Source organism: Flavobacterium sp. C4GT6 (genome assembly GCF_036347315.1).
Taxonomy (GTDB): Bacteria; Bacteroidota; Bacteroidia; order Flavobacteriales; family Flavobacteriaceae; genus Flavobacterium.
On the sequence record NZ_JAZGZU010000007.1, the window covers coordinates 115,344 to 173,014 of the forward strand.

Genomic DNA, 57,671 nt, shown 5'->3' on the forward strand with positions numbered 1-57,671 from the left:
TACAATTCGGCTATTGCCAGCGCCACATATCCACCCATGGAATGTCCTGTAAAAACAGCTTGGGTTATTTCCAACTCTTCCAGTACGGCATATACGGCATCGGCCATATCTTCCATAGTGTGAATGTAACCTATGCAGTCGGTTTGCCCGTGTCCCAAAAGATCTACAGTAATAACACGGTACTGTTTTGAGAATTCGGTTATGTAGTGTTCCCACATATTGCTGTTTTCCAAAAAGCCGTGCAACATTACAAGCACAGGGCCGTTTCCGGTATCGGTATAACTTATGGTGGAGTTTTTATAGTGAATATGTTTCAACTTGTTTTGTGTGAGGGATTAGGGGTAATTGAATGCAAAATTAATCTATCTGTATAGAAAAGAGCAAGTAAAGTTTTGTTAAATAAGTATATTTGAAATACCTAACACACCTTTTCTATGAACAGACTCGTTATTATAGGCAATGGATTTGACCTTGCGCATGGTTTACCAACCGGATACAATCATTTTATTAATGACTATTGGATTAATGTTTTTAATAATGTTAATAATAAAGGAATCTCCTATGATGATGACTTATTTTCCTTAGCATTAACTTTTAAATCTCAACATTCAAGAGAAGTATTAGAATGGTTTCTCGGAATAAAGAATTATAAAGAATTCAAATCTTTTCTAATTAAATGTAAAATGAATAAAAATAGTAGTTTTAGTTTAAGGGTTAGATTTGGGAATAGTTTTTTTCAATCAATTAATGATCACTTTTCAATTAAAAATTGGGTTGATATTGAAAATGAATACTACAGGCTTTTGAAAGGATGTTTGGAAGAGTTTGATGATGTTAAAGTTAAGAAGCTTAATCGTGAGTTTGAGCAGGTAAAAAATCTTTTGGAACAATATTTAAATGAAAATATAAATTCAAGGTTTGACTTCAAATCACCTTCTGAAAATTCAAATCTACTTACAGAATTATTCGACGTTCAAACCAGAAAAACTGATTTGTACTTAAAAGAATTTAGTTATAGAGATCAGGGAGAGGTAAAAAGAAATTTAAGTCAAAGTAAATTAAGCTACGATAATGAAAAAGGAGAGAAATGTTTGTTTTTAAATTTTAATTATACGTCTACGGCTGATAATTATTGTGAAGCGATGAATACTTTTCCTCATATATATGGAGGATGCAGAATAATCCAAATTCATGGTAGGTTAAATGATTCTGAGAATAAAATCAATTTTGGTTTTGGAGATGAAATGGATGATGATTACAAAAAGATTGAGAATAAGGATGATAATGAGTATCTGCGTAACATAAAATCATTTCAGTATCTGCAAAATTCAAATTATAAGGATATGCTTGATTTTGTTGAAAGTGAAATATTTCAGGTATATATAATGGGGCATTCCTGTGGGTTGTCTGATAGGATATTATTAAATAAGATATTCGAACATCATAACTGTAAATCGATAAAAGTCTTCTATTATAAAAATGGCGACTGGGATAACTATACAGAGATAATACAAAACATATCCCGCCATTTTAATAAAAAAGAAATGATGCGGGAAAAGATTGTCAATAAAACCCTTTGCCAGCCTTTGCCGCAAGAGATAAGGTTTAAAGAAAAAAATAACGACTCATAATTATGAGCCGTTATTCTGTTATATCGCAATTAACCAGTGTTTGTTACTGATTCATCAAGCTTTCAATCTCATTTGCTTCAATAGGAATGTTGCGCATAAGGTTAAACGGCTCGCCACTTTCCTGTATTACTACATCATCTTCAAGACGGATACCAAAACCTTCGGCAGGAATATAAATTCCCGGTTCAACCGTAAATACCATATTCGGTTTCATTGGTTCAACCAGTAAACCGTAGTCGTGAGTATCAAGACCTAAGTGGTGAGATGTACCGTGCATAAAATACTTTTTGTACGCAGGCCAGTCCGGGTTTTCGTTCTGTACATCAGCTTTATCTAAAAGACCAAGTCCTAAAAGCTCTGATGTCATTATTTTACCCACTTCCATATGGTACTGTTTCCATAGCGCGCCCGGTACAAGCATTTTTGTAGCCTCGTCCTTAACACGTAGTACGGCATTGTATACCTCTTTCTGTCTGTCGGTAAAACGACCTGATACTGGTATAGTACGCGACATATCACTTGAGTAGTTGGCATATTCGGCACCTACATCAAAAAGAATCAGTTCGCCCTCACGGCATTGCTGGTTGTTCTCCACATAGTGCAGTACGTTAGCATTAGCCCCCGATGCGATAATCGGTCCGTAAGCAAAACCTTTAGAACGGTTACGGATGAACTCATGGATAAATTCGGCTTCAATCTCATATTCCATTACACCCGGTTTGGTGAACGAAAGTATACGGCGGAAACCTTTTTCGGTAATGTCACAAGCCTTTTGCAGTAAGTCAAGCTCTTCACTTTCTTTAATAGAACGAAGGCGTTGCAGTATAGGGTTGCTTTTTGCTACCTGATGTGCAGGGTATTTCTCTTTCCACCATTTTACAAAACGTGCCTCGCGTGTTTCTGTTTGTACAGATGAACGGTAGTGCTCGTTTGTATTAATGTACATGGTATCGCAGTAAGTCATTACCTCAAAAAGTACTTTTTCAAAGTCCTGTAGCCAGTATACGCTTTTAATGCCCGATACTTCAAAGGCACGGTCTTTTGTTAATTTCTCTCCTTCCCAAACAGCGATGTGCTCGTTTGTTTCACGCAGGAAAAGTATTTCACGCAGGTGTTCGTATGGGGCATCCGGGCAAAGTAACAGTATGCTTTCTTCCTGGTCTACACCGCTCAGGTAAAAAATATCACGGTGTTGCTGGAAAGGTATTGTGCTGTCGGCACTAATAGGATAAATATCGTTTGAATTGAATACCGCAACGCTTTTCGGTTTCATTTCTGCCGTAAATTTTTTACGGTTCTTTATAAACAGGTTGCGGTCTATCTGATGGTATTTCATGATAAACGTTTTTTATTTTGAATACCAAAAGTACTAAGATTAAAACGAAATAATGTTAAACGAATAAGGGAGTTTTTTATATTTACTAAAATTAATAGCCACATCATGAGAAAAATGTATTTCGTTTTAGCTGCTTTCCTGTTGGTTTCATCAGTTGGTATGGCGCAAATGAGAAAAAAGGACCCGGCTGAACTCGAAACGGTTAAGTATGCCGGTAAATATACATATGGTGAAGGAACCGACTTCGGGAACGGGGAGGTACTTGTTTACCCCGAGAGCGATTCTACCATTCTTTTCTATATCAATATTGAAGTGGGAGAGCCATCGTATAATATGGGTGACCTGTATGGCAGGGTGAGCATTGTTGATGGGAAGGGTGTTTTTGAGCGTAAAACACAATATTCTGATGATGGGTGTAAATGGAGTATGACCTTTACCGATGATAAACTGATAATTGAGATTTTAGACGAGCAATATGAATGTGGCTTCGGTTATGGGGTTTATGCCGATGGTGAATATGCCCGTAAAAATAATACCATACCGGAGTACTTTGTAGATTTTGCCGATAAGAAACACTACTTTAAAAAGCTTAAAGTTGAAAATGAATAACAGGTATTTAGGCTTTTTGATTGTTATTATTCTTTTTCTTTGCGGTTGTGAGAAGAAAAAAGAAACTATTGAGAGCGAGGTTCCGGTTACTGCTGTTTCAGATACAGTCACTCTTGCTGCCGATGCCAATATTGACCAACAGGATCGTTATGAGCCTCAGCAGAAATCTATTGACGATGAAGGGGCTGTGTTTCTTGGTGATGTTACATTTAAGGTTTTATCTGAATTTACAGATAATGTGTCATTTGAGCAGACAGTTGAAGGTTCAGGAAGAAATGTGAAATTGTTTTATAGAGAAAAAGTAATTCATCTTATTAATACAAAATTACAGGATACAATCACTTTTAGGAAGGAAGATTTTAAAGATAAACTCCCTGATTATGATAATATGATTTTACAATCGGTGCTGATTGATTTTGAAATTATTGATAAATCAATTCCGTTGGTTGTTACGTTTTGCATGCCTGATAGTGATTATTGCTACTTCTTTGATGTTCATTTTATCAATGGTGCTTTGCAGGCTGAAATGATTAATTTAGAGATAGATGGTTAGGAGTATGAAGGATAAATGATTTCTTTACGTTTTTTACTTTTGAAATGTTTATGACTGATATAGAGAATGTTTTTTCAATTTTTCATGATGGGTGTATTTCTGGATATAGTGGGGATATGACCTCACTCAATTTGAAAATTGAATGTGCCTATTTGGCAGAATTGATAAATTTAAACTATAGTTTTTTTTACATAAAACTGTTTGAGGTTAGTCATCTCAGTTTTCAAACATGGCCTAATCTTATTGATTTACCTACAGAACTTGTAATTAAGCCTGAAAAAATTTTTCAGGCAGAACTTGAAATTTTAAGTGCTAATATAAAAGACGATTTGGTCGAGGTAATATGCAATCAGTATGATAAGACTTTTGACTATTGTGGTGGCGTTTTAAGGATTTCGGCTAATAGAATTGAGGTTTGTGACGAGAAAATGAACACTATTTCGCTTGATGAACTCTTTTCAATATGTGATAAGTATTGGGATACATTCCGTTAATAGCGTTACTCTACCCACTTATAATATCTCGCACCTGTTAAGTTAGGTTTTTCTTTTTCTATAGAGTCTAAAACCCATTCGTTATGAGGTTGTAGCAGGCTTGTTTGCTGTTCTTTTTTATGTAAAGCCAAATAGTTTTCAAAATTGATTTCGTGGCTTTTGGCAAGCGTTTCAAAAAGCTGAGCTTTTTCTGTTGCTGCCTTCCATCCGTTTTGTATTGTCCCTTCAAATACTTTTGATTTTGAACCACTTCCGTAGGCAAGGAAACCGAATGTTTTTCCGGTAACATCGTTGCCTTTCTCGTTATACTGACTTAACGCAGATAATAGTCCCATAAATACAGAGCCTGTGTAAAGGTTGCCTATAAGTGACGATGCAGGTTCGGCAGGTTGCATTTTTTGATTTACAAAACTCCTGTATTCGTCGCTTTTGCTTATTTCTTTCAGTTTAGTAGTATAGTCTTCACTTCCTTTTGTTACCATAGGTGTTTCTGCATCTAGTGCAAATATTTCACTAAACATCCTGCGCCCTTGGTAAGCATAAGGTAGGTGCATTATAATGCTTTCCCATCTGTCATAAAGAGAACCTATAATATTGTTAGCTTCCTTAAACCTAAAGTAGGCTTCACGGGTACGGTCAGTATAACATTGGTTGGAATACTGTCCGTCAAATACAGGCTGATCTTTGTGTATTTCAATTTCTGCCTCAAGGTTGCCAAACCATTTATCGTTATTAGTGTTTCCGTTTATGGCTTGTTTTTCTATGGTACGGTACGGTTTAAAAAAGTCGAATACCCCTTTTGTGCTAACAGTCCACTTGTGGTTAAAGGCAATAATCCTTGGGTTAGCGGTTACAAGCATAGCAAGTGCACCTGCGCCCTGAGTGTACTCTCCGGTTGATTCCAAATCATACTTGGCAATATCACTGGTAATCACTACCGCCTTTTGTTCCGGATTTAATCTTACAAAATCAATACAGTTTTGTAAAGCGTCTACGCCACCTATACAGGCAAAAGTTAAATCTACCGTATCGCAATGTGAAAAACTGCCTTCACCATGCAACTGCTCCATTAACGTTACTACAAACGATCCTATGGGTTTAGAGCTGTCAATACCGCTTTCTGTACCTACATATATACGCGAAATCTCTTTAGGGTCAAGATTATTCTCTTTTATAAGCCTGGTAAGTGCATTAGCTGCAAAAACAACAGTGTCCTGATGAGTGTCGGGCAATGTCATTTTTAATAATCCCAGTCCTTTTTCAAGTTTGTCGGGGTCTATATTCCTTGCTTTGGCAAGTGTAGTAATGGGTAAGTGCAGTTTAGCTATATCAAATGCAATAGCATCTATTCCGGTAGTCATTGTATTCTTTTTTGAAAGGTAAAATTACGCAGACCAGTCTAATAATGTGTTTAAAATTATCTGAAGACGGCATTTTTGCGGATTTGAGAATAAACAGGGTCAAAATTTTACAATGTATTAATTTTAAAACACAGTATTATATCTTAATTTGGTCCCGTTTAAAATACCACTATCCTATGAAAAAATTACTGGCATTACTGCTGTTTTTTGCCTTAGCTACTCAGGCTCAGGATAAACAGCCATACCAACTGTACACTAAAGACGGAAAAAAGACTACTTATAAGAAACTTTTAAAGAAAGCCAGAGAAGCCCAGGTAGTGCTTTTTGGTGAATATCATGACAATTCGTTAGTACACTGGCTCCAATTGGAATTTACGAAAGATATGGCTGCGCAAAAATATCTGGTACTAGGGGCAGAGATGTTTGAAGCCGATAATCAGGACGAGCTACAGCAGTATCTTGATGGTGAGATTGACCAGAAAGCGCTTGATACCGTTGCGCGTTTATGGAGTAATTATAAAACAGATTACAAGCCTATTGTTGACTATGCTAAGGAGAATAATATCCCTTTTATAGCTACCAATGTTCCGCGTAGGTATGCCAGTCAGGTATATAAGCAGGGAATTGAATCTCTGGAATTACTTAGTGATGAAGAAAAAAGCTGGATAGCGCCTTTACCAATACCGTATGATGGTACTTTGCCGGGCTATAAAAAGATGATGGAAATGATGGGTGGCCACGGTGGTGAGAATATGCCAAAGGCGCAGGCTATAAAAGATGCGACCATGGCGCATTTTATTACCGAAAATATAAAAGATGGTTATGTTTTTATCCATTTTAACGGAACATATCACAGTGATAATTTTGAAGGAATTTCGTGGTATCTAAAACAAAATGATCCCAGTGTAAAGGTGATTACAATATCGTCGGTTTCCCAAAAAGCCGTCTCGAAGCTGGAAGAAGAAAACAAGGGAAAAGCCGATTTTATATTGGTTGTTGATGAGGATATGACCAAAACTCATTAATAAAGGTCTAAAAATGTATAGGCGTATTGTGATTTTATTGTACTTTTTAAAGTTTTTTAAGATTAAAAAGATATTTCGCAAAATTTTACTGAAAAAAATGCATAAAATCGCCCTACTTTATACTGATTATAAATTAGCTCTCAAAGGTTGTAGTTAATTTCTTTTACCTTTATTTTTGTATGATTTTTTAAAAAACTATATTTCACAAATACTATGGCAAAATCTGCACTATTGAAGTCGTCGCTTGCAAAAAAATACTGGATGGCTTTGACAGGTTTATTTTTATGTTTGTTCTTAATCGGACACTTAATAGGTAACCTTCAATTGCTTGCAACAGGAGAAAACGCGGCTCTTAATTTCAACAAGTATGCGTTGTTTATGACAACTAACCCAGCGGTAAAATTACTGTCTTACCTAACTTACTTCTCAATCCTTTTTCACGCTGTAGACGGGATATTGCTTACAGTACAAAACAAAAAAGCAAGGCCTGTAGGCTATGTTAAAAACAGTGCTTCAAGCAATACGGTTTGGGCTTCCAGAAACATGGCGGTTTTAGGTACTTTGATTTTAGTTTTCATCGTTACGCATATGGTTAACTTTTGGGCAGTAATGCATTTTGATAAAAATATGCCGCTTCAAAAGGTTGAAATCGAAGTTGGTGGTATGAAGCAGGATCTTTACCTTACTACAGATGGCGGTTACATGCCTGTAGCTCAGGTTGAGCAGGGTAATATAGAAATTAAGAACAGAACTCAGTTTTATGATGCTAATGCTCATGTAAAACTTAAAGAAGGTTACAAAGATCTTTATAAAGTAACTGTAGATTTCTTTAAACATGAAAAATGGGGTTTAATTGCCACTATACTATATGTATTTGCAATGTTTGTTTTAGCATTCCACCTGTACCACGGGTTTAGCAGTGCTTTCCAATCGTTAGGATTAAATAATCCAAAATACAATTCACTTATCAAAAATTTCGGAAAGGCATTTTCTGTAGTAGTACCGCTTTTATTTGCTTCTATTCCGGTTTTTATTCACTTTATTCTAAAATAAATCAACATCAATACTATGAAGTTAGATTCTAAAATACCAGAAGGGCATATATCAGACAAATGGACGGATTACAAAGACCATTTAAAACTGGTTGCTCCAAACAACAGACCTAAAATTGATGTAATTGTTGTAGGTACAGGTTTAGCAGGAGCTTCGGCTGCAGCTTCACTTGGTGAGATGGGGTACAATGTAAAAGCTTTTTGTTTTCAGGATTCTCCACGTCGTGCGCACTCAATCGCTGCACAGGGTGGTATTAATGCTGCAAAAAATTATCAAAATGATGGTGACAGCGTTTACAGGCTGTTTTACGATACAATTAAAGGAGGAGACTACAGGGCACGTGAGGCAAATGTTCACCGTCTTGCAGAGGTTTCCGGTAATATTATAGACCAGTGTGTGGCTCAGGGTGTTCCGTTTGCACGTGATTACGGCGGACTTCTTGATAACCGTTCATTTGGTGGTGTACAGGTACAGCGTACTTTTTATGCTGCAGGACAAACAGGTCAGCAGCTTTTATTAGGAGCTTACTCAGCACTTTCAAGACAAATCGGTCTTGGTCGTGTACAAATGTACAACCGTCACGAAATGCTTGACATCGTTAAGGTAGACGGTAAAGCTCGTGGTATCATTGCACGTAACCTGCTTACAGGTGAGCTTGAAAGACATTCTGCTCACGCGGTGATTATCGCATCAGGTGGTTACGGTAACGTTTATTTCCTTTCTACAAATGCAATGGGAAGTAACGTAACAGCTGCCTGGAAAATACATAAAAAAGGTGCTTACTTCGCTAACCCTTGTTATGTACAAATTCACCCAACATGTATCCCGGTTCACGGTACTAACCAGTCTAAGCTTACGCTTATGTCTGAGTCATTACGTAACTCAGGGCGTATTTGGGTTCCTAAGAAAAAAGAAGATGCTGAGGCTATTCGTGCAGGTAAATTAAAACCAACACAAATTGCAGAGGCTGACAGAGATTACTACCTGGAGAGAAGATATCCTGCTTTTGGTAACCTTGTACCGCGTGACGTTGCATCGAGAGCTGCAAAAGAGCGTTGTGATGCCGGTTATGGTATTGAGGATAACGATACAAACGAAGGTGTATATCTTGATTTCTCTTCAGAGATTGTAAGCAAAGGTAAACAAACCGCTTACGCTCAGGGTAACCATAATCCAAGTGATGAAGAGGTGATCAAACTTGGTAAGCAATGGATTGAGGAGAAATATGGTAACCTTTTCCAGATGTACCAAAAAATTACTGATGAAAACCCTTATGAAACACCAATGAAAATTTATCCTGCGGTACACTATACCATGGGTGGTGTTTGGGTTGACTATAACCTGCAAAGTACAATTCCGGGTTGTTTTGTTGCCGGTGAGGCTAACTTCTCTGACCACGGTGCTAACCGCTTAGGTGCTTCTGCACTTATGCAGGGTCTTGCAGATGGTTACTTTGTACTTCCTTACACTGTTTCTGATTACCTTGCCAACGACATTCGTACAGGTAAAATCTCAACAGACTCACCGGAGTTTGCTGAAGCAGAAAACAGCGTAAAAGCACAAATCGATAAATTCCTTAGCAATAACGGTTCTAAATCGGTAGATCATTTCCACAAACAGCTGGGGCACATTATGTGGAACAAAGTGGGTATGGCCCGTAACGAGCAGGGACTTAAAGAGGCTATAAATGAGATAGACCAACTTAGAAAAGAGTTCCATAATGATGTTTATGTACCGGGTACTGCTAATGAGCTTAATACCGAGCTTGAAAAAGCACTTCGTGTTGCCGATTTCATGGAACTTGGTCAGCTAATGGCAATGGATGCTTTACAACGTAAAGAATCTGCCGGAGGTCACTTTAGGGAAGAGTACCAGGATTCTGAAGGAGAGACGTTACGTGATGACGAAAACTTCTCTTTCGTAGGAGCTTGGGAATACCAGGGAGATGATATCAATAAAGAAACGTTGCATAAAGAGGAGCTTAACTATGAGTTTATCAAAATTGCAGCAAGGAATTACAAATAAAAAACTAGAGAGATGGCTTCAAAATATATAAACATAACCCTTAAAATCTGGCGTCAGAAAGATGCTAAATCTAAAGGACAAATAGAGACTTACAAGCTTGATAATGTTTCTACAAGCAGCTCATTCCTTGAAATGCTTGACCAGTTAAACGAGCAGCTTGTAGGAGAGAGAAAAGAACCTGTAGCGTTTGACCACGACTGTCGTGAAGGTATTTGTGGTATGTGTTCGCTTTACATTAATGGTAGAGCTCACGGACCTGATACTAAAATCACTACATGTCAGCTGCACATGAGGTCTTTTAAAGATGGCGATACAATTTATGTTGAACCATGGAGATCTAAAGCTTTCCCTGTAATTAAAGATCTTATTGTTGACAGAACTGCGTTTGACAGAATCCAACAGGCAGGTGGTTTCGTTTCTGTAAACACTTCAGGCCGTACTATGGATGCTAACGCAATCCCTGTATCTAAGCATGATGCAGACAGATCGTTTGAAGCTGCTGCATGTATTGGTTGTGGTGCTTGTGTGGCTAGTTGTAAAAACGGTTCTGCTATGCTGTTTGTAGGTGCTAAAGTATCTCAGTATGCTTTATTACCACAAGGTAAGATAGAGGCTACTCAACGTGTACTTAACATGGTAAGACAAATGGATGAGGAAGGATTTGGTAACTGTACTAATACAGGTGCTTGTGAGGTTGAATGTCCTAAAGGAATTTCTCTTGAGAACATTGCCCGTATGAACAGAGAGTACCTTGTGGCAAGTATCAAATAAGAATATCATTTTATATCGATATAAAAAAGCACCCGATTGGGTGCTTTTTTATTTATATGTGCTTTTGTTTAATCTGTGGTGTCTCCTGCTTCATTGGCTACGCCTTCCAGGAAGGAAACAAAGTTGTCTTCATGGTTTACATTAAGCTTTTTTCGAACCCTGTAACGGGCGTTCTCCACGCCTCGCAGGGAAATGTTCAGCAGGGGTGATATTTCCTTATTAGTAAGGTTCATTTTAACGAAAGCGCATAGCCTAAGTTCTCTCTTGGTAAGGGTAGGGTTTAATTCCTTTAATCTTTCGAAGAAATTGTGGTGTACCTTTTCAAAGTTCACATCAAAAACCTCCATGTATTCTTCTCCAATTTTATGTTGATTAAGCTTTTGGAACATCTCCAGTATCTTTTTACGGGAGTCTTCATTTTTGACGCTTTCTTTTAGTTGCTTTAGGTCATCGGTAATTTCAGAGAAAATATCTTTTTTGCTTGCCAGTAGCATAGTGTAATTAGCTAGCTCCTTACTCTTATTCAGTACATCTTCCTCCAGATGCATTTTGTCACGTTTAATCTCTTCCTTGTCGCGTTGTAACTTTAGCTGCTCCAGTTCCAGTTCCAGCATTTTTTTAGTGCGCTGAGCCTCTTTTTGGCTTTTTTGGTGTTCCCTTTCCATACGCTTACTGATGTAGCGTATAATCATAAATAAAAGTAATATAGCACCTATTATATATAGTGCGTAAGCTAATGTAGTTTGATACCATTTAGGTAGTATAGTGAACTTGTATACAGTCTCGGTGCCGGTAAGTCCGGCGGTGTTGCGGCTTTTTACCTTAAAACTATAATTACCCGGCCTAAGGTGGGTGTATTCCTTATAAGCAATGTTTTGCCATGTAGACCAGTTTTTGTCCACATTTTCCAGTATATAACTATACTGTACCTCGGTGCCATGAGTCATTTTTGGTGTGGCAAACTCAAAACGTAATATATCGGTTTGGTTAGGTAGCGTAGCTTCTTCAATGGTTGAAAGCGGTAATAATTTAAGTTCCTGGTCTTTTGAATAAGATATTTGGGTTATTATAGTATTAATACCTTCGCTGTTTTTATTACTTTCTATATTGTAGAGATACAGTCCTGTTGTGGTTCCAAACAACACCTTGTTAGGGTTAAGGCTTACAATACATTCCATGCCACGGTTAAAATTTCCTTTAAGGTTCAGGAAAAGGTCTTTGTGCAGGCTTGGGTGTTTCTCGTTGGTAAAAAAGTAGCCTGCCTCATCGTCCTGTACAAACCAGGTCTTGTCACCATATTCAGTAAGTTTACGTGTGTTTTTACTGCTGTCTAATATTGAGTTGAGTTGTGCGTGGGGCTCAAATCGGTTGTTGTTGGAATTGAAGCGATATATTCCGGTATTGGTAGTAAATACAACCTCGTTTTTCCAGCGGGTAACATTCACGTTAAAAGATGATCCGAGTCCGTTTTTATTGGTGAAATGGTCAACAGAGCTTACTCTTTCATAAGTAGTGTTAATCCTTATCCTGAAAACCCCTTTATAGCCGTGGCAAATCCAGTAAGTGTCGTTTTCATCTGAAGCCATAATATCACGTGACGATTCGTCAAAACCGGTTATTTTGTTATGTAATATCCATTCGCCTTCATTCTTTTCCAACAGGTAAATCCCATTGTATTGTGAGGCAAGGTAAAAGCCTTTTTTATTTTTTATAGGTGTGGCTTTCCAGAAGCCGTTTGTATTGCCAATTTTAGAAGCCTGTCCGTTTTCAATTTTAAAAAGGCCATTATCGTGTCCGGCAATAATGTCTCCGTCTAAAAGCTGTACCGACCATGCCTGCCCGTGAAGGTTAGGCACTTTTTTAAAATCAAGCGCCTGTGAACCTGAGTTTTGTGTAGAATAATACACACCCTGATTGGTTGCCAGATAATAAGTGTTGTTATGAACAAGAGCATCGTATACCGAGGCTTTATTGAACAGGTATGTGTATGGTGATTTAAAATCTATAAAAGCAAGACCAATGTTTTGCATGGCCCATACATTGTTTGAAGCTGTTTTGTAGAGTTGATGTATTACAGCATCCTGCAAGTTTTGAAATACCGCAGGTGTTTTAAGTACTTCGCCCTGATTGTTTATTACCAGTATTTTTGAGCTCAAAGTTCCAAGAAAAATAGCATCTGCTGAGTATCGTATGGCCGATATGATTTGGTCTTTTGGTAGGTTGGTAAAAACGTTATTCAGTAACTGCATAGTACCGGTTTCCGGATTACCTTCATACACGTTTCCAGATTTTACAGTTACCAGTATTTTGCCTCCTGCTTCCGGAAGTATAGCCGATATTTCCTCGTTGTTATATTCGGTTGAAGGGAATACTAAAGTAAGTTCCCTGCCTTTATTGTCCAGTTTTAAAATGCCATGATTTACATCCTGTATATAGTAGCTGTTTCCGGCAAGGTTAGAGTAGATAAATGAATTAGCCGCCGGGATATGCGTTGCTGTTTTTCCGGTAATAACTATAAGTTCATCAAAAGAACGGCACAGTAGTTTATTGTTAAGGGCATGTATTTGCCAAATGTTTTCAATATTTCTGTTCTCTAGCTGGAGGTCTTCCATCAGGGACTTGTAAAAGTACCTTCCGTTATTGTCTTTTTGTATGGTGCCTATCTCGTTGTAGCCTCCGGCATATACCATGTTGTCATGGCCTATTTGCAAGCTCCTGACAGATGAGTTGTTAGGCAGATTTATTTTTTGCCAGTGTTCTCCGTCAAAAATTACTACCCCGTCATTATTACCAAAAAAAATTGTGCCACTACTGTCTTCGCACATGGTCCAAAACTGCGGATCGGCATTAAAATCGTTTCGGGTATACTGTTTTATTTTTCCGGTAAAAGCCTGATTAGGTTTTATGGAGTCCTGTCCAAAAAACGATAAATGAAAAAAAAGGAGGGCGAAAATGTAGAAAATGTTTTTTTTCATGTGCTTTGTTAAGGCTTTGTCATCACTTTGTTAAATAAAAATAAGCGAAAACGTTGTAAAAATAGCTTTTTAAGGGAAAGCAAAGCTATTAAAAAGATTGAAATACGCAATTATTTTTTTCTTTTAAAAAATTGGTTATTAGTTTTTTGTAAAAAAAAAGTAACTAAAAAAGTAGTGCTTTTTTAAGAGTGGTGTAAATAAAGTGTATTCAATTTTTAACCCTGTTCTTTACATAATTATAATTTGGCACCTATCAAAATTAAACCGAAAACGATTTCGGCTTTACTAAAACCGGACTTTTCTCAATTTGGCCATTTGGGAAATTCTGAATAGCAAAGTAAGTTGTTGTTTTCATTAATTTAAATAACTCTAACTTAAAATCTATGGGATTCAAAAACTACTTAATTTTAATTGTGTTGTGTTTTACGACCGCAGCTTTCGCACAGTCTATTGATGTGAAAGGTAGTGTTGTGGACGACGCAACAGGTATTACCCTACCGGGCGTTAATATACTGGTAAAAGGTAAGCAGGCTAATGCATCTACAGACATGGACGGTAACTTTGTTATTAAGGCCGATGCAGGTGATGTATTAGTATTTAGTTATATCGGATACGGAACAAAAGAAGTTCTTGTAATTGATAACCGAACTATTGAGGTAAGAATGGCAGAAGATGCCACACTTCTTAACGAGGTGGTTGTTGTAGGTTATGGTTCGCAGGATAAAAAAGATATTACAGGTGCAGTTGCAACTATTGATGGTGAGAAGTTTGAAAACCGTGTAAACAACCAGGTAAGCAGCCTTATACAGGGACAGGCAGCCGGTGTTCAGGTTATTTCTAACTCGGGTAAACCGGGTGGAGGATTTAGCGTACGTGTACGTGGTACAAGTTCAATTGCAGGGGGCAGTGACCCTATTTATGTGATAGATGGTGTTGTAACATCAGATACCCGTTCTCTTAATCCGGCCGATATCGAAAGCATGTCTATACTTAAAGATGCTTCGGCGGCTGCAATTTACGGTTCTCAGGGTAGTAATGGTGTTGTAATCATTACCACTAAACAAGGTAAATCAGAGAAACCGGTTATTAGTTATGATACTTATGTAGGTTTCCAGAGTGTATGGAAAAAACTTGATGTGCTTAACGCTGCTCAGTATAGAGATTTAATGGAGGAGATGGGTAGAAATACCAACTGGGACTTATATACCGCCGATACTAACTGGCAGGATGAAGTATTCCAAACAGGTTTCTCTAACAGTCACCAAATATCGGTTTCAGGTAAATCAAACAAAACTTCATACTACATGTCCGGAGGTCTTGTAAGCCAGGAAGGTGCAGTAAGAAGTGCTGAAATGAAAAGAAAAACATTTAAGGTTAACCTTTCTCAGGAAGTTGCAGACTGGCTGAAAGTAGGTACTAACTTTAACTATGTTGATTATAATGATGTTGATGTGACCGATAACTCTGCCGTTAATCAGGGAGGTGTTATCCTTGGGGTGCTTACTACTCCGCAAAACATTGGTATCTATAATGAGAACGGAACCTTTACAAGTAACCCGTTCCAGGATTGGGAAAACCCTATTTCAAGTACCGATGCAGCTCAGAGAGGTTACAGAAACCAAAGAGTTTTTGGTAATGTATATACCGAAATTAACTTCCTTAAAGGATTAAAATTCAGATCGGCTTTAGGTATCGATTTCAGCAGTGCGAAAAGCGATTATTTCCTAAACCCTTATACTACAAGTTACGGACGTGCCATGAAAGGTATAAGCCGTTACCAAACATGGTTAAACAACTACTACAACTTCGAGAATACATTAACATATACTCTTGATGTTAAAAAACACCATTTTGAGGCTCTTGCCGGTACAGTGTACCAAAAATGGCGTGCAGAGAACAGTAGTATAGAAACAAGAAACTTTGCAGGAGATGCTATCTCTACTCCAAACGGGGGTTCGCAAATTGTTACGGCTACTGCTGATAAGACAGAGCAGGTTAACTCATCTGTAATTTCGAGAGTAAACTATGGTTTTGACGATAAATACCTTTTAACGGCTAACTTCAGGGCAGATGGTTCTACTAAATTCGGACCAAACCAAAAATGGGGTTACTTCCCGTCGTTCTCGGCAGGATGGAGAATTTCAAACGAAGAGTTTTTCTCAAATATAAAAGCAGTAAACGATTTAAAACTTAGAGCAGGTTGGGGTCTTGTAGGTAACGATACAGGTATTGCAAACTATGCTTGGTACGGTACTGTGGTTCCGGGTTCTAACTATCCTATTGGCGGAGCTGCACAGCCGGGTAACTATCCGGGAAGAATCCAGAATGAAGATTTGAAATGGGAGGCTTCAGAGCAACTTAACATCGGTATCGATTTAGCGTTGTTTAATAACAGAATACGTTTCACAGCCGATTATTATAAGAAAAACAGTAACGACCTGTTACTATATGTGCCAATACCAAGATCTACAGGTTTTGATACAGCATTAATGAATGCTGGTGAAATTGAAAACAAAGGTTTTGAATTTGCTGTGAGTTCTGTAAACATGGATGGTGATTTTAGATGGACAACAGATCTTAATATTTCTTTCAACAGAAATAAAATTACAAGTCTTGTAGGTGAAACAGTTTCTGCAGGTAATGTTGCAGGAAGAGGTGATGCAGTTCGCCTTGAGGAAGGTCAGCCGGTAGGTACTTTTTACGGATATGAGTGGGGTGGTGTAGATTCGGCTACTGGTGATGTATACTACATAGGTGCAGATGGAGAAGCAACTTTTAACCCTACAGATGATGACCGTAAGATAATTGGTAACCCTAACCCTGATTTTATTTATGGTGTAACTAATAATCTTGGCTACAAAAACTTTAACCTTAATATATTCTTCCAAGGATCTCAGGGTAACGATATTTTTAATGCTACAAGAATTGAGACCGAAAGTATGATTAACTCTAAAAACCAGTCGACAGCAGTATTAGACCGCTGGCAACAGCCTGGTGATGTCACTGATATCCCAAGAGTATCTACAGATGGTAGTATTGCTAACTCAAGAATTTCTTCAAGATATATTGAAGACGGATCATACCTAAGACTTAAAGCGATAACATTAAGCTACAACTTTACTAAAAATGTTACCGATAAAATAGGTCTTAGTAACCTAAGTATATATACTACAGGAGAGAACCTGTTTACTATAACAAACTACAAAGGTTTTGACCCAGAGGTGAACTTTGCAGGAAACAGTACTCAGGTATATGGTATAGATTACGGAACATACCCACAAACCAGAAACATAATTTTTGGTATCAGGGCATCACTTTAATTAACAGAACAGCATGATTATGAGAAATAAAAAAATAGTTTTTTCACTTTTACTGGCAGGTTTTTTATTAACTGCCTGTGAAGACGGACTGGACGATACCCCGATATCGCAGTCTATTAAAGACAATGCCTACACATCAGGCGACCAGATTGAGGCAGCTCTAACAGGTGTGTATGAATCTTTTCAGGGTAACGATTACTATGTTTGGGATCATATCCTGTTTTCAGATGTGCGTTCAGACAACCACTATGCAGGTGGCGATAATCCTGAGGTTTTCCAGATAGATGCTATCAATATAGAAACGGCAAACGGAAGGGTTTTTAATGCATGGGCTGCGATATACAATGCGATTGCAAAAGCTAATGTGGTATTGGAGCAAACTCCGGGTGTATCTCAGCAAATTACAGAGGAAAGAAGAGAGCAGGTAATGGGAGAAGCTTACTTTTTAAGGGCTTACCATTACTATACGCTTGCAAGATTATTTGGAGGTGTGCCTCTTATTACGGCTCCGGTAAATTCTGCCGATCCATCAGTAACAAGACAGCCGCGTAACACAGCTGAAGAGGTATATGCACAAATCATTACTGATCTTGAAACAGCTGCATCTATGCTGCCCGATACTTATGGTGATGATCCAAGTACAAACAAGGCACGTGCTACAAAAGGTGCTGCATATGCTTTGCTTGCCAAAGCTTATGCTCAAAAGCCAAACCCTGATTATGGTCAGGTAATAAGCTACGCAAACATGGTGCTTACAAGCCCGGCAGGTTACAATCTTATGGGTAGTTATAGCGAATTGTTTGACGGTAGCCACTACAATAACATGGAATCGATACTTGAAATACAGTACTTAGGAGGTAACGAAGGTACATGGGCTCCGCAAATGCACCTACCACCATCTGTTAGTGGTGATACATGGAGAAAATTTGTAACGCCATCTCACGATTTAGTTGATGCTTTTGATTCTGAAGGTGACGAGATTCGTAAAAATGCAACCATCCTTTTTGAAGAAGTAAGCTGGGTAGACGAGTACTGGGGTAATGCTACAGGTAGCTCTATTCCTTTTGCATACAAGTGGAAAAATGCTATGGGTTGGGCAAGTTCTGACCATGTTTACCTACTTCGTCTTGCAGATATTATCCTTTTAAAAGCAGAGGCACACAATGCCCTTGGTGATATTGCTGCAGCTGCTACAGAAGTAAATAAAGTAAGGGAAAGGGTAAACCTTCCTGATTTGACTACAGAGCAAATGGCTTCTACAGCAGTTATGAAACAGGTAATCCTGAAGGAAAGAAGGCTTGAGCTTGCTCAGGAAGCGCACCGTTGGGATGATCTTGTGAGAAATGGTGTTGTGGTAGAAGTAATGAACAATGTTGAGGATATTGATTTAAGAGATGGCCAGCCGGTAAACTATAATATGCAGGCATTTGAGGCTTACCTTCCAATACCACAACAGGAAATAAACAGAAATCCTAACCTTGTTCAAAACGAAGGGTATAATTAAGAATAAAATAGTATCATGAAGAAATTGCTTTGGTTTTTTGGCTTAGCCTGTATGTTTTTGTCATGTTCGAGCAGTGAAGACGGAGGAACAACCCCACCGCCATCACCACCGTCCCAAAATAACGGAAATGTTATAGGCAGTGCCGATGTTTGGGTAACCACAGGGAACAAGACTAAGTTATTAAGCCAGCAGTCTTCAGTAGCTATTTATGATAACAATGCGACCGATTATCCGTCAGTTTCTGTTGATTTCTCACAGCAGTATCAGGAAATTGACGGTTTCGGAGCCGCATTAACAGGTTCATCAGCCTATGTAATAAGCCAGATGGGAGCTCTGGAAAAGGAAGCTTTACTAAAAAATCTTTTTAGTACTGATGAAGGAATCGGGCTTAGCTATCTTAGGTTAACCATAGGAGCGTCTGATTTTTCGCTGGAAGATTTTACATATAACGATCTTCCTGCCGGAAGTACTGATCCAAACCTGGAACAGTTTTCCATAGCGGAAGATGAAGCACATGTTATTCCTGTATTGCAGTCTATACTAAGTTATGCTCCCGATATTAAAATACTTTCCAGTCCGTGGAGTGCCCCGGCCTGGATGAAGGATTCGGGTAGCTTGGGAGGTGGTAGCCTTGATCCGCAATGGTATGATACTTATGCCGATTATTTTGTGAAGTATATAAATGCTTATGCAAACCACGGTATTAATATCGCTGCGGTTACTCCTCAAAATGAACCATTGCATGAAACTACAGGATACCCTACTATGGGAATGACTGCTGTAGAGCAGGCTACTTTTATTAAAAACAGTCTTGGTCCTAAATTTCAGGAAGCAGGATTAAATACAAAAATTATAGCATACGATCATAATTTCGATCAGCCGTCTTATCCTATAACGGTATTGGGCGATGAGCAGGCCAGCCAGTACATAGACGGTTCGGCTTTTCATGCTTATGCCGGAGATGTATCGGCAATGAATCAGGTACATGCAGCCTTCCCAAATAAGAATCTTTATTTTACCGAGGTTTCGGGAGGCGAATGGAGTACTGATTTTACCTCAAACCTTAACTGGAATATGAGTAATATTTTTATAGGCACCACTAAAAACTGGTCTAAAAACGTATTGCTTTGGAATCTTGCCCTAAACAGTAATCATGGCCCTGTAAATGGAGGCTGTACAGATTGCCGTGGTGTGGTAACCGTAAGTTCGGGCGGACAGGTAACTAAAAATGTTGAGTACTACAGTCTTGCCCATTTTTCAAAATTTGTAAGGCCGGGTGCAAAACGTGTCAACTCATCCGAGTTTGATAATTCCCTTAACCTTAAAAATGTAGCTTTTGTGAATACCGACGGTTCTAAAGTACTTGTGGTACTTAATGCCGGTGATATTACAAGAAACATATCGGTTATAGTAGGGGATACTAAAATAAATTATACGGTAGAAGCTAATTCGGTAGCGACTATAGTATGGCAATAAAAACCGCATTTATCAAACATTTACAGTAACAGGGCCTAAGGGTGCTTTTAAACATTATGCATAAAAAAAATACCTCACTGAAAAAGATTGCTTTGCCGCTTTTAAGTCTTGCTATGTTGGCAGGATGCAGAACGGCAGAAAAAAAGAACGAAGCCGAACTGTGGCTAACCATGCCAGACAAGTCGGTTGCTTTTGAAAAGCAGGAGAACTTTTTAGTTAAAGAAACAGAAAATCAAACCGTAATAACAATAGATACTTCCAAAACCTATCAGGAAATGGACGGTTTTGGTTATACGCTTACCGGAGGTAGTGCCAAGCACATAACCAATATGTCGGCTTCGGCAAGAGAGAAGTTATTACAGGAACTATATGGCACCGGCAAAGGTGATATTGGTGTAAGCTACATAAGGATAAGTATAGGTGCTTCAGATCTTGATGAGAAACTCTTCTCTTACAACGATCTTCCGGAAGGGGAGACCGATGAGAACATGGAGAAGTTTGACCTTGGCTATGATAAGCAATACCTTATACCGGTATTACAGCAAATATTAAAAATAAACCCTGATATAAAAATATTAGGTTCGCCGTGGTCGCCACCGGTATGGATGAAGGATAACGGCGATACACGTGGCGGTAGCCTTAAACCTGAATTTTATCCTGCTTACGCAAAATACTTTGTGAAGTACATACAGGAAATGAAGGCAAACGGTATTACCATTGATGCTGTTACCGTACAGAACGAACCTTTGCACCCGGGTAATAATCCTAGCCTTTTAATGCCGGCAGAGGCACAAAAGGAATTAGTGAGAGACCATTTAGGGCCTGAATTTGAGAAGAACAATATTAAAACCAAGATAATAGTTTACGATCATAATGCTGACCGTCCGGACTATCCTATTACCATTCTTGATGACCCAGAGGCTGCTAAGTATGTAGATGGTTCTGCTTTCCATTTGTATGGCGGTACTATCGATGCAGTTTCTCAGGTTCATGATGCGCATCCAAATAAGAATTTATACTTTACCGAGCAATGGGTAGGAGCTCCGGGCGACTTTGCAAAAGAGCTTACATGGCATACAGAGAACCTTATAATAGGTGCGCCAAGAAACTGGTGTAAAACCGTGTTAGAATGGAACCTTGCTGCCGATGAGAACCAACTACCGCATACCGACAGGGGAGGGTGTGACCGTTGCCTTGGTGCGGTAACCATAACCGGAGACGAGGTTACAAGAGAGCCTGCTTACTACATTATAGCACATGCCTCTAAGTTTGTGCGCCCGGGTAGTGTAAGGGTAGATTCTAATATGGCAGACGGACTGCCAAACGTGGCTTACCAAACGCCAAACGGTAATGTGGTGGTTATTGTACAAAATACTTCAAAAGAAGATAAAACAGTAAAAGTAAATGCAGGAGAGAAAAACGCTGTTGTTACCTTAAAGGGAGGAGCGATAGCAACTCTTGTATTACAATAAAAACAAGGTTTAGCGACACATAATTTATCCCTTTAAACATTGAGTTTTTTGTGATGGCCTAACGGCAAAAGGGAATAAAAGCTGTCCGCAATCTATTTTACAGTACAGGTGTGCGCTAAACCTTTTTTAGATAAAGAGTAAAACATAACTTTTATACCGGTACTTATGAGCCAGAGCTTTCGGCGTAATGTTGTGGAAATCGTTACGACTGGCGATTATGGTGCTGTTATGGTCTTAAATGACTTTTTTATTAAAGTATAGTTTATGTTTAGGTTAGTTACTGAGCCGTGCTTTTAGCGCGGCTCTTTTGTTTTATAGTTGCAGGTGTACTGTTGTATTTGTACTTTTAATCAAAATACACATGTAATGAAAATATCCCTTATACAAACCGCCCTTAAATGGGAAGATCACGAAGCAAACAGGCAAAACTTTACCCGTTTAATAAATGGGATTGAGGAAGAAACCGACCTTATTATATTGCCTGAAATGTTTGCTACAGGCTTTACCATGAAACCCGTACCTGTTGCCGAAACAATGGATGGAGAAACGGTACAGTGGTTAAAAGCTATGGCTATACAAAAGGGATGTGCTATAACTGGCAGCCTTGTAATAAAAGATGGGGAAGGGTATTATAACCGACTTGTTTTTGTGCACCCAGACGGTAAAATACAAACCTATGATAAGCGTCACCTGTTTACCCTAGCGGGCGAAGACAAGGCCTATACACAGGGGGATGAAAAACTTATAGTGGAATATAAAGGCTGGAAAATCTGTCCGTTGGTGTGTTATGATTTGAGATTTCCTGCTTTTTCGCGTAATCTGGAAGATTATGATTTACTGTTGTATGTGGCAAACTGGCCTACGCCAAGGGTACAGGCATGGGATGCACTTTTAAAGGCAAGAGCGATAGAGAATATGTGTTATACGGCAGGTGTAAACCGTTGCGGTATAGATGAGAACGGGCACAACTACCCAGGGCACTCTCAGGTGTTGGATTGTTTTGGAAATGAGCTTGTCAAAGCAGATAGAAATGAACACGTAATCACCCTGTCACTAAACAGGGACGCTATGCTGGAAGCCCGCAAAAAATTCGGTTTTTTAAACGATAGGGATCGTTTTATTATGGTAGTGTAAAGGTTTCCATTACATCCCAGCTTTCCCTTACGTTAATTTCTTTAGGTTTGGTTCCTTCAAGGAAGTAGTGTACCTCCTCCGGCTGTAGTTTTTCAAGGTAATTGCCCGAATCCCACTTGCGGTTTTTGTTGTCGTCATAAATAACCCTTAACGAATACATATCGGCGGGAATGTTATCAAACGCCATTTCGGTTTGCGACTCGTTTTCAATATAACTGGTGCCTATTATTTTTTCTTTTGAATCAAGAACTTCCAGTATTAAAGGAAAACGCCTTGCATTAGCAATTTTAAGGCGCAGGTTACCATAGTTAGAATACAACTTGGTTGTTACGGTGTAATTAAGAGTGTCATTCTCTTTTTCATAGAAATCTTTAATTGCACCGGGTAACAGGGTAAAGCTGTACTTTTGGCTTTCTTCTTTTGTAAAGTCAATTTTCAGGTTTTGCTTCATAGCATCATAAGAGGTCTTGAAAGGAACTGCTATGGAGTCTTTATTGATAAGCGAAATTTTGGTAGTGTCAATATCTACAATAGGAGTGCTGGTATATATAGCAAAAGTATCCCTAAAGTGTATTGTTCCTTTTTGTATGGCAGAAACTCCTAATGAGTCAATTGCCTTCATTTCCTTAGGTTTTACTACAAACTCTTTTATAGAATCTAGTTTCTTAACTGAGATTAATAACGAATCTGCTACACTATTAATGTCTCTAGGAGTCCATATTTGCAGTGAATCTTTTTCAGGTACTTTAGTAACAAGTGTTTTTATAAGCTCCTGCGTAGCGGCATTTTTAACTTCTACAGTTACATCTTTAGCATCACCTTCATATCCTGCAAAGTAACGGTTAGATGATGCCTGCATAGGTTTTAAAGCTTTAAACTCTCTTTTTTCAGAGAAAAGGGTTAGCTCATAAAGCGTATCGTTAGGGATACTTATAGGCTCTTCAAAAAAGGCAATTTTATCTGACTTTGGGTCGTACTTATAGTTGTTATTGTTGTCCTTTAAGGCAAAAAGGTAGTATTTACCTTCCTTAAGGTTTTCAAGGTTGTAGTTTACCATGCTGTCCAGTGTGTTGGTTACATAGCGTGGTTTTTCTTTATATACGGTAGAATCGTTAAAAGTTTCATTAGCCTCATACAGCATTACAGTAACAAAGTTGTCGGGCTTTTTCTCAAAGGCATCTTTAATATTGCCTCTTAGCATAAGCGAGTCAATATAAGGTCCTGTAGAGAAAATAAATTTGAACTGTGAGTATGGGTTACCTTCGTTATTATCGGTAATACTCTGCCCGAAGTTAAAACTGTAGGTAGTGTTTTCCTGCAGGGTATCTTTTATTTTGATGCGAATAAACTTGCTGGCACTTCCCATAGGGGTAATGTCAGGGTTGTTTTTCATGGGTGGAGATATAATAAGCTGTTTGTTTATATCCTTAATTTTAATGTATTCGCTAAAGTTTATCTGTATCTCCTTACCTGTAAAATCAGTCTTCATATTATTTGGCGTACTGTACACTAACACCGGAGGGATGGTGTCTTTAGGTCCGCCCGATATGGTTCCCCTTTTAGCACAGCTGTTTAATGATAAAAGCGAAGCAAATAATACAACTGCCGATAGATATATGATAAATTTAGTATTGCGCATACGAAGTCCCTTTAACAGCACAAAATAACAATTATATTTAGTGTAAATAAAATGTTTTTGTAAAATTTAAGTGTGTGCATAGGCTATAGTTACGATACTCAACTTTGATTCCGGAATTTTTAACAGTGCTTTGCCGCAGGCTTCCAGCGTGGCACCTGTGGTTATTACATCGTCAATAAGTAAAAAATGTTTGTTCCTGTCGGCTTCGGTGGGGTTAACGTCAAAAGCCGAACGGGTAATCTCAGCCCTGTCTGTAAGTCCTTTTTTGGTTTGTGTTTTGGTGTAGCTTTTTCGAAGTAACAGTGCGTTATTGTAATTAGCATTCAGTCCGTTTGCTAATGCTTTCCCAAATTCGGTAACCTGATTATACCCGCGCTCTTTTAATCGTTTTTTGTGCAACGGTACAGGAATTACATCGGTAACCGATTGTAATGCTTCTGTATTTAGCAGGTGAGCCATGTATAATTCGCCCGAAAGCTTACCTATTTCCTCATGCCCCCTGTATTTAAGGTTATGTATAAGCTGCTGTACTATACCTTCTTTATGGAAATAAAGTAAGGACGAAGCATGTTCTAGCGGAAGCCTGCCGTAAAATTTGTTATAGGTTTCATTTTCCTTATTGAGCCAGTGCCGTGTGTAAGGTAAGTGATGACGGCATGCGGTACATAAAACGGTTTCGTTTTCCAGTAGGTTATTATTGCAACCATTACAGGTTTTGGGGTATAATAAGTTGACTAAACTTTTGAACATGGTGTGGTTAACAAAAAAATATTTTTGATTTAGGCTAAAGATAATAAAAGAGGGCGTTTATATATACAATCGCTTTTTATATTTTTGCACCATGGCAAAACAGGAAGATATTTTTAAGAATGTAATTTCGCATGCTAAGGAGTACGGATACATATTTCCGTCAAGCGAAATATATGATGGATTAAGCGCTGTGTATGACTACGGACAGAACGGTGCCGAACTGAAAAAGAACATTAGGGAATACTGGTGGAAATCAATGGTGCAAATGCATGAAAACATTGTAGGTATTGATGCGTCGATATTTATGCACCCAACCACATGGAAGGCATCGGGTCACGTTGATGCTTTTAACGACCCTTTGATTGATAACAAGGATTCCAAAAAAAGATACAGAGCAGACGTTCTTATTGAGGACTATGCCGAAAAATTAAACCAAAAAGCACAAAAGGAAATCGATAAGGCTAAAGCCCGTTATGGGGATGCTTTTAACGAAGAGGAATTTAAGGCTACCAATGCACGTACTAAGGATTATCTTGAAAAGAAAGATGCTATCCTTAAACGTATGGCTCATAGCTTGGAGACCGAAAACCTTGCCGATGTAAAAGCGCTTATCGAGGAGCTTGGTATTGCCGACCCTGAAACCGGTTCTAAAAACTGGACAGAGGTGCGCCAGTTTAACCTTATGTTTGGTACTAAACTGGGAGCTGAGGCTGCAAGTGCAATGGACTTATACCTGCGCCCGGAAACGGCACAGGGTATTTTTGTTAACTTCCTTAACGTACAGAAAACCGGTAGGATGAAAGTGCCTTTTGGTATTGCCCAAACCGGTAAAGCTTTCCGTAATGAGATTGTGGCAAGGCAGTTTATTTTCCGTATGAGGGAGTTTGAACAAATGGAGATGCAGTACTTTGTTCGCCCAGGTGAGGAACTGAAATGGTACGAGTTCTGGAAAGAAACAAGACTAAAATGGCATAAGTCACTTGGATTAGGTGAGGAGAAATACCGTTTCCACGATCATGAGAAACTGGCTCACTATGCTAATGCTGCTGCCGATATTGAATTTGATTTTCCATTTGGTTTCAAGGAGCTTGAAGGGATTCACTCAAGAACTGATTTTGACCTTAAGGCTCACGAAAAGTTCTCGGGCAAAAAACTACAGTTCTTCGATAACGAACTGAACGAAAATTATGTGCCGTATGTGGTAGAAACTTCTGTTGGTCTTGACAGGATGTTCCTGGCGGTATTCTCAAGCTCATTAAAAGAGGAAACACTGGAAGATGGTTCAACCCGTACCGTACTTAGCCTTCCGGCTGTGCTGGCACCTACTAAGGCAGCTGTACTTCCGTTAGTTAAGAAAGACGGACTGCCAGATGTGGCCCGCGAAATTATTGAAGATCTTAAGTGGGACTTCAACGTGGCTTATGATGAGAAAGATGCTGTAGGCCGTCGTTACAGAAGACAGGATGCCCTTGGTACTCCGTTCTGTATTACGGTAGATCACCAAACACTGGAAGATCAAACAGTAACCATCCGTCACCGCGATACTATGAAGCAGGACAGGGTGAAGATATCAGAATTAAGAGGTATTATCAATGAGGAGGTTTCGGTAAGAAACTGGCTCATGAAAATGAAATAAAAGAAAAGGCTCCCAATCGGGAGCCTTTTCTTTTATACTGTTATTTTTAAAAACGATATCCGATATTTAGGTCTCCTCTAAAAAAAGCATCAGGAGCATACTCATTTCCGCCAAGGGTTCTGCCTGCACCTACAAGTAGCTCCAGTACAAAGCCAGTCTTGTTAATCCATTTTTTACCTAAAGCCAGTCCAGCAGCACCAACATTAAAGTCTTCTTTTCGGGTGTATGAATAACCTGCGTTAGGGTTATAGGTAGTTTCATAAGAGTGTCCCATAACATATTTTCCAAAGCCTTCTACAAAAAAGCCTTTTGCTCCATATTCTTTTGACTCCTGAAAATAAAAACGTGCAAAAGGTGTTATTGAAAAGTCTTCCGGATAATCATTATCCTGGTCAAAATTATAAAGTACTGATGCTCCAAAGGAGAAATCTTTACTTTGAACATATTCATAGGTGCCTTCGGCAATAGCACCTGCTAATAATTTAATTCCGCCAAGTTTTACTTCGTGTTTTTTGTTTACTGCAGAAGTTTCTTCTTCCTGAGCATAACTTGAAACCCCAATAATTAATGCTAATAGTAAGGTAATCTTTTTCATTTGTTTTTGTTTTTTAAACAAAACTAAAATATTATTTAAAATAAAAAAGGAAGAGCTTATTATTAGTAGTTTAAATGAATGAAAAAGTCCGATACTAATAATCGGACTTTTAGATTGTTATTCTTTATTTTCTGAAAGAGCATTCCAGCCTCTGGCTTTAAGCGGAATTTTAGTGTTGGCACGGGTAATAAGATGTGTGCCTTCGCTTTCGGGGGTCATGTGCCCAATAACCGTAAAGTTAGGGTTGCCCTTTATCTTGTCGTAATCACTTTGTTTTATGGTGAATAGCAGCTCATAATCCTCGCCCCCGTTTATAGCTACCGTGGTGCTGTCAATATTGAACTCTTCACATACGTTAATGAACTGAGGATCTATTGGGATTTTCTCTTCATACAGATTACAGCCCACACCGCTGGCTTTAGAAATATGAATAATCTCAGACGACAGTCCGTCGGAAATATCAATCATAGCCGTAGGCTGAATTTCAAGCACTTTTAAAAGCTCTTTGATGTCCTTACGGGCTTCCGGCTTTAGCTGACGTTCTATAAGGTAGGTATAAGCGTCTAAATCGGGTTGGTTGTTAGGGTTTACCTTAAATACCTCTTTCTCTCTTTCCAGTACCTGTAGCCCCATATAAGCCGAACCTACATCGCCTGTAACCACAAGAAGGTCGTTATCGTTTGCACCGTTGCGGTATACCAGTTCATCGGTATCTGCTTCGCCAATAGCGGTAATGCTTAAAATCATACCTTTTTGGGATGAGGTAGTATCGCCACCTATAATGTCTACATCATATATTTTTGCAGCAAGCTTAATACCCTCATACAGTTCGTCTAACGCCTCCACCGGGAAACGGTTAGATACCGCTATGGAAACCGTGATTTGTGTAGGCTTTGCATTCATGGCGCAAATGTCACTCACATTTACTACCACGGCTTTATAGCCCAGATGTTTTAACGGAACATACCCCAGGTCAAAGTGTACACCCTCAACAAGCAAATCGGTAGAGATAACCGTTTTTTTATCCTTAAAATCAAGTACAGCAGCATCGTCGCCAATACCGGTAAGGGTAGAAGGGTGTTTTATCTCTATATTTTGTGTTAAGTGCTCTATAAGGCCAAATTCGCCAAGCTGACCTAAATCAGTGCGCTGTTGGTTTTTATCTTCAATCATTTCTTTTAGGTTCTAAAGGTGCAAAGTTACGATTTAGAACGTTAAAAGTTCAAGAAGTTGCTTAGAAGTCTGTTTTGGTTTAGGCGCTTAATTCGGTATCGTGGTTTTCGGCATCATCCACATTTTGCCAAAAGTCGATTATCTCCTTGAGGTTTTCTGTTAGTTGTTTGTAGTCAGGCGTTTTGAAAAAGTATCCCTGTATATCGCGTTTAAAGGCTTCCTCAATTGGATAAGCGCTTCCCATAGTAGTAAAAAAGACAAAAGGTTTTGTTTTTTGAGATAAGGAAATGTCTTTTCTTATTTCGTCGCAAAGTTCAAGGCCGTTCATTTTTGGCATATTAATATCTGATATGACCAAAAAGGGATGAATGTGTTCCTGTTTTAAAAAGGGAATGGCTTTGGTACTGTCGTTTATAAAAATGATCTCGTTGGGGAGATTTAATTTTTTTAGAACCTCACCAAAAATAAACTGATCGTCATCATCATCCTCAATTATAACTATGGGGCCGTCTTTTTTCATAATGTAATGCTTATTTACGCTGCAAAAATAGGGGTGTTGCGCGGTAAAGCCTCAAACATTAGGGTTTTGCTAACATAAAAGTGTCATAAAGTTTAGTGAAGGATGGGCTAAAAAAAAACTAGTATCTCTTTTTTAAGATACTAGTAGGCTTTGTTTTAATCTTTTTGAAATAAAGATGATATTTCGTTTACCATCTTATTAATCTCAAATTGTCTGAGATTAATAATAGGTGAAAGGTTCTCGTTCTCTGAATTACATTTAATAATTTCATCATTAAATTCAGAAAGTCTTACCAGGCTTTTTTGCTCTGTACATTCAAGCCTAATAATTTTAGTTTCTTCTTCAGGCTTTTGTTTCATTTTCTTTTCGATCTGTTATTCTTTTTGCAGCTTGTGTTTCTAAATAAAAAAGGGCTTGCAAAGATATATTATTAATTGGACTTAAATCTTTCTTCTTTATATTTTTGAAAAGGCTCTTTCCTGACTTTTTTCTTTCTCTGTTTTGGTTAAAAAAGGTAAGATATCTTCTAGGAGAAACGCCGTCAAAGACTAATAATTGTACTTTGTTTTTTATATTTTCTTTTTCAGTAATAGAATCATCGTGTAACTGAGGAGCTTTACTTTTTATGTAAGGCTCAATATAATATACTTTTTCTATACCTGCTGCAATAATATGTCTTGCACAATTATGACATGGATACGTTGTACAAAATAGAGTTCCTCCTTTTATTTTATTTCCGTTTAAGTGTCCAGCATTAATTATAGCATGCATTTCTGCATGTACAGATCTTGAGAATTCAATTAGGCTTTTTATGCCTGAATCTTCTAAGATATCTTTTATAAATGTAGCTAAGTTTTCCTTAACTACAAAATTTTTATCTGGTTCAATTTTTGTTTCTGTGGGGAATATTTTATTTAGATCAAGTTTATTTTTGAATTCATTAGTGATATAATTCATTAAATCTAGCTTGTTATTATCATTAGAACAATATCCTAAAACAAAGCATCTTTTGTCATTTTTGCTTTCACAGGTGTATAAATTTCCCCCAAATTTAGGTACATCATTCCAACCAGTTGAAATTAGACTGCCTTCTTTGCATATTATTGATGCGCCAACTTGTCTAGATAAGCATGCTGAATTAACTGAAGCTGATTTTGCTTCATACATTGCTCTTTCTTCTATTGTTGGGGTTTCAATGTCACTTCCAAAAATTAAATTAATATATCTTTTTACCTTATTTTTAACTTCACTTTCTGTGTTTTTATCCACTCTAAAAAAGAAATCTGCATTAACAAATACTTCTCTTACTTGTTGTCCATTTGGTATTTCTTCATGTTGATCTTTATCAATAAGGTCTTCAGCTTCTTTTTGACTTAGATTAGGGATAGATAGATTAGTTACTCTTTCTTCTTTTGGAGTGTAAATACTCATAAGGTAAAAAATGTCCTTATAGATGTCTTTAAAGGTGTTTAACTCATCCATGTGTTTTATGGAGTCAATAATATAACATATTCTTTGAGATTTAATGTTTGTTATATCTTCTTCTCCAGTAACTGAAAATTTGTTTTTTTTCTGTGAAGCAATTTTTGTGATAGCCAGATTGGCTAAATAATCAGTGCCATTTTCATTTCTTAGATTATTACCAGTTTCGATCTTTTGTGCAAGTTTTGAGAAGTTTTCTGTTTTACCATTTTGAATATGTTTTTTTTGTATTTCACTTTCAAAAAAATCGCTTAATTTGATTTTTTGTACTGAATAATCAAATTCTTTGAGGTAATTTTCAATTTCATCAAGAACTAGCTTTTTTTTTGATCCAATTTGTGAGCATATTCCAAGTACTATCTCTTCAGTAAAAGTTTCTTTAACCCTTGTTGAGGTATTTTTGTCTTTTGAAATGTTTTTGTCTTCTTGAGTGTTTTGGGTGTGGTTTGTTTTTGCGGCTTCCATTATTATATATTACATGTTGATAGTCAAATATAATAAATTGTTAAATATATAGGTATTTTTTATTTTTAATGTTAAATAAACAAAAAACCCGGCACATCTGCACCGGGTTTCTTTATCTTAATACTTTGTACTCAATACTTAGTACTAGTCGTTCAGTTTAAGTACTGCCATGAAAGCTTCCTGCGGAATCTCCACGTTACCTACCTGGCGCATACGTTTTTTACCTTTTTTCTGTTTTTCAAGAAGTTTACGCTTACGCGAAATATCACCACCATAACATTTTGCCGTTACGTCTTTACGTAGGGCTTTTACGGTTTCTCTCGATATTACCTTAACCCCTATGGCTGCCTGAATAGGAATATCAAACTGCTGACGTGGTATAAGTTCCTTAAGCTTTTCACACATTTTCTTGCCAATGTTGTAAGCATTATCCTCGTGGATAAGTGCCGAAAGCGCATCTACAGGCTGTGCGTTAAGCAGTACGTCAAGACGAACCAGTTTAGAGGCACGCATACCTATAGGGTGGTAGTCAAACGAGGCATATCCTTTAGATACGGTTTTAAGCCTGTCATAAAAGTCAAATACAATCTCGGCAAGTGGCATATCAAAAGTAAGCTCCACACGCTCTGTAGTAAGATATGTTTGGTTTGTAATCAAACCACGCTTTTCAATACAAAGGCTCATTACGTTTCCTACAAAGTCACTTTTGGTAATAATGGTAGCCTTAATGTAAGGTTCCTCTACACGGTCAAGTTTTGAAGGTTCCGGCAAGTCAGACGGGTTATTTACTATAAGAACCTTTTCCGGTTCTTTTTTAGTATAGGCGTGGTATGATACGTTAGGTACAGTAGTAATTACCGTCATGTCAAATTCACGCTCTAAACGCTCCTGGATAATCTCCATGTGCAGCATTCCAAGGAATCCGCATCGGAAACCAAAACCAAGTGCTGCCGAACTCTCAGGAGCAAAAACAAGGGAAGCATCATTTAACTGAAGCTTTTCCATTGAGTTTCTAAGCTCTTCGTAATCTTCGGTATCCACAGGATAAATACCCGCAAATACCATCGGTTTTACGTTTTCGAAACCGGCAATCATATTTTGTGTTGGCGTTTTGGCATCGGTAATGGTATCACCCACTTTTACCTCTCTTGCTTCCTTAATACCGGAAATAAGATAACCCACGTCGCCTGTTTTTATTTCCTGTTTAGGGACCTGGTTTAGTTTAAGCGTACCAATCTCATCGGCAAAATACTCTTTGCCGGTAGCCATAAACTTAACTTTTTGTCCTTTGGTAATCGAACCGTTAATTACCCTGAATATAACTTCAATACCACGGAAAGGGTTATAAACCGAGTCGAATATAAGTGCCTGTAAAGGCTCTTCCGGATCTCCTTTCGGAGCCGGTATACGTTCAATAATAGCTTCTAATATCTTATCTACCCCAAGTCCGGTTTTACCGCTGGCAGGGATAATGTCTTCAAGTCTACAGCCTAAAAGATCTACAATATCATCGCTTACCTCTTCCGGGTTTGCACTCGGTAAGTCTATCTTGTTAAGTACCGGTATGATCTCAAGGTCATTTTCCAGTGCAAGGTATAGGTTAGAGATGGTTTGTGCCTGTATGCTTTGTGCAGCATCTACAATAAGAAGTGCTCCTTCGCAGGCTGCGATAGAACGGGATACCTCATAAGAGAAGTCTACGTGGCCCGGAGTATCAATAAGGTTAAGGGTATATTTCTCGCCATTGTACATGTAGTCCATTTGTATGGCGTGGCTCTTAATTGTAATACCCCTCTCACGTTCAAGGTCCATATTGTCCAGTAGCTGTGCCTGCTGCTCGCGCGCAGTTACAGTTTGGGTGGCGTCTAACAGCCTGTCGGCCAGGGTGCTTTTACCGTGGTCAATGTGGGCAATAATACAAAAGTTCCTAATGTTCTTCATCTTCGTTCAGTATCAGTTTAACTTACCTCTGTTGCCCGTATTTGTGTAATATCATGCGGCTACTAGTAAAGGTAGTAAATTAATCGGCAAATATAGTCAAAGTTAGCAAGTTGCAAAGCGGGTTGTATAAATAAAAAAGCAGCACATATCTAATAGAATATGTGCTGCGGGAAATAGGGGGATCACGAATGAAATGAATCCTGTTTTTAATCCGCTATTTAACGGATGGAGGCATATCCATCATCAGGATTCCTAAAAAATACATTCATTTCACATGAATGTATACGAGAAAGAAAAGAGTATGGTTTTAAAAAGCAGAAAAAAATAAAAAGCCGGCGCATGTGTGGTAGGCATGGCCGGCAAAAAAATATGTGTAATACATACTGTTTGCAAAAGGTACAGTGGGGACTGTGTATATCTAAACGAGTAGGTAATTTTGGGTAGTGCAAATATAAAGAGCCATACAGGTAGTGTAAAAGGACTTGTTATTCGAATTTTCTATACTGTTATAGGGATTGCTTATGCGGTTTTATTTCATATCGCCAAAATGTTGTAATTTTGCACAAAATGAAGAAGATGGTTAAGATTGGTAATATAGAACTACCTGAATTTCCGCTGTTGCTGGCGCCAATGGAAGATGTGAGTGATCCTCCTTTCCGCAGATTGTGTAAGCAACATGGGGCCGACCTTATGTATAGTGAATTTATCTCTTCGGAGGGACTTATACGTGATGCGATAAAAAGCCGCCAGAAGCTGGATATATTTGATTATGAAAGGCCGATAGGGATTCAGATATTCGGGGGTGATGAAGAGGCGATGGCTATGAGTGCCAAAATTGTGGAGACAGTAAATCCTGATATAGTAGATATTAACTTTGGGTGTCCTGTAAAAAAAGTGGTATGTAAAGGTGCCGGGGCAGGTGTACTTAAAGATATCGACCTGATGGTTCGCCTTACCAAAGCTGTGGTAAACAGTACCCATCTTCCGGTTACCGTTAAAACCCGATTGGGTTGGGACGATGATTCCATTAATATTTATGAGGTGGCCGAAAGGTTACAGGATGTAGGTATTAAGGCTTTAACAATACACGGACGTACCCGTGCACAAATGTATAAAGGGGAGGCCGACTGGGCTCCTATTGCAAAAGTGAAAAACAATCCGCGAATCCATATCCCTATTTTTGGGAATGGTGATATTGATAGCCCTGAAAAGGCGCTTAAATACAGAAACGAATACGGACTTGACGGTATCATGATAGGCCGTGCGGCTATTGGGTATCCGTGGATTTTTAACCAGATAAAACATTACTTCAAAACGGGAGAGCACTTGCCGGAACCAACTGTTGAAGACCGTGTGGAAGCAGCCCGCAACCACTTAAAATGGTCTATTGACTGGAAAGGGGAGCGCGTAGGGGTGTTTGAAACCCGCAGACATTATACTAATTACTTTAAAGGTATTCACGGATTTAAGGAATACAGGCAGCGAATGGTGTCTAACGACAAGCCTGAAGATGTGTATGCCGTATTTGATGAGGTACTTGATAAGTTTGCCGATTATAAAATGGTATAATCGTGGCTGCCTCTCTTCAAAACAAACGAACAGCGGTAAAAGCCCGAAAGAATTTTAAAGAGGTTGTAGCGTTAAACGATAATCCGTGGCGATGGGGAGTTGGCCTTGAGGCTGCCATTGCTATGGGGGTACCTTTGCTTGCCTTTTATTTTTCGGGACATTTAACCCTTGGCTTTATTTCTTCCCTTGGCGGACTTACCGCGTTGCACTGCCCGCAACTGAAAAGAAAAGAAAGGGCAGTAGTACTTCCTGCAGTTATTTTGGCGATTACTTTTTCCTCCCTGCTGGGTGCTTATATGGCTGCCGATGTATGGCTCAAAATGCTGTGCATTGTACTGGTAACTATAATTGGTTGCGTGTTTATGATAGGCTGGCGGCTTGGTTCTCCGGGACCATTAATGATGGTTTTGGTAGCGGCGGTAACCGGAAAAATAGCTTCGTCTTCTGCGCCTGAGGTACAGCATTTAAGCAGTATTATGTATCCGTTGCTTGTTGGGCTTGGCGCATTTGCAGGATATGTGGTAATTGTGTTTCCGCTTTTCTTTAAAAAATTCAGGAAGCCCGAACATAACGGTAGGAAATTCAACGAGATATTTTCGGGATTAAAGTTTGATGAGGTTTCAAAAGCCATAACCCTGCGTATAGTAACCGGAGTTACCCTGGCGGTTTTAATGGCCTGGGTGTTTAAGGAAGAACGTATTTACTGGATGGTACTTCCGGTAATAGCGGTTTTACAGGCTGGGCCTTCGGTTAGACTTACGATCATCAAATCAGTACACAGGATGATAGGCTCAATACTGGGTGTATTGCTTTACGGAATAATACTGTTAATCAATCCGCAGGAGTTAGGGCTGGTATTAACCGTGCTGGTACTTCAGTTTGGTATTGAGGTAGTGGTGATGCGTAATTACGGACTCGCACTTATGTTCATTACGCCGCTTGCGCTTACTATAGCATCTATAGGGCATAATGTAGATATGGCAGCTACCATACAGGCTAGGGTGCTCGATACGCTCATAGGGATTGTTATCGCACTGCTGGTTTTCTTTGTTTTTGAAAAAACGAAATTCAGAACCCAATAAATAACAAAAGATTGTCTCAAAAGTGTCATTCTGAATGTAACGTAGCGGAATGAAGAATCTCATGTAATTAAAGTTTTAAGATTTTTCCTTTCGTCAAAATGACAGGTTGTAGTTGATAATTACTTTTGAGACAACCTTTTTATTTTATACCTGTACTTTTTTCCATTTACCTTTCCTGAACAATATCATACTGGCTATGGTCATGGCGGTTTCGGCTATCGGTATGGCAATAAATACACCCGTAGGCCCCATGTTGAAATGTTTGGCCAACAGATAGGCTAAAGGAATCTGTAATATCCAGAAGCCGAAAAAGTTTACCCATGTTGGTGTTTTTGTATCACCCGATCCGTTAAAGGCATTGATAAGTACCATTCCTATCCCGTAAAACACATATCCCGAACTCAATATCATTATTGCTTTTACGGCAATGTCGTGTACGTGGCTGTTATTGGTAAAAAACCACATAAAGCTATCGGCTGCCAAAAGGGTAATAATCATAATGATTCCCATATAGAAGGCATTGAAACGTGCTGTTATCAGTACTGATTTTTCTGCCCTTTCTACCCGTTGCGCACCCAGATTTTGACCTACCAGTGTTGCTGCTGCACCACTAAGCCCCCATGCGGGTAACATAAAGAACATCATAATGCGTAATGCACTCTGATAGCCTGCCGATCCTTCATCACCTCCGGTGGTGGCTACCAGTTGGGCTAAAAATATCCAGCTGCACGATGCAATTACAAACTGCAATACTCCCGGAGCGGCAATTTTTACAAGGTTTCTAATCTGCTCCATATCCGGAACAAAATAGGATAAGGCTACCTTTAGAGCGCCTTTGCCGTTAAACAGGTTGTATAGCTGGTAAAGTACCCCTACGCTACGGCCTATGGTTGTGGCAATGGCAGCTCCGGTTAATCCGAAGTCCAATACGTTAATGAATATAGGGCATAGTATAATATTACAGATGTTGGCTATCCAAAGGCTTTTCATCGCTATCGCAGCATTACCTGCACCACGGAAAATACCGTTGAAAAGGAAAAGAAGCATGATTATAAAACTACCTCCCATCATAATCTGTACGAAGGCGGTTCCGTAAATGGCCGATTCCATTGACGATCCCATCCATACCAGTATATCGGTAGCAAAAACAAATCCGAATACGGCTATCAAAAGGTTAACCGCAACGGCTACCACTATGGCTTGCATACCGGCTCTTGAGGCTGCTTCAGGATTTTTTTCTCCTATACGCCTTGCTACTACTGCTGTGGCAGCCATACTCATGCCTATAGCGATAGAGTAGATTACGGTTAGTACCGATTCGGTTAAACCTACTGTCTGTACGGCGAAACTGCTGTTTTCAAGATGTCCCACAAAGTATAGGTCTACCAGTGCAAAAACCGACTCCATCATCATTTCAAGCATCATAGGGATGGCCAGTAATAGTACGCCCCTGCGAATACTGCCCGTAGTGAAATCGATATTTTCTCCCTTAAGGGATTGTTGTAATAAGGCATAAAAGCGTGAATACGCGTTGCCTAATTTTGACTGCTGTGTCATTATATCGTAAAATAAAAATGTTATAAAGAATAATACAAACAAAGAGCGGCATTAAAGATTTAATACTTCATTTGCTTTCTAAAAAGTTAGCGGTGGTATGTAGTCTTAGCAGGCTAAGACGGCAATTAACTTCATATTCCTTTGATCTTGAGAAGCAAATATAAATGAAAAATGTAATGGTAGGGTGAAAAAATTATGAATTTTCCAATAATTTTGAATTTACCCTTCCGGCAGCTATTCTCGAAGCCAGTATACCCAAGGTGAAAAGTGTAAGTAATACCACTATGATATTAGTGATGTTATACTCCACCGGAAATGGTAGTGTAGGAGTGATAGTAATGAGCTGAAACTGCTGTTGTAGCACTATAATTATGGTTCCCAGTATAAGCCCGGTAAAGGTTCCCAGTGCTGTAATGAAAATACCCTGATACAGGAATATTTTACGCAGTCCCTTAACATCCACACCAAGGCAAAACAATGTTTTTATATTTTCCCTTTTATCCAGAATCAGCATAATAAGTGCGCCTGCCAAACAGAATAATGTAAGTACCACAACCAGAGAACAGATGAGGTAAGTAACAAGATTTTCGGTATTTAGCATGCGGTACAGTGAATCGTTAAGTTGTGCCCTGTTTTTGATTACAACCTTGTTGTTAAAAAGGGTAAGCAGTTCCTGTTTTACGGTTTCTTCCTGCGCTCCCGGAGCCAGTTTTATTTCCAGTGCCGATATTTGGTTTGGCTTGTATTGCAGTAATTCCTGAGCAAGACCAAGGTCGCAGTATACATACTTACTGTCTACATCGTCATTAATGGAGTAAATGGCAACAGGTACGAGAGCCGATTTGTTAAATGCTTTTTCAGGATTATCTATAGGGCCTTTTCCTGTTGTTGGGACGTACACTTCCAGTCGGTGCCCGAAGTCGGACAGTCCTAACGATAGTTTGCTAACCGTGCCTATACCTACCACACACTGCGAAGTTTGGGGAGTGAGCCAGTAACCTGCCAGCAGTTGCTTTTCCATAGGGTTTACCTGGGTGAAAATACTGTCGGTTCCCTTAAGGTAGGCTACATGTTCTTTTTGGTCAAAGTAAAAAAGAACGCGTTCTTCCACCACATGGCTGTAGTTGGCAATGCCTTTAAGTGATTTTATTTTTTGTTCCTGTTCCGGGCTAACCGTAAACGATTTTCCTATTTCGGTAGTAATTTTAAGGTCGGGATCGGTAGCATTGGTGAAGGAAAGACTAAAGTTTTTGAGTCCGCTAAAAACCGAAAGGATAACAAAAAGAGCCGTCGCACTTATTACAATACCCGCAGCAGCAATTACGGAAATTATATTAACCGCAGTGCTTTTGCTTAAAGTCATGGTGTACCTTCGGGCAATGTAAAAAGGGAAGCTCAAATTATGATTATGATTTCTTGCGTTTGTCTAAAAGTTCAGGGTTTTTAATAGGGTTATTTTCGCCTTTAAGCTCTTTGTCAATAAGGTCTATCCTGTCTAATGAATCGTCTATATAAAAAATAAGGTTCGGTACTTTTCTAAGCTGTGATTTAACACGCTGAGAAAGGTCGTGTTTAATAAGCGGTGTGTTAGAACGTACTGCCTCAAGTATTTCCTCTCCTTTGTCTGAAGGGAAAACACTCATGTAAACCTTTGCTATAGAAAGGTCGCTGGTTACACTTACTTTAGATATAGATATGATAAGGTTGCTTATTCCGTTTTTACGTACCTCGCCCTGTAAAATGTCTACAAGGTCTTTTTGCAACAGATTGCCTATTTTTTTTTGCCTGTTCGTTTCCATAATGCAAAAGTACTGAAAGTTTTGCAAGTAAAGCCGTTATTTTTTAAGGCAGCTTATTCTCTTATCTCCTGGCAAAGCTCTACCAATACTCCGTTTGTGCCTTTTGGGTGTAAAAAAGCAACCAGTTTATTATCGGCACCTTTTTTAGGGGTTTCGTTAAGTACGGTAAAACCTTCTTCCTTAAGGCGTGCAATTTCGCTAACAATATTCTCTACATCAAAAGCGATATGGTGAATGCCTTCGCCTTTCTTTTCTAAAAATTTCGCAATAGGACTATCGGGGTTTGTGGCTTCAAGAAGCTCTATTTTGTTAGGGCCGTTCATAAAGAAAGAGGTTTTAACGCCTTCGCTGCCTACTTCTTCCATTTTGTATGCCGGTGTGCCTAACAGTTTTTCAAAAAGCTGGTTTGAAGTTTCCAAATCTTTTACTGCAATGCCTATATGTTCTATTTTTCTCATTGTGTGTTTTGTTTGTGCGGGTAAAGATATTCTTTTAAGATGAAAAAGGTAATAACGACTTTTTAAACATGATGCCTACTTCTGCAAAAAAAGCCTGCCGCGTATGCTGGAAGAAGATGAGGTGAAGGTATAAAAAGCAACGTCAGAGAGGCTAAGTATAAGTATATTAAATCATTTTAAACATACTAAAAAAAAGAGTAGTCGTAGAACAAAACACAAACTACTCTTTTTAACATCTTAAATGTCGTTATATCATAGTATTAAATCACTAATGATATCATTTATATATCTATCTCTTAATTCACGTTCTTTCTTATTGTTTACGGCTTCCGTTGCAGCTAATTTATAGTCTCCGGGTAAATCTGCTTCAAAGTTCTCTAGGCTATCTCTGAGTAATTCAGGATTAATTCTTTTTAAATCTTCCAAACTATTTGCTACAGCAACTATTAATGAAAAAATATTAGATTTATTATACCAGTATGACTTAGGCTTTAGTTTTGCTCGTAAGATATAATCTGCTGTTTCTTCTAATTTTTGCAACAATTCATTTTTGCCTTCAAAATTCAAAGCGTAATCAGTCAAATAGTCATTTGTTCTTTCATTTCTATTAAAAAAACCACTAAGGACTGTTGACATGATGTTTAATATATGCATTAAATGGGCTTTTTTTGCTATATCACGTGGGGTAAATACATTTTTCCCTGTAAGAAGCTGGTTAAACTTCTTGACTTTCTGTTTTCTTGCCCAAACAAAAAAATCTTTAGGAATGTTTGGGTCTTCTTTAAAATCTTCATTATCCGGGCTATCTACTAAATCAATTTGATTGCCTAAAAGTTTTGCTACTAACATATATTCTGAAGTTGAAAAAGCAGATGCCATTTTTTCAATCGTTGTTAGCGAATTTGATGTTCTATTTATTCTTTGAAATATTTCTTGCACTCTAACATCATCATTTTCAAGGTCAAGTTCAATTACTGCGATTTCAAATTTTAAAAAGCTGGATTGCACCTCGTCAGATAGATCTTTATAATATTTTCCATCAACATCAAATTCGTTTTCTATAAATGTCATTATTGCATTTGTACGTTGTTGACCATCAACAATACAGGAGATAGTTGTCATTTTAGCCACATCAACTTTCCCTTTAGAAATAAAAATCTGGGGAAAAGGAAAACCTAATAGAATTGTTTTAATGAAATCCTTATTATGAATTTCTCGCCAAACTAAATTTCTTTGAAAATATGCATCAGGTATAAGTATTCCTTTTCTTACGTCATTTACTAGATTCAATAACGAAACTGAACGCACTCTATAATCTACCATTTTTTAAATTGCTTTGTTATCTATATAACTCCTTATAATTGAAGTCTGTTTATGTTCAAAATATAATTGGGACATATAAATTCCAGCGTTAATATTGCCAAATAAATCATTGTGTTTCCTTGATAAATTACCAAAAAAATTAAACCATTCAGCTCTCTTTTCACCGCTTGGCATTAAATCAGGTCTAAATATCCCTTTTGTAATATATCCTATATATTTATCATAATCCCCTATTCTAAAGCCTGTTTTTACTTTATAAGCTTTTGTTGATTTAAATACGAATTCAGTATAGTAACTATATAGATTATAATCAATTATTGCTACATCTAAATCCGAAATTTGCGGCGTAAACGGTTTGTTTTTTTTATAAAAACTTACCCCTGTTTTTGCAGAACCAGCTATTTGAATACTGCTTATTGGTATTTTAAAAAATTCACTAATCTCATTAAAAATTGAAAATTGTTTTTCTTCTTGTCCTACTAAAGCCATAGTTGGATAAGTAAGATAAACCTTTCTAATAATTTCTGAGTAAGGTCTTTTATCAGTTAAACCTTTTTCAATTGACTCTTCATGTGTCATTTTAAATTATTATACTAGTTTAATAATTCTCTAGTCTCTTTTCTTCTTATTTGAAGAAAATTTATAAAAATTTCTTTTTATAAACGGAGGTAATAAGTTGTTGCAAAATTACCACCTCTAGAATATCAATATGTTTTTTTAAGAAAGTTGTACGATATTATCGTCTTTCCAAAATCTAAAAGAATGTTGATTTGTAAGGTGTTCATATTGTTGATTTAAAGTTTATGAGCTGAAAGATAATTAAAAATCAATAAATATTTTAAGTGTAAATAATAATTTCTCTCTCTGATGAAACAAAAAACCCTGTAAACATTGTTTACAGGGTTTTGTAAAACTGGGTGGTCCCACCTGGGCTCGAACCAGGGACCACCTGATTATGAGTCAGGTGCTCTAACCAACTGAGCTATAGGACCAGTTTTGAGGTTGCAATATTACTACTATTTTTAATTCAAACCAAATAATTTTACAGGATTATTTTATAAAACCAGTCATAAATTTTTTACCTCCTGATAATGTGAATTTTATTGTACGGTAATATTAGCAGGCTGCCTGTGCCTGTACTTCGTTTTTGGTTCGGCTCATTAAAATTAAGATAATAATTATCCCTGCCGTAGCCATAGCTGCACCCACAAGATTTGGCGAAGCATAACTAAAACCTGCGGTAAGTGGTAAACCTCCTAAAAACGCACCAAGGGCATTCCCTATATTAAACCCGGCCTGTAGTGTGGCCGAAGCTATCATTTCGGCATCCTTGGCAGTTTTTATCATTAGTATCTGTATGGGGGCAATAAGCGCAAATGATATACATCCGGTAAGGAAAACCAGTGTTAATGACAGGTACTGGTTAGCCGATCCAAAATAAACCGTTATCAACACACCTGTCATTGCCAATAGCAAAGCTAGTGCTGTTGGGGCAGGAGAGAAGCGATCGGCAAGACGACCACCTAAAAAGTTTCCGGCAACCATACCCAGTCCGGCAAGTATCATGATATACGGAATATTCTCGGCAGCAAATCCTGAAATATTAGTAAGTAACGGTGCAATGTAGCTAATCCAGCTGAACAGTCCGCCAAAACCAATAGCGGTAAGCAGGATTATTAACCACGAATTCAGCTTACTAAAGAATTTTAACTGGTGTTTTATCCTGTTGTCTTTATTGGCTTCCATGTGTGGCATCCATAATAGTAGTGCCAAAAAGGTAATGAGCCCTATAGCGGCAATAATCACAAAGGTATAGCGCCAGCTAAAGTGCTGCCCTATGTATGTCCCTAACGGAACGCCCACAACATTGGCAATGGTTAACCCCGAAAACATAATAGCGATAGACTGTGCTTCCTTACCCTTATCGGCAAGTTTACTGGCTACTACGGCTCCAACGCCAAAAAAGGCTCCGTGTGGTAGTCCTGACAGTAAACGGGAGGCTAAGAGGATATTATAATTTGGGGCAAAAATGGAAAGTGCATTAAAAACGGCAAGCATTAGCGCCAGTATAAGCAGCATTTTTTTGGGAGGGAGGTTTCTTCCGGCAATTACTATAATAGGGGCGCCTATTACTACTCCCAGTGCGTAGGCCGATATTAAATATCCGGCTTTTGGTATGGATACCTTAAGGTCGGCAGCGATATCGGGCAATAGCCCCATAATCACAAACTCGGTAATACCAATGGTTAGTCCGCCAAGCAATAAGGCAAAAAGACTCTTTTTCATAACTAATCTTTCTAAAAGTGAAGGTGCAAATTTCGGGTGATATATCTCAATTAAATTGTAAATTTGTGATACATAATTGTAATAATGTGATATGAGGAGGCTTAATCAGTTTGAGACGTTGGTAATACATGAATTTGAGGAAGATAAGTTCCATCTTCCGACCCATACCCATACCTATTATGAGCTTATTTATATATTAAGCGGACACGGAATACACGAACTTAACAATAATATGATTCCGTATAAGGCGGGCGATTTATTTGCGTTAGCCCCTGAAGATCGTCATTATTTTGATATCAAATCCAAAACCCGATTTGTGTATATTAAGTTTACCGACAGTTATTTCAGTTCCAAGAAAAATCTGGTGACCGACGATTTGGTGCTTAATACGCCACAATCTATAATGCGGGAAAAGATGCTAAAGGAAACATTGCTTAAGCTTGATGAGCCCTGTGCCACTATACTGAAAAATACGGTTAATAATATCACGGCCTATAACTGCCGTAAGGATGTTTCGACTTCGCCTATTGTTTTTTATCAGATACTTTCCATTTTCGGACTCATACGGGAAACTGTGAAGGGAATGGAGTTACCCATACGTGGATGCACCTTTAATGATAATCAGGTGCTATCATATATTCATGAAAATATATACAGTCCTAAAAGTATACAGAGTAAAGCTATAGCGCAGCATTTTAATATTGCCCAAACGTACTTTAGCGCCTATTTTAAAAGGAACTTCGGGATTACCTATAGGGATTATATCAATAACCTTAAAGTGCAGCTTATAGAGAAAAGGATAGCAGGTAAAAACATGCCCATTAAACAAATTGCTTATGAGTTTGGTTTTACCGATGAGAGCCATCTTACCAACTATTTCAAGAAGCATAAAAAGGTGAAGCCAAGCGAATATGTTAAAAATCAATAGCTTATTTTAACATTTAGATGCGTTTTTTTAATAATCTTATGGGAAAAACCTGATGTTGAGAGTTTTATATTTGAATACTAAACACATTACTAATTAAAACTAAACATTATGAACATGAGATTGCTAAAAAACACGCTTTTTGCCGGTTTATTTGTAGCAGCATTAAGCTTAACTTCTTGCGGTGAGAAGAAAGAAAATAAAGATGCTGAAATGGAAAACACCGAGACTATGGACACTCCTGACGAAAGTGTGGATATGGATGTAGACGTAGATGTTAACCAGGATTCAACAGATGTAAAAGTTGAAATGGATTCGATGCATTAAAATTGTATTTAAAATAATATAGAGGCAGCCAATTGGCTGCTTTTTTTATTCCTGTAAAAGGTGTTGAGCAATGATGTTCCATTGTTTTGCATCATGCTGAAGGAGGTAAATTCCCTGTACTTCAAACTGCACTTTATAGGGCTTATTTTTATATACTGACCATGCTTTTTCAAACTCCGGATAGGTAAGATCGCGGTATCCAATAGTCATGTGCGGGTGGTAGTCGTTATCATGGAACTGTATTTGGGTGTTAGGGAATGCTGTGGCGAACTGTTTTATAATGCTTTGCTGAACAGATAATAATTGAGCAGAATATTCCGGCTGTACATATATAACCGGAGCTTTACTGTTGTTAAAACACCCAAACCCATTTAATTGCAATTCGAATTTATTAATGCTGAAACTGAGGTTGTGAAACCACTGCATTAATAGGCTGTGCTCTTTTTCTTCAAGATTAAAAGGAGTTTTTAGGGTGATATGTGGTATTACTCGCAGGGCTTTATGGCTATTGTAGTTTATGGCAATATTTTTTTTAAAGGCTGTTACCTGTTCGCAAACTTCCTGCGGAGGGATTAACGCAATAAAATAACGGTTTTGTAATGGCATGGTGTTTTTATACAAATATACCTATTTGCCTTAAAACAAAATACAGCCCTAGTAGGGGCTGTATTTAAAAAGTAGTTTCTTGGCACAGATGCCGGAGGCAAGGTGTGCCGCTACAAATCTAAGTGTTTTTAGGCTTTTTGTTGTTTTCTTAAATGTTAATATATTAATTGATATTTACTTTTTAAATATTTTAACGGTCTTTGTGTTACCGCTTTCGGTTTGTAATTCCAATAAATAATTACCTGTCTGATAACCAGATAAATTAATGCTGTTGTCTCCGTTGATAAGTTCTCCGGTTTTTAAAATAGCACCTGTTATGGAATAGATAATATATTTTAATTTGGTATTGCTTGAAATGGTAAGTGTGTCTTTTACCGGATTTGGATAGATTACCGTTTTGACTAGTGTAAAGCTTTCAGTATCTAAAATGGCTTCAATTTCATTGCAGTAGGTTTCGCTTCCGCAATCGTTAGTTACGGTTACACATACATTATAGGTATTATCCTGTGTGTAAGCGTGACTTGGATTTTCTTCTGTCGATGTATTTTCATCACCAAAATTCCATTCAATACTGTTGTAAGGCTGTGACCCTGTATAAGTGAAAGTATAGCTCAACTGATTTTCAGTGTCCTGTTCAAAACTAAATTCGGGTGTTGGTAAGGTGCAGTCGCAGTTAGCAAATCCATATTTACCCACAAAAAAATCGTATCCCTGCCCTGAGTTAGACATTTGGTTTTCTCCTATAGTAAGGCTGCCGTCAAACTGTCCGCCAACATAATAACTGTTGTAGCTGTCTGCAGCTATAGCGGTGCTAAATTCATTATCACCAAAGTTAGTGTCGACCGTATTAATTTCTATTAGGTTTCCATCGGTAGTATTAAAGCTGGCTAGTAGTATATCATAGCCTTCATTAGCTTCCTGAGTAAAGGTGGTTTCTTCCCACGTTATACCGCTATGGCTTGCAGTTATAACTACCTGATTGTTATTTATTGTTATAGCATTAGCCCTGGCAGCTGCAGGGGTTTCTGCATTGGTGCTCCATTGAGCTTCTCCGTTAGCATTAAGCTTTAATATAAAAGGGAATTCATGAGGTTGACTTGATGTGAACGACTCTCCGGCAAAACTGTCATTGTTAAATGTGCCTCCGGTTATATATATATTGCTGTTGTTATCAAGGGATAAATCTTCAATAAAACCGTTTATTCCCGGAGTATTGCCTTGTTTCCATAAATAGTTGCCCTGGTTATTAAATGCAGCTATATACATGTTAGATGTTATAGTCTCTCCATTAATTGTTATGGTTCCGTCACTGTTTGTGTTACCGCCAATGTAAAAATTTCCTGTTGCATGGCTTCTTATTAGTTTGTAATTAGATAGTACGCCTGTAAATTGTATGTCGGGCTGTATAGCTTCAATAAAGGTGCCGTTAGTATCATATTTAAGTATAAAAAAGTTATCGCCTTCAGTTGTGTTTACAAATGCTCCGTTGGCATACGTCCCTTCGGGTAAAATACATAACCAGTAAGAGTTTCCTTCCGGGTCGGTTTGCAAGTCAAGTCCTAAGGAGTGAGATTGTGCTTCGGTAACAGTTACATCTTCAGCCTGTGGCATTTCAAGCCATTGAAATTCTCCTTCAGCGTTGTATTTGGTAATAAATAAGGTTTGCTTTTCCTCTCCGTCATTAGGTGAATAAGGTAGTGCTACATCTGTATCAATATTTGCCGGAAAGTTTTGAGAAGTTCGGTATACTGTACCGGCTATATAAATGTTTCCCTGAGAATCGGCTTGTATGTTTTTAATATAATCGGCATCACCGCTTCCTATTATTTTAGACCATCTGAATGTGCCGCTACAATCGTAGCTGGCAATAATGTAATCTCTGTTACTTCCGGAGTCGTATGAAGTTAAATCCATACCATCCAGTTGTAGTCCTATTTTCCCAATAGTTGCCAGGAAATACATATTCCCGTTTGAATCGGTGATTATAGATGTTGTTTTTTCTCCTCCCTGTATTTGCATAACACTACCACCGCCAGCACTCCACTGCCAGGTTTGAGAGTATGTTGCAATACTTACAGACAGTGTTGCAATGATTAAAAAAGTTTTGAGAGTAAAGTAGTTTTTTTTCATTTCATTTTTCATTAAAATCAAACGGTTGTAAAGAACAAAAGCCGGCAGTGTTTGCTGCCGGCTGTTTGTAAGGTTATGATATTATTGTATGATAAGATTTTTTTGCATCAGAATATTTCCGTTTTCCTTCATTACAACAATGTATTGTCCTGCCGGGAAGCGAGATGTGTTAACATCCCATGTTCCGTTTTGCATTGCAGGAGAGTAAGACTCCAGCATTACACCCAGTAGGTTGTAAACCTGAATTGTTTTTTCAGAATCTTTTTCAAGATAAGTGAAATTCATGCTTACGTTTTCTTTAGCAGGGTTAGGAGCAATAACAAGTTCGTAACCGTTCAATTCATCATCCATAGCTGCAGGTCTTCCTTGTGCACAGTCAGGGAATGATATTTCAAACTTGTTAAGACAAGGCTTTCCGTTAATAGTAGTTTCAGCATATGCTGTTACTGAACCACCTGCAAATCCGTTTAACGGAATCATTTGTACAGGTTGTAAAGAGCTTCCTGGCGGTATGGTTATAGATGTTGGAACAAACATACCTTCTCCGTTTGGAAGTGAAAGTGTCACCTGAATTGGAATTGAGTAAGGGTTGTATAGGTCAAAGTATACTATATAGAAGCAGTATCTTTTGTCGTATTCAGCTTTAATATCTTTAACTCTGATACGGAATTCGCACTCTCTACAATCTTTAATGTCTATACTAACTTCATCGCTTACTCTTTTACAGTATCCGTTATCTAACAATAGGGCGTAGTTACCACTGCCATATCCTGCTAAAGGAAGAGGGTTTACAGAGGTGTAGTTACCACTGTCTACAGTACTGCTGTTAAATATCCACTCCCAGTGAGGGAACGGCATATTAATGCCTCCAAGAGATCCTGCTGAAAGTAATTGCTCACAAAGTTCATAACAACCTGACGGTACATTCCAGAAGTGTACTGAAGGGTCTTTAGGTACTACTATCTGACTAGTGCTCGAACAACCGTATTCGTTTGTAAAGCGAACCTGATATGTACCTCCTGCAAGAACTTCAATTGAAGATCCGCTCATACCATTACTCCATGTAAATGTTCCCGGTCCTGAAGCAGTTGCTTCAAGTTTAACTTTATATGCCGGATCACATTCTACATTTACAATTGATATACTAGGCGCTCCCGGTATTGGTTTAACAGTTACAGTATGTGTATCTGTATCTGTACAATAACCACCTGCACCATTTGGTGTGCTAACAGTAACTTCATACGTGTATGTTGTTAAACCGGTAGCAGTATCGCTCATACTGGTCATGTTATTAAATGCAGGTAGTACTGTGCCGTTTTTCTTCCAGGTATATTGAGTTCCTGCCGGTCCTGCCGGAGTAGAAAGAGAGATGGTGCTGTTAAGGCATACCTCGTCTGGACCTGAAATACTTGCTGCGGTTGGTTTAACAAATGTTACTATTGTTTGATTGTCTACCCCAACATCTGTTGAACAGTCGTATGCTCCTGATACTTTTACCCAGTAAGCGCCTGATTGTGTTACATTAAATGTGTTTACAGCAGTAGTACCTAACGATACATTACCCTGCATCCACTCATATGATGTAGGCGTAGCTGATCCTACAGCTGCGTTATAAGTTAATGTACTTGTACTGCCTGCACATGCAAGTGCCGGTGCTGCTGTAACTGTACCATTCAGTTTGTTTTGTTTTACATTTATTGTTTTAGTAAATGTATCTGTACATCCATACTCATTGGTTACTATAAGTGTAATGTTTTTAGTACCGGTAGTGTTATACACTTTAGTAGGTGATGGCTGACGGTTGGTTGAACCATCTCCAAAATTCCATTCGTAAGTAAGTCCTGACTGAGGAGTAACTAAAGCCATATCAAATGGTGCATTCTCACAAATTTCAAGAGGTGCAGAGAATGTTGCATCTGGCATACCCGGTAAATTAATCGTTATTGTTGATGTAGAACAAGGCGGATGCCCGCTACCATCAATAGTAAGATCTAATGTATGTGTACCTGGAGTTACAGTTGTTGTAGCTGTATTTGTAGGTCCTGAATACACTGTGCTGCCATCTACTTTAAATACATAATTGTCCATACCTTCATTAGGGTAGAAGTTAGAATGATCTAAAAGTGTAAGTGTATACCCTCCAGTACCGTTACAGGTAACATTATATTTTAAATCAGGCATGTATGGTACTAAAACTTCAGTATAGTTTGTTACAACGCAACTGCCATAAGCTGCCTGATAGTAAATTCTGTATTTACCTGATTCATCAAACTGGAATTGTGCCGATGTGGCTGTTTGTGATATAACTGTAGAAGAAGGTTGGGTAAACCAGTTGAATCCTGTAGGGCTACCTGAAGCAGTAGCTGTTGCAGATATAATACCACAATTGTTTGTTCCGCTAACTGTAACAGTTTCGCCTGTAGAGCAAGGTGTAACACAGTTGTCGTTATAGATTGTTGCGTTTGTAATAGTTTTACAGCCATTGCTGTTTTCTACTTCTGCATGATAGCTACCGTAACCATAGCCTAATGATGCAAGGTTGATAGAAGTAGGGCCTGTAGCAATTAATGATCCGTTATGATACCATTTAATAGATGATGTAGATCCGAATCCAGACTGTATGTTTACTGTAAGGACATCGTTTATAGCAGATTCAGGACATACAGCATATACACCTGCAGGTGTTATACTTGCTACCGGCGCCGGGATAACTGTAATGTTTTGTGCTAAATTAAGAGGATTGATACATCCGTTAGGTAGTTCTACGTGTGCAGTGATAGTGAAATCAGTATCAGCACCATTATTATTTGGATAAGTATGACTTATTGTTGAAGCTACACTTGTTGTTACAGGTGAAGATCCGTCACCAAAATTCCATGTTACAGTTCCTGATGTTAAGCCTGCAATACTTAATGGGAATGATTCTCCTCCACAAATAGTGCTAGGAGCAACGATATTAGCAGCCGGAGTAGTTATAACATCTACATTATAAGTGAAATAATGTTCAACACCACATTTAACAACTGTTAGTTTTACCTTTTGAGGGTTAGAGACTGTTGGTGGTTCATTCCATAAAATATCTACCATTGTAGTTCCGTTTCCGGAAGAAACACTACCTGCTGTTGCCGGAACAACTTCCCAGAAATAAGATTCTCCTTCAGTATAACTAGTTTGATATGTAGCATAGCTGCTTGAACATACTTCATCATCTCCTGTTATTACAGCATTTACTGTAGGTGGAGTTACTGTTTTTGTAATAATGTTTGATGGACAGTTTGGTTCTGCTACACTTTCTCTCCAAGCATGTACAGCATATGGTCCTGTTGGGCCAAATGTTACAGTAACTTCATCACCTTGATTGCTACCTGCAATTGTTCCGTTGTCAACACTCCATACTATAACCGTACCCGGTATAGTATTGTTAACACTATAATCAACAGGGATGCCTGGGCAGGTTTCATCTGGGCCTAAAATAGCTGTAGGAGCAGTTTCTTTTGGATTTACAACGATTCCCATTTGTGCATTTTTACAAAATGCACCGCCCGAAACTGTAAGTGTATAGTTTCCTGCTGTGGCAAAGTTATAGTTAAAGGTGTTCCCTGATCCTGTTGATACAGTAGCGCCATTTTTTTTAAGTACCCAGCTACCTGAGTACCCGTTGCTTAGTACATATCCGCCTGTTGTTCCTACACATAGTGATGTAGGGCCGTTGATTTCTGCCTTTGGTTTAATTGTAATAACTAACTCTGCACTACCACCACAGTTTAACAATGTGTTGTTATACGTACAGCTAAGTGTTATGGTGCCTGAATTACCAATGGTTTGCACAACAATTTCGTTTTGTTGTTGTCTTGGTATTAGGGTCGCTCCTGTACCGTTAGCGTTTAACGACCAGTTAAATGTAGTAGATGGCCATTGCGGTAATTTGTAAATTGTTTGTTCGTTTTCACAAATTACAAGGTCTTCTACAATTGTGCCGGTGTTTTGTATTACCGGAATTGGAATTGTTGTTGGTCCTGCACAAGGAATATCACATCCTGTAGCATCAATGGTTACATAACCAAAGCCTGAAGGTCCTACATTGTCCCATACTACATCAATTGTTGGTCCATATGGAGCTGATGATACTATAGTACCACCGTCAACACTCCAGTTAAAGTTGCCGCCGCAAATATGGCCAACAAAATCTTCAACAGTATATGATGCAATTTCACCGTCACATACTACGCTTGGACATTTAATTTGAATACCAGGGAAATCGTGTACTTTAACTTCCATTTTGTACTTACTAACACAGTTACATACGTTTGTAACCGTTAGTACTACTGTATAATTTCCTGGGGAACTATATGAGTAAGTAGGTTGGAATTCTGATGAAACGTCACCGTTTCCAAATTCCCAGTAATAAGAAAAGAGATCGCTGCCTCCGTTTGTTGTAGACAGATTTGTAAAGAAGATACCTTCGTCTACACAAGCCTGAATTGGAATACCCACATAACCGGGAAGTACTCCAAAAAATGCTTTTGGTGCCGGAATGATTTCAATGCATATTTCTACGCTTTCTACCGTTCCGTCTAATTTTGTGACTTCCGCGGTCACAGTTCCGCTTCCCGGTGTACCCCACTGTACATAACAGGTAGTGGTACTTGAAGAAAGAAGTGTACCGCCGGCAACACTCCATTGTGTGGAAGACCAGTTGCTGCTGTCTCCCGTTAAAGAGTAGTTTACCCTGCTGTTTTCGCAAACCCTAACACAGGGCCCGTCTTCAATGTCTTCTCCGGGTTCTTTCTGTTCTCGATCGTCATCGAATAGATAACAACCCGTTTCGCTATCCCAAATAATTGATATTGCTTCCTGTGCCATTGTTCGGGTCGGAAGTAATAAAAATCCAAAAAGGATTAGCATCATCAAAGGCAATCGCTTTGATTGCCACGTAAAGTTTGTCATAACTGGTGATTTTGGTTAAACATCTTGTTTTTAGCTATTTAAAGTTAATCACTAAAAATGACGTTAAAATGTTAATGAAAAGCTAAAAAATTAAGATTTAGTTATGAGTTCGTTGCGAATCCTTTAACAGCGGGGTTAATTTTAAAAAATAACATTTATTGTTTAAAATGTTGTTTTTGTAACAATTGATTTGAAATATGAATAATAAATACGTGAAATCAATAAATATAAGGATATGTTATATTTATTTTTTGAATGTTGTTTTTTTGCTTTGTTAATGGCTTGTTAACCATTTATCTAACATCTGGTTAAAATTAACTTAATTTTTATCATCTTTTTCGTTCAAATATTTCCAATAACGCTTAGGGAGGTATTGAATGTGGAGTTTCATGTTCTTTCTTGCGGGTATATTAGTGCTGTTAAAATAGTCTTTCCATAGTAGGGAAGTGAGCTCTTCGCTATTACTAACAAGGTCATTTTGAAGCCTTTTTTTTGAGGTATCTATATTTTGTATAAACTCAAAAGATATGGTTTGTACAGTGTTAAGGTCATAGTATAACCCGTATTTTCTTTTAATGTCATAAATAATCCACTTTTGGTCGGCAAAGCGGTTTTTGTAAAAATTGGCTATTAGCGGGAGCACGTTAAAATCGGGCTCGGCGGGTGCATAAAATATACCGTCTGCCGTTTCCTGAAAACGTATAAAGGCCGTGAAACGATGCCTTTCACGCCCTACCATGCGGTTCATTTTAGATATAGCCATGACGTGCGGGTTGCCAAAGTTTTTTTCGGCACCCTGTGGGTTGTCAAAAATATAGCAGGCAAAATCAAAAAGATCCTGAAAGGTTTGCGGTACTTCGCTAAGGTAGGCTCTGTAAAACTTCATGAGCCAGTCGGCATTTATCTTTTTTTTGAGTCCGGTCCAAACCCTTTCGGCTTTTGCTTTGTCATTAATAATAGTATGTGTTTCGCCAAGTATTGTGGGTTGGTAATGTTTATCCCACGTTAGCTGTACTTTACCGGGTTTATACTCGTAATATTCAAAGACGGCTGTTAGCAATCCTTCCATCGATCCGTCAAACACATAGGTAACCATACTAAAACAGGCTTAATTGATTTTGAGGTACTTTAAGGTATTTGCTATTGCTTTCAGATAATATAAGGTGTTTTATGTGTTGAGGTTCGGGGTTGTTAAGCTGATAAGGGCTATCAGCACAACGCATAAAGAATTTAGCCCTGTTGTAGGCGATTCCTATTTTTTTAAGTTGGTCACTGCGCAGCTTCCCGAATTTGCGTGCCTGGATTATTTTGAGTGCTGATTGTGTGCCTATACCGGGTATACGTAATATCATACGGTAATCGGCAGTGTTAATGTCAACAGGAAACTGTTCGGGGTTGCGTAATGCCCAACTCAGTTTTGGATCAACATCTGTATCGAGGTGCGGATTTTTAGGATTAAGCAGTTCCTGTACCTCAAAGCCATAAAAACGCATAAGCCAGTCGGTTTGATACAGTCTGTTTTCACGAAGTAATGGTGGCTGGCTGCCTATTTGCGGCATACGGTTGTCATAACTTATAGGTATATAGCCCGAATAGTATACACGTTTTAGTTTGTAGTCTTTGTAATATTGGTTGGCGCTGTACATAATTTCCATATCGGTTTCGGGAGTAGCGCCAATTACCATTTGGGTACTTTGCCCTGCGGGAACAAACTTAGGGATGCTCTTTATGAGCCCGGTTTTCTTTTCGTCCTTAAACTTAGTGATGGTGTTTTGTATAAAACCTAATGGTTTTTTTACTTCTTCGTGAGATTTGTCGGGGGCGAGTAGTTTCAGTCCTCTTTCGGTAGGCATCTCAAGGTTAATACTCATCCTGTCGGCATAAAGCCCCGCTTCAGATAGTAGTTCAGGGCTCGCGCCCGGTATGGTTTTAAGGTGTATATAGCCGTTAAAACGTTCTTCGAACCTTAGTTTTTTTACAATACGCAACAGGCGTTCCATGGTAAAATCGGCATCCTTAAAAATACCCGAACTTAAAAAAAGCCCTTCAATGTAATTGCGTCTGTAAAAGTTAATGGTAAGGCTAACTACCTCGTCTACAGTAAAGGCAGCACGTTTTATATCGTTGCTTTTGCGGGACACGCAAAAAGCACAATCGTATATACAATGGTTGGTAAGTAAAATTTTGAGTAACGATACACAGCGACCGTCTTCGGTGTAGGAGTGACAAATGCCAGAGGCGCTACTATCGCCCAGTCCTTTGTTGTCATTTTTTCGGGTACTGCCACTGGATGAGCAGGATACATCATATTTAGCAGCATCGGCTAATATGGAAAGCTTTTCACGTATACGATCACTCATGCTAGATTATTTTCTACAAAGCTATGAAAATAATCTAACAGAGGCGTTGAACAAAAGTTAATTTCTAAGCTCGTGTATACGGCTAACGTATTTCCCAATTACGTCAAACTCTAAATTGATAACCGTGCCCGGTTGTATGTATTTAAAGTTGGTATGTTCGTGAGTATAAGGTATTATGGCAACGCTAAACTGATTAAGTTTTGAGTTCACTACGGTAAGGCTAACTCCGTTTACAGTGATAGATCCCTTCTCAATAGTAATGTTGCTTAGGGTTTTGTCGTATTCAAAAGTATAGTACCAGCTTCCGTTTGCTTCTTCAACGCTTTTGCAAATCCCGGTTTGGTCTACATGACCCTGTACTATATGTCCGTCCAGCCTGTCACCAAGTTTCATTCCTCTTTCAAGGTTTACCATATCACCCTCTTTCCAATCTCTTAAATTTGTTTTTTTAAGGGTTTCCTTAATTGCGGTTACGGTATAGCTGTCTTCGCTCAGGGCAACAACAGTAAGGCATACGCCGTTGTGTGATACGCTTTGGTCTATTTTAAGTTCGGGTGTTAATCCCGATAGTATGGTAACGTGAAGATTGTCGTTGTCTTTTTTTATTTCTTTTATGGTTCCAAGTGTTTCAACAATTCCTGTAAACATCCTCATTTAATTTTATAAATTTGCAATTCAAAAGTAGCAAATTAAAGCGCCATTATGACCAAAAAAGCAGAAAATGTAATTGTAGGTATATCTATAGGAGACCTTAACGGAATAGGTAGTGAAGTAGTACTTAAAACCTTTGAGGATGCCCGAATGCTGGAAATGTGTACTCCGGTGGTTTTTGCTAACGCAAAAATCATATCCTTTATAAGGAAGTCACTTCATGTTGATATTCATGTACATGGTATAGACAGCCTTGACCAGTTGGTGCATGGTAAGTTTAATGTGCTTAATGTTTGGCGTGAGGGGGTGAATATTGAATTTGGTGTAAACGATGAGAATGTGGGTAAATATGCTATCAAATCGTTTACTGCTGCTACCGAAGCTTTAAAGAATAAGGAGATTGATGTACTGGTAACAGCTCCTATTAATAAGTATAACGTACAGTCGGAAGAATTTAAATTTCCTGGTCATACAGATTATCTTAATGAGCAGCTGGAAGGTGATGCGCTAATGCTAATGGTGCACGATGACCTGAAAGTAGGTTTACTTACAGATCATGTTCCTGTTAATGAGGTGGCTTCGCATTTGACTGAAGAGCTTATAAGAAAAAAAATAACTACGATTAATCAGACGCTAAAACAGGATTTTAGAGTGAACCGACCTAAAATTGCCGTACTTTGTGTTAATCCGCATTGTGGTGATAACGGAGTGATAGGTAGTGAAGATGATACAGTGCTTAAACCAACATTGAGGAAATTATTTGATGAAGGTATACTGGCTTTTGGTCCATTTTCTGCCGACGGGTTTTTCGGGAGCAGTGCTTATGAAAAATATGATGCTGTAATTGCTGCTTACCACGACCAGGGGCTGGTGCCGTTTAAAACACTTTCGTTTGGTAACGGAGTAAATTATACCGCAGGGCTGGATGGGATAAGAACATCTCCGGATCATGGCACTGCTTATGATATTGCAGGAAAAGGGGAAGCCGATTTTAATTCTTTTAAAGAAGCCGTATATTTGGCTTTGGATATATTTAATAACCGAAACGATTATAGGGAAATAACCCAAAATCCTTTAAAAACTAAGGAAAAACAGTTATAAACAAAAAAATGTTGATAACAGGTTTGGATTTGCAATAATTTTATATCTTTGCACGCTCAAAACTGTTGTGATGAAGTGAGTTGTGGCTGTTTTAATAATCAGTCCGGCAATATCATGTGAACTTTTAAAAAACACACCACATGAAAGTTAATAAAGAATTTTTAATCCAGTTTGCTGGGTTAAAACAGGGGAAGCACCAGTTTGAGTTTGAAATAAACAAAGCGTTCTTTGATCATTTTAATTTTGATGAATATAATGATGTCAATATTAAGGTGAACCTTGTTTTGGATAAAAAGCTCACCATGCTTGAGTTAACATTTAAGCATAAGGGTACGGTAAATGTGCCTTGTGATCTTTCTAATGAAGATTTTGATTTGCCGATAAAAGGCAAGCTTGACCTTATTGTGAAATTTGGTGAAGAGTTTAATGATGAAAACGAGGAGATGCTGGTTTTACCACACGGAGAGTACCAGGTGGACGTAGCGCAATATATATATGAAATGATTGTGCTTTCGGTTCCGTCAAAAAGGGTGCATCCGGGTATTAAAGACGGCACTATGGATGCAGAAATATTAAACAAACTTGAGGAGCTTGCTCCAAAAGTGGAACATAAAAAAGAAGAAGATACAGATCCCCGATGGGACGAATTAAAAAAACTATTAACGGATAAATAATATAGTAAAATGGCACATCCTAAGAGAAAGATCTCGAAAACGAGAAGAGACAAGAGAAGGACGCACTATAAAGCGTCTGTTCCTCAAATCGCTACATGTCCAGTAACCGGAGAAGCGCATTTATACCACAGAGCTTACTGGCATGAAGGTAAAATGTACTACAGAGGACAGGTAGTTATAGACAAACAGGAAGCGGTTGCTTAATTGTTAAGATATAAGAGAAAAACTCTCACCATGTGAGAGTTTTTTTGTTAAACGCAATCTATTTGAAAATAAGGGGGGATATTACAAAGGATTTTATATTTTTTTTGTAATTTCCACCGCTTTTTCAAATTCCCGGATTTGAATAGAAATAACTTATCCTTATGAACAAAATAACAGCCGCCATTACTGCTGTAGGGGCTTACGTGCCAGATTATGTCCTGTCGAACGAGGTTTTAGAAACCATGGTTGATACAAACGACGAATGGATTACTTCCCGTACAGGAATCAAAGAAAGGCGTATACTTAAAGATAAAGATAAAGGAACTTCCTTTTTAGCTATAAAAGCAGCACAGGATTTGCTGCAAAAATCAGGAACTAAACCGGAAGATATCGATATGGTGCTTCTGGCTACCGCAACTCCTGATATGCCTGTGGCAGCCACCGCAGTTTATGTGGCTACACAAATAGGCGCTGTTAATGCCTTTGCATACGATTTGCAGGCGGCATGCTCCAGTTTTTTATACGGTATGTCTACCGCAGCCGCTTACATTCAAAGCGGACGATATAAAAAAGTACTTCTTGTAGGGGCAGATAAAATGTCTTCAATTATAGATTATACTGACAGGGCTACCTGTATCATTTTTGGCGATGGCGCAGGTGCTGTGCTATTTGAACCAAATGAAGAGGGTTATGGACTTCAGGATGAATATTTAAGAAGTGACGGTATTGGTC

The 57,671-nt window shown here is 38.3% G+C and carries 46 protein-coding genes and 1 tRNA gene (2 of these 47 cut by a window edge); 22 read left to right on the top strand and 25 right to left on the bottom strand.

What is annotated here, in order from left to right; translation table 11 throughout:
- Positions 1-317, bottom strand: the 5' end (the start) of a protein-coding gene (locus V3Z67_RS10385; RefSeq protein WP_330443239.1) for an alpha/beta fold hydrolase. It extends 469 nt beyond the left edge of the window; the window shows 317 of its 786 coding nt (coding positions 1-317); it begins with the start codon at positions 315-317; its stop codon lies beyond the left edge, outside the window.
- Between the two features lie 117 nt (positions 318-434).
- On the opposite strand from V3Z67_RS10385, the gene V3Z67_RS10390 reads away from it, so the two are divergent.
- On the top strand, positions 435-1,631 hold the full coding sequence (locus tag V3Z67_RS10390) for an AbiH family protein (RefSeq protein ID WP_330443240.1): 1,197 nt from the start codon (positions 435-437) through the stop codon (positions 1,629-1,631).
- A 43-nt stretch (positions 1,632-1,674) separates the two neighbouring features.
- On the opposite strand, the gene V3Z67_RS10395 is transcribed toward V3Z67_RS10390, so the two are convergent.
- Positions 1,675-2,967, bottom strand: a complete 1,293-nt coding sequence (locus V3Z67_RS10395) for an aminopeptidase P family protein (RefSeq protein WP_330443241.1) — start codon at positions 2,965-2,967, stop codon at positions 1,675-1,677.
- 105 nt (positions 2,968-3,072) lie between these two features.
- Here V3Z67_RS10395 and V3Z67_RS10400 point away from each other — a divergent pair, with 105 nt between their 5' ends.
- From V3Z67_RS10400 to V3Z67_RS10410, 3 genes are all read left to right on the top strand, one after another.
- Positions 3,073-3,576 carry a hypothetical protein gene (locus V3Z67_RS10400; protein WP_330443242.1) on the top strand — a complete coding sequence of 168 codons (504 nt, stop codon included), beginning with the start codon at positions 3,073-3,075 and terminating at the stop codon, positions 3,574-3,576.
- Positions 3,569-4,129, top strand: coding sequence for a hypothetical protein (locus V3Z67_RS10405; protein ID WP_330443243.1), 561 nt, complete (start codon positions 3,569-3,571; stop codon positions 4,127-4,129). Before V3Z67_RS10400 ends, V3Z67_RS10405 begins: the two co-directional genes overlap by 8 nt.
- Positions 4,130-4,281: 152 nt before the next feature.
- On the top strand, positions 4,282-4,623 hold the full coding sequence (locus V3Z67_RS10410) for a hypothetical protein (protein WP_330443244.1): 342 nt from the start codon (positions 4,282-4,284) through the stop codon (positions 4,621-4,623).
- Between the two features lie 5 nt (positions 4,624-4,628).
- Here V3Z67_RS10410 and V3Z67_RS10415 read toward each other — a convergent pair whose 3' ends face one another.
- Positions 4,629-5,984, bottom strand: coding sequence for a hydroxymethylglutaryl-CoA synthase family protein (locus V3Z67_RS10415; RefSeq protein ID WP_330443245.1), 1,356 nt, complete (start codon positions 5,982-5,984; stop codon positions 4,629-4,631).
- Positions 5,985-6,160: 176 nt separating this feature from the next.
- Here V3Z67_RS10415 and V3Z67_RS10420 point away from each other — a divergent pair, with 176 nt between their 5' ends.
- The 4 genes from V3Z67_RS10420 to V3Z67_RS10435 all read left to right on the top strand — a co-directional run bounded on the left by V3Z67_RS10420 (position 6,161) and on the right by V3Z67_RS10435 (position 10,858).
- Complete coding sequence (locus V3Z67_RS10420; protein WP_330443246.1) at positions 6,161-7,009, top strand: ChaN family lipoprotein; 849 nt, start codon at positions 6,161-6,163, stop codon at positions 7,007-7,009.
- Positions 7,010-7,222: 213 nt separating this feature from the next.
- Entirely contained in the window at positions 7,223-8,062 is an 840-nt protein-coding gene (locus V3Z67_RS10425) for a succinate dehydrogenase cytochrome b subunit (RefSeq protein ID WP_330443247.1), read from the top strand.
- Between the two features lie 15 nt (positions 8,063-8,077).
- Entirely contained in the window at positions 8,078-10,087 is a 2,010-nt protein-coding gene (locus V3Z67_RS10430) for a fumarate reductase/succinate dehydrogenase flavoprotein subunit (protein ID WP_330443248.1), read from the top strand.
- Positions 10,088-10,099: 12 nt separating this feature from the next.
- Positions 10,100-10,858, top strand: a complete 759-nt coding sequence (locus V3Z67_RS10435; RefSeq protein WP_330443249.1) for a succinate dehydrogenase/fumarate reductase iron-sulfur subunit — start codon at positions 10,100-10,102, stop codon at positions 10,856-10,858.
- A gap of 68 nt (positions 10,859-10,926) precedes the next feature.
- On the opposite strand, the gene V3Z67_RS10440 is transcribed toward V3Z67_RS10435, so the two are convergent.
- The gene (locus V3Z67_RS10440) at positions 10,927-13,833 is read right to left on the bottom strand and encodes a helix-turn-helix and ligand-binding sensor domain-containing protein (protein WP_330443250.1); all 2,907 of its coding nucleotides are present in this window, start codon (positions 13,831-13,833) and stop codon (positions 10,927-10,929) included.
- A 383-nt stretch (positions 13,834-14,216) separates the two neighbouring features.
- Between V3Z67_RS10440 and V3Z67_RS10445 the strand changes: the two genes are divergently transcribed.
- The 5 genes from V3Z67_RS10445 to V3Z67_RS10465 all read left to right on the top strand — a co-directional run bounded on the left by V3Z67_RS10445 (position 14,217) and on the right by V3Z67_RS10465 (position 22,739).
- Positions 14,217-17,153, top strand: coding sequence for a SusC/RagA family TonB-linked outer membrane protein (locus V3Z67_RS10445; RefSeq protein WP_330443251.1), 2,937 nt, complete (start codon positions 14,217-14,219; stop codon positions 17,151-17,153).
- 19 nt (positions 17,154-17,172) lie between these two features.
- Entirely contained in the window at positions 17,173-18,657 is a 1,485-nt protein-coding gene (locus V3Z67_RS10450) for a RagB/SusD family nutrient uptake outer membrane protein (RefSeq protein ID WP_330443252.1), read from the top strand.
- A 15-nt stretch (positions 18,658-18,672) separates the two neighbouring features.
- Entirely contained in the window at positions 18,673-20,133 is a 1,461-nt protein-coding gene (locus tag V3Z67_RS10455; RefSeq protein WP_330443253.1) for a glycoside hydrolase family 30 protein, read from the top strand.
- A gap of 56 nt (positions 20,134-20,189) precedes the next feature.
- Positions 20,190-21,605 carry a glycoside hydrolase family 30 protein gene (locus tag V3Z67_RS10460; RefSeq protein ID WP_330443254.1) on the top strand — a complete coding sequence of 472 codons (1,416 nt, stop codon included), beginning with the start codon at positions 20,190-20,192 and terminating at the stop codon, positions 21,603-21,605.
- Between the two features lie 366 nt (positions 21,606-21,971).
- On the top strand, positions 21,972-22,739 hold the full coding sequence (locus tag V3Z67_RS10465) for an amidohydrolase (RefSeq protein ID WP_330443255.1): 768 nt from the start codon (positions 21,972-21,974) through the stop codon (positions 22,737-22,739).
- Here the strand turns inward: V3Z67_RS10465 and V3Z67_RS10470 are convergent.
- Positions 22,726-24,378, bottom strand: a complete 1,653-nt coding sequence (locus tag V3Z67_RS10470; protein WP_330443256.1) for an Ig-like domain-containing protein — start codon at positions 24,376-24,378, stop codon at positions 22,726-22,728. The genes V3Z67_RS10465 and V3Z67_RS10470 overlap by 14 nt on opposite strands.
- Before the next feature lie 66 nt (positions 24,379-24,444).
- Positions 24,445-25,128 carry a ComF family protein gene (locus V3Z67_RS10475; protein WP_330443257.1) on the bottom strand — a complete coding sequence of 228 codons (684 nt, stop codon included), beginning with the start codon at positions 25,126-25,128 and terminating at the stop codon, positions 24,445-24,447.
- A 91-nt stretch (positions 25,129-25,219) separates the two neighbouring features.
- Here V3Z67_RS10475 and V3Z67_RS10480 point away from each other — a divergent pair, with 91 nt between their 5' ends.
- Entirely contained in the window at positions 25,220-26,764 is a 1,545-nt protein-coding gene (locus tag V3Z67_RS10480) for a glycine--tRNA ligase (RefSeq protein ID WP_330443258.1), read from the top strand.
- Positions 26,765-26,810: 46 nt separating this feature from the next.
- Here the strand turns inward: V3Z67_RS10480 and V3Z67_RS10485 are convergent, their stop codons facing one another.
- From V3Z67_RS10485 to lepA, 5 genes are all read right to left on the bottom strand, one after another.
- A complete protein-coding gene (locus V3Z67_RS10485) occupies positions 26,811-27,359 on the bottom strand; it encodes a hypothetical protein (RefSeq protein WP_330443259.1) in 549 nt (182 codons plus the stop codon).
- Between the two features lie 117 nt (positions 27,360-27,476).
- Complete coding sequence (thiL, locus tag V3Z67_RS10490; RefSeq protein WP_330443260.1) at positions 27,477-28,532, bottom strand: thiamine-phosphate kinase; 1,056 nt, start codon at positions 28,530-28,532, stop codon at positions 27,477-27,479.
- 79 nt (positions 28,533-28,611) lie between these two features.
- Positions 28,612-29,052 carry a response regulator gene (locus tag V3Z67_RS10495; protein ID WP_330443261.1) on the bottom strand — a complete coding sequence of 147 codons (441 nt, stop codon included), beginning with the start codon at positions 29,050-29,052 and terminating at the stop codon, positions 28,612-28,614.
- Positions 29,053-29,394: 342 nt separating this feature from the next.
- On the bottom strand, positions 29,395-30,999 hold the full coding sequence (locus V3Z67_RS10500) for an anti-phage dCTP deaminase (protein ID WP_330443262.1): 1,605 nt from the start codon (positions 30,997-30,999) through the stop codon (positions 29,395-29,397).
- 144 nt (positions 31,000-31,143) lie between these two features.
- Positions 31,144-32,940 (bottom strand): translation elongation factor 4, encoded by a 1,797-nt coding sequence (lepA, locus tag V3Z67_RS10505; RefSeq protein WP_330443263.1) that lies wholly within the window; start codon positions 32,938-32,940, stop codon positions 31,144-31,146.
- Between the two features lie 576 nt (positions 32,941-33,516).
- Here lepA and dusB point away from each other — a divergent pair.
- Complete coding sequence (gene dusB / locus V3Z67_RS10510) at positions 33,517-34,509, top strand: tRNA dihydrouridine synthase DusB (RefSeq protein WP_035133323.1); 993 nt, start codon at positions 33,517-33,519, stop codon at positions 34,507-34,509.
- A gap of 2 nt (positions 34,510-34,511) precedes the next feature.
- Positions 34,512-35,591 carry an FUSC family protein gene (locus V3Z67_RS10515; protein WP_330443264.1) on the top strand — a complete coding sequence of 360 codons (1,080 nt, stop codon included), beginning with the start codon at positions 34,512-34,514 and terminating at the stop codon, positions 35,589-35,591.
- 144 nt (positions 35,592-35,735) lie between these two features.
- Here the strand turns inward: V3Z67_RS10515 and V3Z67_RS10520 are convergent, their stop codons facing one another.
- The 8 genes from V3Z67_RS10520 to V3Z67_RS10555 all read right to left on the bottom strand — a co-directional run bounded on the left by V3Z67_RS10520 (position 35,736) and on the right by V3Z67_RS10555 (position 43,014).
- Positions 35,736-37,148 (bottom strand): MATE family efflux transporter, encoded by a 1,413-nt coding sequence (locus tag V3Z67_RS10520; RefSeq protein WP_330443265.1) that lies wholly within the window; start codon positions 37,146-37,148, stop codon positions 35,736-35,738.
- A gap of 193 nt (positions 37,149-37,341) precedes the next feature.
- Positions 37,342-38,511: an ABC transporter permease gene (locus tag V3Z67_RS10525; RefSeq protein WP_330443266.1), complete on the bottom strand. Its 1,170-nt coding sequence runs from the start codon at positions 38,509-38,511 to the stop codon at positions 37,342-37,344.
- Positions 38,512-38,554: 43 nt separating this feature from the next.
- Positions 38,555-38,947, bottom strand: coding sequence for a 30S ribosome-binding factor RbfA (rbfA, locus tag V3Z67_RS10530; protein ID WP_157484705.1), 393 nt, complete (start codon positions 38,945-38,947; stop codon positions 38,555-38,557).
- Between the two features lie 53 nt (positions 38,948-39,000).
- A complete protein-coding gene (gene mce / locus V3Z67_RS10535) occupies positions 39,001-39,405 on the bottom strand; it encodes a methylmalonyl-CoA epimerase (RefSeq protein ID WP_330443267.1) in 405 nt (134 codons plus the stop codon).
- Between the two features lie 252 nt (positions 39,406-39,657).
- A complete protein-coding gene (locus V3Z67_RS10540; protein ID WP_330443268.1) occupies positions 39,658-40,728 on the bottom strand; it encodes a DUF262 domain-containing protein in 1,071 nt (356 codons plus the stop codon).
- Positions 40,729-40,731: 3 nt separating this feature from the next.
- On the bottom strand, positions 40,732-41,307 hold the full coding sequence (locus V3Z67_RS10545; RefSeq protein WP_330443269.1) for a hypothetical protein: 576 nt from the start codon (positions 41,305-41,307) through the stop codon (positions 40,732-40,734).
- A gap of 339 nt (positions 41,308-41,646) precedes the next feature.
- A tRNA-Ile gene (locus V3Z67_RS10550) sits at positions 41,647-41,720 on the bottom strand.
- 124 nt (positions 41,721-41,844) lie between these two features.
- Positions 41,845-43,014 carry an MFS transporter gene (locus tag V3Z67_RS10555; RefSeq protein WP_330443270.1) on the bottom strand — a complete coding sequence of 390 codons (1,170 nt, stop codon included), beginning with the start codon at positions 43,012-43,014 and terminating at the stop codon, positions 41,845-41,847.
- A gap of 91 nt (positions 43,015-43,105) precedes the next feature.
- Between V3Z67_RS10555 and V3Z67_RS10560 the strand changes: the two genes are divergently transcribed.
- Together V3Z67_RS10560 and V3Z67_RS10565 are read left to right on the top strand one after the other, a co-directional pair.
- On the top strand, positions 43,106-43,942 hold the full coding sequence (locus tag V3Z67_RS10560) for an AraC family transcriptional regulator (protein ID WP_330443271.1): 837 nt from the start codon (positions 43,106-43,108) through the stop codon (positions 43,940-43,942).
- Between the two features lie 114 nt (positions 43,943-44,056).
- The gene (locus V3Z67_RS10565; protein ID WP_330443272.1) at positions 44,057-44,266 is read left to right on the top strand and encodes a hypothetical protein; all 210 of its coding nucleotides are present in this window, start codon (positions 44,057-44,059) and stop codon (positions 44,264-44,266) included.
- Between the two features lie 45 nt (positions 44,267-44,311).
- Here the strand turns inward: V3Z67_RS10565 and V3Z67_RS10570 are convergent, their stop codons facing one another.
- The 6 genes from V3Z67_RS10570 to V3Z67_RS10595 form a co-directional block, all read right to left on the bottom strand.
- Entirely contained in the window at positions 44,312-44,872 is a 561-nt protein-coding gene (locus V3Z67_RS10570) for a 2'-5' RNA ligase family protein (protein ID WP_330443273.1), read from the bottom strand.
- Positions 44,873-45,046: 174 nt separating this feature from the next.
- The gene (locus V3Z67_RS10575) at positions 45,047-47,002 is read right to left on the bottom strand and encodes a PKD domain-containing protein (RefSeq protein ID WP_330443274.1); all 1,956 of its coding nucleotides are present in this window, start codon (positions 47,000-47,002) and stop codon (positions 45,047-45,049) included.
- Between the two features lie 81 nt (positions 47,003-47,083).
- On the bottom strand, positions 47,084-51,949 hold the full coding sequence (locus tag V3Z67_RS10580) for a PKD domain-containing protein (RefSeq protein WP_330443275.1): 4,866 nt from the start codon (positions 51,947-51,949) through the stop codon (positions 47,084-47,086).
- A 319-nt stretch (positions 51,950-52,268) separates the two neighbouring features.
- Complete coding sequence (locus tag V3Z67_RS10585; RefSeq protein WP_330443276.1) at positions 52,269-53,045, bottom strand: TIGR03915 family putative DNA repair protein; 777 nt, start codon at positions 53,043-53,045, stop codon at positions 52,269-52,271.
- A gap of 1 nt (position 53,046) precedes the next feature.
- Positions 53,047-54,309, bottom strand: coding sequence for a putative DNA modification/repair radical SAM protein (locus V3Z67_RS10590; RefSeq protein ID WP_330443277.1), 1,263 nt, complete (start codon positions 54,307-54,309; stop codon positions 53,047-53,049).
- Between the two features lie 57 nt (positions 54,310-54,366).
- Positions 54,367-54,957, bottom strand: a complete 591-nt coding sequence (locus V3Z67_RS10595) for a riboflavin synthase (RefSeq protein ID WP_330443278.1) — start codon at positions 54,955-54,957, stop codon at positions 54,367-54,369.
- Between the two features lie 54 nt (positions 54,958-55,011).
- On the opposite strand from V3Z67_RS10595, the gene pdxA reads away from it, so the two are divergent.
- From pdxA to V3Z67_RS10615, 4 genes are all read left to right on the top strand, one after another.
- Positions 55,012-56,061, top strand: a complete 1,050-nt coding sequence (pdxA, locus tag V3Z67_RS10600) for a 4-hydroxythreonine-4-phosphate dehydrogenase PdxA (protein WP_330443279.1) — start codon at positions 55,012-55,014, stop codon at positions 56,059-56,061.
- Between the two features lie 140 nt (positions 56,062-56,201).
- Positions 56,202-56,735, top strand: coding sequence for a YceD family protein (locus tag V3Z67_RS10605; protein ID WP_330443280.1), 534 nt, complete (start codon positions 56,202-56,204; stop codon positions 56,733-56,735).
- A gap of 9 nt (positions 56,736-56,744) precedes the next feature.
- The gene (gene rpmF, locus V3Z67_RS10610; protein ID WP_035133354.1) at positions 56,745-56,939 is read left to right on the top strand and encodes a 50S ribosomal protein L32; all 195 of its coding nucleotides are present in this window, start codon (positions 56,745-56,747) and stop codon (positions 56,937-56,939) included.
- Positions 56,940-57,100: 161 nt separating this feature from the next.
- Positions 57,101-57,671 carry the 5' portion of a beta-ketoacyl-ACP synthase III gene (locus tag V3Z67_RS10615; protein ID WP_330443281.1) on the top strand. Its footprint extends 428 nt past the window's final position, so the window shows 571 of its 999 coding nt (coding positions 1-571); the start codon lies at positions 57,101-57,103; the stop codon falls past the right edge of the window.

Excerpts from the sequence above, each read along its gene's own strand:
- V3Z67_RS10570 (WP_330443273.1), bottom strand. The coding sequence starts at position 44,872 with ATGCCATTACAAAACCGTTATTTTATTGCGTTAATCCCTCCGCAGGAA.
- V3Z67_RS10475 (WP_330443257.1), bottom strand. The coding sequence starts at position 25,128 with ATGTTCAAAAGTTTAGTCAACTTATTATACCCCAAAACCTGTAATGGT.
- mce (WP_330443267.1), bottom strand. The coding sequence starts at position 39,405 with ATGAGAAAAATAGAACATATAGGCATTGCAGTAAAAGATTTGGAAACT.
- V3Z67_RS10575 (WP_330443274.1), bottom strand. The coding sequence starts at position 47,002 with ATGAAAAAAAACTACTTTACTCTCAAAACTTTTTTAATCATTGCAACA.
- V3Z67_RS10450 (WP_330443252.1), top strand. The coding sequence starts at position 17,173 with ATGAGAAATAAAAAAATAGTTTTTTCACTTTTACTGGCAGGTTTTTTA.
- V3Z67_RS10590 (WP_330443277.1), bottom strand. The coding sequence starts at position 54,309 with ATGAGTGATCGTATACGTGAAAAGCTTTCCATATTAGCCGATGCTGCT.
- V3Z67_RS10395 (WP_330443241.1), bottom strand. The coding sequence starts at position 2,967 with ATGAAATACCATCAGATAGACCGCAACCTGTTTATAAAGAACCGTAAA.
- V3Z67_RS10430 (WP_330443248.1), top strand. The coding sequence starts at position 8,078 with ATGAAGTTAGATTCTAAAATACCAGAAGGGCATATATCAGACAAATGG.
- V3Z67_RS10555 (WP_330443270.1), bottom strand. The coding sequence starts at position 43,014 with ATGAAAAAGAGTCTTTTTGCCTTATTGCTTGGCGGACTAACCATTGGT.
- V3Z67_RS10495 (WP_330443261.1), bottom strand. The coding sequence starts at position 29,052 with ATGAAAAAAGACGGCCCCATAGTTATAATTGAGGATGATGATGACGAT.
- V3Z67_RS10595 (WP_330443278.1), bottom strand. The coding sequence starts at position 54,957 with ATGTTTACAGGAATTGTTGAAACACTTGGAACCATAAAAGAAATAAAA.
- V3Z67_RS10440 (WP_330443250.1), bottom strand. The coding sequence starts at position 13,833 with ATGAAAAAAAACATTTTCTACATTTTCGCCCTCCTTTTTTTTCATTTA.
- V3Z67_RS10390 (WP_330443240.1), top strand. The coding sequence starts at position 435 with ATGAACAGACTCGTTATTATAGGCAATGGATTTGACCTTGCGCATGGT.
- V3Z67_RS10565 (WP_330443272.1), top strand. The coding sequence starts at position 44,057 with ATGAGATTGCTAAAAAACACGCTTTTTGCCGGTTTATTTGTAGCAGCA.
- V3Z67_RS10480 (WP_330443258.1), top strand. The coding sequence starts at position 25,220 with ATGGCAAAACAGGAAGATATTTTTAAGAATGTAATTTCGCATGCTAAG.
- rbfA (WP_157484705.1), bottom strand. The coding sequence starts at position 38,947 with ATGGAAACGAACAGGCAAAAAAAAATAGGCAATCTGTTGCAAAAAGAC.
- V3Z67_RS10435 (WP_330443249.1), top strand. The coding sequence starts at position 10,100 with ATGGCTTCAAAATATATAAACATAACCCTTAAAATCTGGCGTCAGAAA.
- thiL (WP_330443260.1), bottom strand. The coding sequence starts at position 28,532 with ATGATTGAAGATAAAAACCAACAGCGCACTGATTTAGGTCAGCTTGGC.
- V3Z67_RS10560 (WP_330443271.1), top strand. The coding sequence starts at position 43,106 with ATGAGGAGGCTTAATCAGTTTGAGACGTTGGTAATACATGAATTTGAG.
- V3Z67_RS10485 (WP_330443259.1), bottom strand. The coding sequence starts at position 27,359 with ATGAAAAAGATTACCTTACTATTAGCATTAATTATTGGGGTTTCAAGT.
- V3Z67_RS10580 (WP_330443275.1), bottom strand. The coding sequence starts at position 51,949 with ATGACAAACTTTACGTGGCAATCAAAGCGATTGCCTTTGATGATGCTA.
- V3Z67_RS10455 (WP_330443253.1), top strand. The coding sequence starts at position 18,673 with ATGAAGAAATTGCTTTGGTTTTTTGGCTTAGCCTGTATGTTTTTGTCA.
- rpmF (WP_035133354.1), top strand. The coding sequence starts at position 56,745 with ATGGCACATCCTAAGAGAAAGATCTCGAAAACGAGAAGAGACAAGAGA.
- V3Z67_RS10585 (WP_330443276.1), bottom strand. The coding sequence starts at position 53,045 with ATGGTTACCTATGTGTTTGACGGATCGATGGAAGGATTGCTAACAGCC.
- V3Z67_RS10605 (WP_330443280.1), top strand. The coding sequence starts at position 56,202 with ATGAAAGTTAATAAAGAATTTTTAATCCAGTTTGCTGGGTTAAAACAG.
- V3Z67_RS10445 (WP_330443251.1), top strand. The coding sequence starts at position 14,217 with ATGGGATTCAAAAACTACTTAATTTTAATTGTGTTGTGTTTTACGACC.
- V3Z67_RS10520 (WP_330443265.1), bottom strand. The coding sequence starts at position 37,148 with ATGACACAGCAGTCAAAATTAGGCAACGCGTATTCACGCTTTTATGCC.
- pdxA (WP_330443279.1), top strand. The coding sequence starts at position 55,012 with ATGACCAAAAAAGCAGAAAATGTAATTGTAGGTATATCTATAGGAGAC.
- V3Z67_RS10465 (WP_330443255.1), top strand. The coding sequence starts at position 21,972 with ATGAAAATATCCCTTATACAAACCGCCCTTAAATGGGAAGATCACGAA.
- lepA (WP_330443263.1), bottom strand. The coding sequence starts at position 32,940 with ATGAAGAACATTAGGAACTTTTGTATTATTGCCCACATTGACCACGGT.
- V3Z67_RS10540 (WP_330443268.1), bottom strand. The coding sequence starts at position 40,728 with ATGGTAGATTATAGAGTGCGTTCAGTTTCGTTATTGAATCTAGTAAAT.
- V3Z67_RS10470 (WP_330443256.1), bottom strand. The coding sequence starts at position 24,378 with ATGCGCAATACTAAATTTATCATATATCTATCGGCAGTTGTATTATTT.
- V3Z67_RS10425 (WP_330443247.1), top strand. The coding sequence starts at position 7,223 with ATGGCAAAATCTGCACTATTGAAGTCGTCGCTTGCAAAAAAATACTGG.
- V3Z67_RS10545 (WP_330443269.1), bottom strand. The coding sequence starts at position 41,307 with ATGACACATGAAGAGTCAATTGAAAAAGGTTTAACTGATAAAAGACCT.
- V3Z67_RS10420 (WP_330443246.1), top strand. The coding sequence starts at position 6,161 with ATGAAAAAATTACTGGCATTACTGCTGTTTTTTGCCTTAGCTACTCAG.
- V3Z67_RS10525 (WP_330443266.1), bottom strand. The coding sequence starts at position 38,511 with ATGACTTTAAGCAAAAGCACTGCGGTTAATATAATTTCCGTAATTGCT.
- V3Z67_RS10400 (WP_330443242.1), top strand. The coding sequence starts at position 3,073 with ATGAGAAAAATGTATTTCGTTTTAGCTGCTTTCCTGTTGGTTTCATCA.
- V3Z67_RS10500 (WP_330443262.1), bottom strand. The coding sequence starts at position 30,999 with ATGGAAGCCGCAAAAACAAACCACACCCAAAACACTCAAGAAGACAAA.
- V3Z67_RS10460 (WP_330443254.1), top strand. The coding sequence starts at position 20,190 with ATGCATAAAAAAAATACCTCACTGAAAAAGATTGCTTTGCCGCTTTTA.
- dusB (WP_035133323.1), top strand. The coding sequence starts at position 33,517 with ATGGTTAAGATTGGTAATATAGAACTACCTGAATTTCCGCTGTTGCTG.
- V3Z67_RS10405 (WP_330443243.1), top strand. The coding sequence starts at position 3,569 with ATGAATAACAGGTATTTAGGCTTTTTGATTGTTATTATTCTTTTTCTT.
- V3Z67_RS10415 (WP_330443245.1), bottom strand. The coding sequence starts at position 5,984 with ATGACTACCGGAATAGATGCTATTGCATTTGATATAGCTAAACTGCAC.